This is a genomic window from Mesorhizobium sp. M1006 (genome assembly GCF_040318825.1).
In the GTDB taxonomy this organism is placed as follows: domain Bacteria; phylum Pseudomonadota; class Alphaproteobacteria; order Rhizobiales; family Rhizobiaceae; genus Mesorhizobium.
Window position 1 is genome coordinate 110,444 of record NZ_JAMYMZ010000011.1, and the last position, 57,671, is coordinate 168,114.

The 57,671-nt window shown below is 61.8% G+C and carries 51 protein-coding genes and 3 pseudogenes (2 of these 54 running past the window's edge); 38 read left to right on the forward strand and 16 right to left on the reverse strand.

The genetic code is table 11. The features are described 5' to 3' along the window. The 12 genes and pseudogenes from NKH60_RS13375 to lpxB form a co-directional block, all read left to right on the forward strand. Positions 1-822, forward strand: a pseudogene (locus tag NKH60_RS13375) (aldo/keto reductase); it begins 284 nt to the left of the window's first position. A 132-nt stretch (positions 823-954) separates the two neighbouring features. Next, positions 955-1,677 (forward strand): UMP kinase, encoded by a 723-nt coding sequence (gene pyrH / locus NKH60_RS13380; RefSeq protein WP_023674934.1) that lies wholly within the window; start codon positions 955-957, stop codon positions 1,675-1,677. A 91-nt stretch (positions 1,678-1,768) separates the two neighbouring features. After that, entirely contained in the window at positions 1,769-2,323 is a 555-nt protein-coding gene (gene frr / locus NKH60_RS13385; RefSeq protein WP_084640965.1) for a ribosome recycling factor, read from the forward strand. A 32-nt stretch (positions 2,324-2,355) separates the two neighbouring features. After that, positions 2,356-3,078, forward strand: coding sequence for an isoprenyl transferase (locus NKH60_RS13390; RefSeq protein ID WP_023674936.1), 723 nt, complete (start codon positions 2,356-2,358; stop codon positions 3,076-3,078). A 3-nt stretch (positions 3,079-3,081) separates the two neighbouring features. Beyond that, the gene (locus NKH60_RS13395; RefSeq protein ID WP_352448820.1) at positions 3,082-3,915 is read left to right on the forward strand and encodes a phosphatidate cytidylyltransferase; all 834 of its coding nucleotides are present in this window, start codon (positions 3,082-3,084) and stop codon (positions 3,913-3,915) included. A 104-nt stretch (positions 3,916-4,019) separates the two neighbouring features. Continuing rightward, the gene (gene rseP / locus NKH60_RS13400; RefSeq protein WP_352448821.1) at positions 4,020-5,162 is read left to right on the forward strand and encodes an RIP metalloprotease RseP; all 1,143 of its coding nucleotides are present in this window, start codon (positions 4,020-4,022) and stop codon (positions 5,160-5,162) included. 217 nt (positions 5,163-5,379) lie between these two features. Next, positions 5,380-7,734 carry an outer membrane protein assembly factor BamA gene (gene bamA / locus NKH60_RS13405; protein WP_352872411.1) on the forward strand — a complete coding sequence of 785 codons (2,355 nt, stop codon included), beginning with the start codon at positions 5,380-5,382 and terminating at the stop codon, positions 7,732-7,734. 179 nt (positions 7,735-7,913) lie between these two features. After that, entirely contained in the window at positions 7,914-8,972 is a 1,059-nt protein-coding gene (gene lpxD / locus NKH60_RS13410; RefSeq protein WP_352474278.1) for a UDP-3-O-(3-hydroxymyristoyl)glucosamine N-acyltransferase, read from the forward strand. Beyond that, the gene (gene fabZ, locus NKH60_RS13415; RefSeq protein ID WP_352502391.1) at positions 8,965-9,429 is read left to right on the forward strand and encodes a 3-hydroxyacyl-ACP dehydratase FabZ; all 465 of its coding nucleotides are present in this window, start codon (positions 8,965-8,967) and stop codon (positions 9,427-9,429) included. The genes lpxD and fabZ overlap by 8 nt, the downstream gene beginning before the upstream one ends. A gap of 13 nt (positions 9,430-9,442) precedes the next feature. Further along, positions 9,443-10,276 carry an acyl-ACP--UDP-N-acetylglucosamine O-acyltransferase gene (gene lpxA, locus NKH60_RS13420; RefSeq protein ID WP_352474276.1) on the forward strand — a complete coding sequence of 278 codons (834 nt, stop codon included), beginning with the start codon at positions 9,443-9,445 and terminating at the stop codon, positions 10,274-10,276. A 6-nt stretch (positions 10,277-10,282) separates the two neighbouring features. Further along, positions 10,283-11,185: an LpxI family protein gene (locus NKH60_RS13425; protein WP_352872413.1), complete on the forward strand. Its 903-nt coding sequence runs from the start codon at positions 10,283-10,285 to the stop codon at positions 11,183-11,185. Next, positions 11,175-12,341: a lipid-A-disaccharide synthase gene (gene lpxB, locus NKH60_RS13430; protein ID WP_352872415.1), complete on the forward strand. Its 1,167-nt coding sequence runs from the start codon at positions 11,175-11,177 to the stop codon at positions 12,339-12,341. Before NKH60_RS13425 ends, lpxB begins: the two co-directional genes overlap by 11 nt. 132 nt (positions 12,342-12,473) lie before the next feature. Here the strand turns inward: lpxB and gltA are convergent, their stop codons facing one another. Both gltA and gltX read right to left on the reverse strand, forming a co-directional pair. Beyond that, positions 12,474-13,802 (reverse strand): citrate synthase, encoded by a 1,329-nt coding sequence (gltA, locus tag NKH60_RS13435; RefSeq protein ID WP_023674946.1) that lies wholly within the window; start codon positions 13,800-13,802, stop codon positions 12,474-12,476. A gap of 179 nt (positions 13,803-13,981) precedes the next feature. Next, entirely contained in the window at positions 13,982-15,403 is a 1,422-nt protein-coding gene (gene gltX / locus NKH60_RS13440) for a glutamate--tRNA ligase (protein WP_352474272.1), read from the reverse strand. Positions 15,404-15,499: 96 nt separating this feature from the next. Here gltX and NKH60_RS13445 point away from each other — a divergent pair, with 96 nt between their 5' ends. Next, positions 15,500-17,965 carry a ComEC/Rec2 family competence protein gene (locus NKH60_RS13445; protein ID WP_352872418.1) on the forward strand — a complete coding sequence of 822 codons (2,466 nt, stop codon included), beginning with the start codon at positions 15,500-15,502 and terminating at the stop codon, positions 17,963-17,965. Here the strand turns inward: NKH60_RS13445 and lexA are convergent. Beyond that, the gene (gene lexA, locus NKH60_RS13450; RefSeq protein ID WP_023674949.1) at positions 17,959-18,693 is read right to left on the reverse strand and encodes a transcriptional repressor LexA; all 735 of its coding nucleotides are present in this window, start codon (positions 18,691-18,693) and stop codon (positions 17,959-17,961) included. The two genes, NKH60_RS13445 and lexA, sit on opposite strands and share 7 nt — an antisense overlap. Positions 18,694-19,140: 447 nt before the next feature. Between lexA and kynU the strand changes: the two are divergent. Together kynU and NKH60_RS13460 are read left to right on the forward strand one after the other, a co-directional pair. Beyond that, positions 19,141-20,388 (forward strand): annotated as a pseudogene (gene kynU, locus NKH60_RS13455) (kynureninase). Between the two features lie 95 nt (positions 20,389-20,483). Further along, a complete protein-coding gene (locus tag NKH60_RS13460) occupies positions 20,484-21,314 on the forward strand; it encodes a hormone-sensitive lipase (protein ID WP_352872420.1) in 831 nt (276 codons plus the stop codon). A gap of 7 nt (positions 21,315-21,321) precedes the next feature. On the opposite strand, the gene NKH60_RS13465 is transcribed toward NKH60_RS13460, so the two are convergent. From NKH60_RS13465 to NKH60_RS13485, 5 genes are read right to left on the reverse strand one after another with little or no spacing between them, the layout of a single operon-like run. Then, entirely contained in the window at positions 21,322-22,527 is a 1,206-nt protein-coding gene (locus tag NKH60_RS13465; RefSeq protein WP_352872422.1) for a molybdopterin molybdotransferase MoeA, read from the reverse strand. After that, entirely contained in the window at positions 22,527-23,033 is a 507-nt protein-coding gene (moaC, locus tag NKH60_RS13470) for a cyclic pyranopterin monophosphate synthase MoaC (RefSeq protein ID WP_352872424.1), read from the reverse strand. Before moaC ends, NKH60_RS13465 begins: the two co-directional genes overlap by 1 nt. Positions 23,034-23,035: 2 nt before the next feature. Continuing rightward, entirely contained in the window at positions 23,036-23,848 is an 813-nt protein-coding gene (trpC, locus tag NKH60_RS13475; protein WP_352872426.1) for an indole-3-glycerol phosphate synthase TrpC, read from the reverse strand. A 4-nt stretch (positions 23,849-23,852) separates the two neighbouring features. Continuing rightward, positions 23,853-24,863, reverse strand: coding sequence for an anthranilate phosphoribosyltransferase (gene trpD, locus NKH60_RS13480; RefSeq protein ID WP_352474265.1), 1,011 nt, complete (start codon positions 24,861-24,863; stop codon positions 23,853-23,855). Continuing rightward, entirely contained in the window at positions 24,860-26,752 is a 1,893-nt protein-coding gene (locus NKH60_RS13485) for a SurA N-terminal domain-containing protein (protein WP_352872428.1), read from the reverse strand. Before NKH60_RS13485 ends, trpD begins: the two co-directional genes overlap by 4 nt. Positions 26,753-26,894: 142 nt before the next feature. Here NKH60_RS13485 and tpiA point away from each other — a divergent pair, with 142 nt between their 5' ends. The 5 genes from tpiA to NKH60_RS13510 all read left to right on the forward strand — a co-directional run bounded on the left by tpiA (position 26,895) and on the right by NKH60_RS13510 (position 31,925). After that, positions 26,895-27,662 (forward strand): triose-phosphate isomerase, encoded by a 768-nt coding sequence (gene tpiA / locus NKH60_RS13490; RefSeq protein WP_352474263.1) that lies wholly within the window; start codon positions 26,895-26,897, stop codon positions 27,660-27,662. A 163-nt stretch (positions 27,663-27,825) separates the two neighbouring features. Continuing rightward, positions 27,826-28,278: a preprotein translocase subunit SecG gene (gene secG, locus NKH60_RS13495; protein WP_254817294.1), complete on the forward strand. Its 453-nt coding sequence runs from the start codon at positions 27,826-27,828 to the stop codon at positions 28,276-28,278. A 199-nt stretch (positions 28,279-28,477) separates the two neighbouring features. Continuing rightward, positions 28,478-29,599, forward strand: a complete 1,122-nt coding sequence (locus NKH60_RS13500) for a L,D-transpeptidase (protein ID WP_352502401.1) — start codon at positions 28,478-28,480, stop codon at positions 29,597-29,599. 147 nt (positions 29,600-29,746) lie between these two features. Further along, entirely contained in the window at positions 29,747-31,375 is a 1,629-nt protein-coding gene (gene pyrG / locus NKH60_RS13505; RefSeq protein ID WP_352448839.1) for a CTP synthase, read from the forward strand. Positions 31,376-31,385: 10 nt separating this feature from the next. Next, positions 31,386-31,925, forward strand: coding sequence for a DUF1697 domain-containing protein (locus tag NKH60_RS13510; protein WP_352795444.1), 540 nt, complete (start codon positions 31,386-31,388; stop codon positions 31,923-31,925). Positions 31,926-31,958: 33 nt separating this feature from the next. On the opposite strand, the gene NKH60_RS13515 is transcribed toward NKH60_RS13510, so the two are convergent. Further along, positions 31,959-33,416 (reverse strand): NCS1 family nucleobase:cation symporter-1, encoded by a 1,458-nt coding sequence (locus tag NKH60_RS13515; protein WP_352474257.1) that lies wholly within the window; start codon positions 33,414-33,416, stop codon positions 31,959-31,961. Between the two features lie 193 nt (positions 33,417-33,609). Then, the gene (locus NKH60_RS13520; protein WP_352474256.1) at positions 33,610-34,002 is read right to left on the reverse strand and encodes an MmcQ/YjbR family DNA-binding protein; all 393 of its coding nucleotides are present in this window, start codon (positions 34,000-34,002) and stop codon (positions 33,610-33,612) included. On the opposite strand from NKH60_RS13520, the pseudogene NKH60_RS13525 reads away from it, so the two are divergent. Continuing rightward, a pseudogene (locus NKH60_RS13525) lies at positions 33,998-34,207 on the forward strand (ABC transporter ATP-binding protein); the annotation flags it as partial. The gene NKH60_RS13520 and the pseudogene NKH60_RS13525 sit on opposite strands and share 5 nt — an antisense overlap. A gap of 17 nt (positions 34,208-34,224) precedes the next feature. On the opposite strand, the gene otsB reads toward NKH60_RS13525, so the two are convergent. The 4 genes from otsB to NKH60_RS13545 all read right to left on the reverse strand — a co-directional run bounded on the left by otsB (position 34,225) and on the right by NKH60_RS13545 (position 40,216). Then, the gene (otsB, locus tag NKH60_RS13530) at positions 34,225-34,986 is read right to left on the reverse strand and encodes a trehalose-phosphatase (RefSeq protein ID WP_352540551.1); all 762 of its coding nucleotides are present in this window, start codon (positions 34,984-34,986) and stop codon (positions 34,225-34,227) included. Further along, positions 34,983-36,764 (reverse strand): alpha,alpha-trehalose-phosphate synthase (UDP-forming), encoded by a 1,782-nt coding sequence (locus tag NKH60_RS13535; RefSeq protein ID WP_023674969.1) that lies wholly within the window; start codon positions 36,762-36,764, stop codon positions 34,983-34,985. Before NKH60_RS13535 ends, otsB begins: the two co-directional genes overlap by 4 nt. Before the next feature lie 179 nt (positions 36,765-36,943). Next, positions 36,944-39,106, reverse strand: coding sequence for an amylo-alpha-1,6-glucosidase (locus NKH60_RS13540; RefSeq protein ID WP_352540550.1), 2,163 nt, complete (start codon positions 39,104-39,106; stop codon positions 36,944-36,946). 48 nt (positions 39,107-39,154) lie between these two features. Further along, a complete protein-coding gene (locus NKH60_RS13545) occupies positions 39,155-40,216 on the reverse strand; it encodes a glycosyltransferase family 4 protein (protein ID WP_352815639.1) in 1,062 nt (353 codons plus the stop codon). On the opposite strand from NKH60_RS13545, the gene NKH60_RS35145 reads away from it, so the two are divergent. Continuing rightward, positions 40,202-40,774 carry a DUF982 domain-containing protein gene (locus tag NKH60_RS35145; protein ID WP_502893790.1) on the forward strand — a complete coding sequence of 191 codons (573 nt, stop codon included), beginning with the start codon at positions 40,202-40,204 and terminating at the stop codon, positions 40,772-40,774. The two genes, NKH60_RS13545 and NKH60_RS35145, sit on opposite strands and share 15 nt — an antisense overlap. Positions 40,775-40,806: 32 nt before the next feature. Here NKH60_RS35145 and NKH60_RS13555 read toward each other — a convergent pair whose 3' ends face one another. Next, a complete protein-coding gene (locus NKH60_RS13555) occupies positions 40,807-42,063 on the reverse strand; it encodes a methyltransferase family protein (RefSeq protein ID WP_352872433.1) in 1,257 nt (418 codons plus the stop codon). Between the two features lie 88 nt (positions 42,064-42,151). Here NKH60_RS13555 and NKH60_RS13560 point away from each other — a divergent pair, with 88 nt between their 5' ends. The 12 genes from NKH60_RS13560 to NKH60_RS13615 all read left to right on the forward strand — a co-directional run bounded on the left by NKH60_RS13560 (position 42,152) and on the right by NKH60_RS13615 (position 52,398). Then, entirely contained in the window at positions 42,152-42,589 is a 438-nt protein-coding gene (locus tag NKH60_RS13560; protein ID WP_352766574.1) for a hypothetical protein, read from the forward strand. A 6-nt stretch (positions 42,590-42,595) separates the two neighbouring features. After that, entirely contained in the window at positions 42,596-42,991 is a 396-nt protein-coding gene (locus NKH60_RS13565; protein ID WP_352766572.1) for a hypothetical protein, read from the forward strand. Next, entirely contained in the window at positions 42,975-43,142 is a 168-nt protein-coding gene (locus tag NKH60_RS13570) for a hypothetical protein (RefSeq protein WP_352766570.1), read from the forward strand. The genes NKH60_RS13565 and NKH60_RS13570 overlap by 17 nt, the downstream gene beginning before the upstream one ends. A 261-nt stretch (positions 43,143-43,403) precedes the next feature. Continuing rightward, entirely contained in the window at positions 43,404-43,628 is a 225-nt protein-coding gene (locus NKH60_RS13575) for a hypothetical protein (RefSeq protein ID WP_352502409.1), read from the forward strand. A gap of 215 nt (positions 43,629-43,843) precedes the next feature. Then, positions 43,844-44,098, forward strand: coding sequence for a DUF6894 family protein (locus NKH60_RS35150; protein ID WP_352977186.1), 255 nt, complete (start codon positions 43,844-43,846; stop codon positions 44,096-44,098). A 304-nt stretch (positions 44,099-44,402) separates the two neighbouring features. Beyond that, on the forward strand, positions 44,403-45,029 hold the full coding sequence (locus tag NKH60_RS13585; protein ID WP_352815633.1) for a class I SAM-dependent methyltransferase: 627 nt from the start codon (positions 44,403-44,405) through the stop codon (positions 45,027-45,029). A gap of 237 nt (positions 45,030-45,266) precedes the next feature. Then, on the forward strand, positions 45,267-47,054 hold the full coding sequence (locus NKH60_RS13590; protein WP_352471929.1) for an ABC transporter ATP-binding protein: 1,788 nt from the start codon (positions 45,267-45,269) through the stop codon (positions 47,052-47,054). 6 nt (positions 47,055-47,060) lie between these two features. Then, positions 47,061-48,242, forward strand: coding sequence for a glycosyltransferase family 9 protein (locus NKH60_RS13595; RefSeq protein ID WP_352872437.1), 1,182 nt, complete (start codon positions 47,061-47,063; stop codon positions 48,240-48,242). A gap of 9 nt (positions 48,243-48,251) precedes the next feature. Further along, positions 48,252-49,439 carry a glycosyltransferase family 9 protein gene (locus NKH60_RS13600; RefSeq protein WP_352872439.1) on the forward strand — a complete coding sequence of 396 codons (1,188 nt, stop codon included), beginning with the start codon at positions 48,252-48,254 and terminating at the stop codon, positions 49,437-49,439. Further along, on the forward strand, positions 49,429-50,607 hold the full coding sequence (locus NKH60_RS13605) for a glycosyltransferase family 9 protein (RefSeq protein WP_352872441.1): 1,179 nt from the start codon (positions 49,429-49,431) through the stop codon (positions 50,605-50,607). The genes NKH60_RS13600 and NKH60_RS13605 overlap by 11 nt, the downstream gene beginning before the upstream one ends. Positions 50,608-50,908: 301 nt before the next feature. After that, positions 50,909-51,688: a sulfotransferase domain-containing protein gene (locus NKH60_RS13610; protein WP_352471923.1), complete on the forward strand. Its 780-nt coding sequence runs from the start codon at positions 50,909-50,911 to the stop codon at positions 51,686-51,688. A gap of 14 nt (positions 51,689-51,702) precedes the next feature. Then, the gene (locus tag NKH60_RS13615; protein WP_352471922.1) at positions 51,703-52,398 is read left to right on the forward strand and encodes a sulfotransferase family protein; all 696 of its coding nucleotides are present in this window, start codon (positions 51,703-51,705) and stop codon (positions 52,396-52,398) included. Between the two features lie 30 nt (positions 52,399-52,428). Here the strand turns inward: NKH60_RS13615 and NKH60_RS13620 are convergent, their stop codons facing one another. Then, positions 52,429-53,409: a glycosyltransferase family 2 protein gene (locus NKH60_RS13620; protein ID WP_023674984.1), complete on the reverse strand. Its 981-nt coding sequence runs from the start codon at positions 53,407-53,409 to the stop codon at positions 52,429-52,431. A gap of 221 nt (positions 53,410-53,630) precedes the next feature. On the opposite strand from NKH60_RS13620, the gene NKH60_RS13625 reads away from it, so the two are divergent. From NKH60_RS13625 to NKH60_RS13640, 4 genes are all read left to right on the forward strand, one after another. Further along, entirely contained in the window at positions 53,631-54,794 is a 1,164-nt protein-coding gene (locus NKH60_RS13625; protein ID WP_352872444.1) for a glycosyltransferase family 4 protein, read from the forward strand. Positions 54,795-54,907: 113 nt separating this feature from the next. Next, complete coding sequence (locus tag NKH60_RS13630; RefSeq protein WP_352471919.1) at positions 54,908-55,681, forward strand: glycosyltransferase family 2 protein; 774 nt, start codon at positions 54,908-54,910, stop codon at positions 55,679-55,681. 108 nt (positions 55,682-55,789) lie between these two features. Continuing rightward, positions 55,790-56,512 (forward strand): glycosyltransferase, encoded by a 723-nt coding sequence (locus tag NKH60_RS13635; protein WP_352448862.1) that lies wholly within the window; start codon positions 55,790-55,792, stop codon positions 56,510-56,512. Between the two features lie 267 nt (positions 56,513-56,779). Continuing rightward, on the forward strand, positions 56,780-57,671 hold the 5' portion of the coding sequence (locus NKH60_RS13640; protein ID WP_352872446.1) for a phosphatidylglycerol lysyltransferase domain-containing protein. It continues 107 nt past the right edge of the window; the window shows 892 of its 999 coding nt (coding positions 1-892); its start codon is at positions 56,780-56,782; the stop codon falls past the right edge of the window.

Consider the following 57,671-nt stretch of genomic DNA (forward strand, 5'->3'; position numbering starts at 1 on the left):
CCCGAACGCGGGGGGCAACGGCCGCAAGAACATCCTGCGAGCAGTAGACGGTTCGCTGAAGCGGCTCGGCACCGACTACATCGACCTCTACATCCTCCATACCTGGGACAGGCTGACGCCGCCGGAGGAGGTGATGCGGACGCTGGACGATCTGGTGCGCGCCGGAAAGATCCGGCATGTCGGCCTGTCCGACGTGCCGGCCTGGTACGCAAGCCGGGCGCAGGCCGTCGCCGAGCATCGCGGCTATGAACCGGTTTCGGCGCTTCAGCTCGAATATTCGCTGGCCGAGCGCAACATCGAGCACGAGTTCGTGCCGTTCGGCACGCGCTATGGCGCCGGAATCATGGTCTGGAGTCCATTGGCCAGCGGCCTGCTCAGCGGAAAATACCGTTTCGATACAATCGTCGAGGATGGTGGCCGGCTGGAGACAATGCGTGGTTCGACCAATCCCGGTTTCCAGAAATTCATCGATCGCAACTGGCAAATCGTCGCCGAACTGGAGAGGGTTGCCGGCCAGCTCGGCCGCAGCATGGCCCAGGTCGCCCTGAACTGGACGGCAAACAGGCCAGGCATGCGTCCGTCATCGTCGGCGCCACCAGGGTTGACCAGCTCAAGGACAATCTCGGCGCGCTTGATTTCGACATTCCCGAAGATCTTCGGGCACGGCTCGATGCGGTGAGCCGGCCGGTCACGCCCTTTCCGTATTCGTTCTTCGGCCCTGAAATACAAGGCGGCCTGACCAGTGGGCAGGCGGTTGGCGGTAAGCCGGCAAGCTATCTGCCGGATCTGCTCATGCGAGGCACTTTTGCCGGCGTGAGCTGACGGCTATCCCGGTCCACGATCTCAACTTTCCGGCTCGGGCGCCGCGTGACATCGCGGCGCCCTTCGTGTATCGGAACGCCCAGTGTTTCGGGGCGCACCGAAACGCGTCACACGCACGATGACGAGGACCAGATGACGGTGAAGCCCCTCTACCGACGTGTCTTGCTGAAAGCGTCGGGCGAAGCGTTGATGGGCGAGCAGCATTTCGGCATCGACGTATCGGTGGTCGACCGCATCGCCGCCGACATCGCCGAGGCCCGCGCATTGGGCATCGAAGTCGGTGTCGTCATAGGCGGCGGCAACATCTTCCGTGGCGTCGCGGTTGCGTCAAAAGGCGGAGACCGCGTCACCGGCGACCATATGGGCATGCTTGCCACGGTTATCAATTCGCTGGCGCTGCGCACCTCGCTCAACAAGATCGGCGTCGACGCCGTGGTGCTGTCGGCGATCGCCATGCCCGAGCTTTGCGAAAGTTTTTCGCAGCGTCAGGCGACCGCCTACATGAACCAGGGCAAGGTCGTCATCTTCGCCGGCGGCACCGGCAATCCGTTCTTCACCACCGATTCGGCTGCAGCCCTTCGCGCCGCCGAGATCGGCGCCGATGCTCTGTTCAAGGGCACCCAGGTCGATGGTGTCTATTCGGCTGATCCCAAGAAGGACCCGCATGCGACACGTTTCGAGCGGATCAGCCATGACGAAGTCATCAAACGCGGGCTTTCGATCATGGATACGGCGGCGATTGCACTTGCGCGCGAAAACAACATTCCGATAATCGTCTATTCGATCCACGAGAAGGGTGGCTTCGGCGATATCCTGAGGGGCGGCGGCCGTTGCACGGTTGTCGCAGACGATTGACCGGACCATGAACCCGAAAGGGACCGGTTGCGGATGAGGCTCGAACAGGGCCTAAGCAGTGAACCCGGGTTAACGGGTCGAGGAGACGATGATGAGTGGCGAGTACGACGATCTCAAACGGCGGATGGACGGGGCGATCGCCGCGTTCAAGCATGATCTGGCTTCGCTGCGCACCGGCCGCGCGTCGAGCAACCTGCTCGATGCCGTCCAGGTGCAGGCCTATGGCACCACCATGCCGATCAACCAGGTGGCAACAGTGTCGGTGCCGGAACCGCGCATGATTTCGGTTTCGGTCTGGGACAAGTCGATGGTCAGCGCAGTCGACCGCGCCATCCGTGAAGCCAATCTCGGCTTCAATCCTATCGTCGACGGTACCAATCTCAGGATTCCGCTGCCCGAGCTCAACGAACAGCGCCGCAAGGAGCTGGTCAAGATCTCGCACGGTTATGCCGAGAATGCCCGCGTCGCCGCACGCCACGTTCGCCGGGACGGCATGGACTTTCTGAAAAAGGCGGAAAAGGACGGCGACATCAGTGAGGACGACCATCGCAAACGGGCCGACCAAGTTCAGAAACTGACCGACGAGACAATCAGCACCATCGACCACCTGCTTTCCGACAAGGAAGCGGAAATCATGCAGGTCTAGGGTCTGGCCACGCCTGGCCCGGAAGCGAGAATATGGCAACGCCCGCGCATGTCGCGATCATCATGGACGGAAACGGACGCTGGGCCAAGGCGCGCGGCTTACCGCGGCTGGCCGGTCACCGCGCCGGCGTCGAGGCGCTGCGCAAGACAGTGCGCGCCGCCCCCGGCCTCGGCATCTCCTTCCTGACCGTCTACGCTTTTTCGTCGGAAAACTGGTCACGGCCGAAATCCGAAGTCAGCGACCTCATGGGCCTGCTGAAGCTTTTCATCCGACGTGACCTCGCCGAGCTGCACCAGAGTGGGGTGCGGATCAGGGTCATCGGTGACAGGGCAGGGCTGCAGCCCGACATAAGGGGGCTGCTCGAGGAAGCCGAAACGCTCACTCTCAGCAACGAGGCGCTGACACTGGTCATTGCCTTCAATTACGGCGGGCGCGACGAGATCGTGCGCACCGCGCGCAAGCTCGCAGCGGCGGTGGCGCGCGGTGAGATCGAGAGCGAGGCGATCACGGCCGATTCCTTTGCCAGCTCGCTCGATACAGAGGGCATTCCGGACCCGGAATTGGTCATCCGCACCAGCGGCGAGCTTCGGCTGTCCAACTTCCTGTTATGGCAGGCCGCCTATAGCGAACTCGTTTTCCTGCCTTGCTACTGGCCCGACTTCAGTCGCGAGCACCTGTCCGATGCACTGCGCGATTTCGCCGGCCGCGAGCGCCGCTTCGGCGGACTTGCCGCCCAAGATGTCGCCTCAGGCTGAGGAATGAGCAACCTCCAACTCCGGGTCATTTCGGCCGTCGTGCTTGCCATCGTCACGCTTGCCCTGACCTGGCTCGGCGGACTGTCCTTCCGGTTGCTTTGCGCCGCCATGGCGGCGGTGATCTTCTACGAGTGGACGCGGATGAGCCGCCCCGTTGCCCCGGCAGGTGCTGGTGCTACGGCAGGTCTCGGCTTTCTGCCCGAGGCGCTGATCGTGGTCTTTATTGGTGCCCTCGTCGCCGGCCTGCCTGCGTCTTTGCTGCTGCCGCTCGTCGCGGCTCTGGTTGCTGTCACTGCCGTCGCTTCTTCCATGCGCAGGGCAGGACCGTGGGAAGCATCCGGCCTTGCCTATGCGGCCGTGTCCGGCTTGTCGCTGGCCTTCTTGCGTGACGGCGACCATTCAGGGCTGCTGGCCATTCTGTTCCTATTCGCCGTGGTTTGGGCGACCGATATCTTTGCCTATTTCGTCGGCCGCTCCATCGGTGGTCCAAGGCTGGCGCCGTCGATCTCGCCGGGCAAGACGCGGAGCGGGGCGCTCGGTGGGTTGGTCGGCGGCGTAGTGGCCGGGCTGCTTCTGGCCGCCGTAGCCGGAACGGGCAACCTCGTCGTGCTTGGCGTGGTCGCACTGGTGCTTTCGATTGTCGCGCAGGCCGGCGACCTGTTCGAATCATGGGTCAAGCGACGCCACGGCCGTAAAGATTCCGGCACGCTGATACCCGGCCATGGCGGCATCATGGATCGGGTAGATGGGCTTGTCGCGGCGGCTTTCGCCCTATACGTCATCGGCTGGATTTCCGCGACCGCCGACCATCCGGCACAGGGGCTGTTTCCGGTTTGAACGGCATCGTCGGTGGGCCGACGCGGGGCTGCGTCATGGATTCGCCTGGATTGATGTCACAGTCGCGGCGTGATCTGTGCCGTGGATGAATTTGAGGGCATGAATTGAACGAGATTTTTCACGCGGTTTTCAGCACAGAGGGCTTTGTCCTCGGCACGCTGGTGCCTTTCCTGTTCGTGCTGACCGTGGTCGTTTTTGTCCACGAAATGGGCCATTACCTCGTCGGGCGTTGGTGCGGTATCGGCGCAAAAGCCTTTTCGATCGGTTTCGGCCCAGAGATCATCGGCTTCAACGATAGCCGCGGCACGCGCTGGAAGCTTTGCGCCATACCGCTCGGCGGCTACGTCAAGTTCGTCGGCGACATGAACGCGACGTCGAGCCAGCCCAGCTCGGAGGAGATCGAGGCACTGAGCGACGAAGAACGCAAGGTGGCCTTCCACACGCAGCCGATCTGGAAGCGCGCGGCGACCGTCGTGGCGGGGCCGCTGTTCAACTTCCTGCTGACGATCGCCGTCTTTGCCGTGCTGTTTTCCGTCCATGGCCGCCCCGTGCTGGAGCCGATGGTGGCTGAGGTCACCGTCGGCAGTCCGGCCGCCGCGGCCGGCATCATGCCCGGCGACCGATTCGTCAGCGTCGACGGCAGCAAGGTCGAGACCTTTGCCGACGTCCAGCGTCTGGTCTCTGGCCGCGCCGGCGACAGCATTACCTTCGTCATGCTACGCGGCGGCAAGGAAATCACCGTCACGGCGACGCCGCGCTTGATGGAACAACAAGACGCACTGGGCAACAAGGTCCAGGTGGCCGTGATCGGCGTCGTCAACAACAAGGAACTCGGCCAGCCGCGGCTGATCACCTATAGTCCGGCCGGGGCGGTCGGGGCAGCGGTCCAGGAAACCGGACACGTCATCCAGCGTACCGGCCAGTTCCTGCAACGTTTCGTTGTCGGTCGCGAGGACAAGTGCCAGCTGGGCGGCCCCATCAAGATCGCCAAGATGTCGGGTCAGGCGGCAAAGCTCGGCTTTGAATGGCTCGTGCAGCTTGTTGCATTCCTGTCAGTCGGGATAGGGATTCTCAACCTTTTGCCGATTCCCCCCCTCGACGGAGGGCATCTTCTGTTCTACGGCGTGGAGGCTGTCATCCGGCGGCCGGTGTCCGAACGCATGATGGAAATGGCTTACCGAAGCGGCCTCATATTGGTGCTCGGGTTCATGGGCTTTGTTTTCTGGAACGATCTGTTTGGGTGCTGAAATCATGAAGGAATTTGGCTTCGGCACGAGCAATGTTGAGACGCCGTTTACCATGCGTGGGGATATGCGTGACGCGAAAGCCACGCCGCAGGGTTAAGTAAATACAAATTAACCAGAAGCCTTGCGTGTAGGGAAAATCCGGTTAATACGGTAGGGGAAATTACCGCACGTCCGGTTTTCTCGCCGTGGGGACTTCGAGAAAAGGTACAAAAGCCCGATGAAGGCAGCATCCAAGTTTCTGAGCGCCGCGTCCGCGGTGGCTATGTCCGCCGCTCTGGTTGTACCAGGCGCGCTCGCAGTGCAGTTCGTTGCCACATCGGCCGCCGAGGCGGCTGTCGTCTCCAGAGTCGAAGTCACCGGCAATCAGCGTGTCGACGCGGACACCATCCGCAATTACGTGACGATCAAGCCCGGCAAGGCGTTTTCCAGTTCGGATATCGACGATGCGGTCAAGGCGCTGTTTGGCACCGGGCTGTTTTCGGATGTGCAGATCAACCAGGTCGGATCGACGCTGGTCATCCAGGTGTCCGAATACCAGGTCGTCAACCAGGTGCTGTTCCAGGGCAACAAGAAGCTCAAGGACAACGCGCTTGAGGCCGCGGTGCAATTGAAGCCGCGCGGCACCTTCTCGCAACAGCAGCTCGATGCCGATGTCGAGGCGGTCAAGGCCGCATACCGGCGTATCGGCCGCGACGATGCCGCCGTGACCACCCAGATCATGGATCTCGGCGACAACCGGGTAAACGTGGTCTTCAACATCAACGAAGGCGGCCGCACCCAGATCGCAGCGATCAATTTCGTCGGCAACAGCGCCTATTCGAGCCGCCGGCTGTCGGACATCATCTCCACCAAGCGTTCGTCCTTCCTGTCGTTCGTGCTGCGCGACGACGTTTATGACGAGGACAAGCTGCGCGCCGACCAGGAGCTGCTGCGCCGCTTCTATTATAATCACGGCTATGCCGACTTCCAGGTCGTCTCGGCTGTCGGCGAACTCGACGACACCACCAACAAATACACCGTCACCATCACGGTACAGGAGGGCGAGCGTTATACGTTCGGGGATGTCAGCGTCGAAAGCACGATCCCCGAGGTCGACGCCAAGTCGCTTGAATCGGTGGTCGAGACCCACAAGGGCGATGTCTACAACGCCAAGAACGTCGAGGACACGATCATCGCCTTGACCGAAAAGGTCGCTGGATCCGGCTATGCCTTCGCCCAGGTGACGCCGCGCGGCGACCGCAACTTCGAGAACCACACGATCTCGGTCGTCTATACGGTCGACCAGGGTACCAAGGCCTATATCGAGCGCATCGAGATTCGCGGCAACGATCGGACGCGCGACTACGTCATTCGCCGCGAGTTCGATGTCAGCGAAGGCGATGCTTTCAATCAGGTCCTCATCCAGCGCGCGAAGAGGCGGCTGGAAGCGCTCGATTATTTTGAAAAAGTCGAAATTTCCACCGTTCCGGGTTCTGAGCCGGACCAGGTTGTGCTGGTGGTGGATGTGGTCGAGAAATCAACCGGTGAGTTCACGGTCGGCGCCGGTTATTCGAGCGGCGGTGAAACGTCAGGTCCGTCCGTCGAAGGTTCCGTCAGTGAGCGCAACTTCCTCGGTCGCGGCCAATTCATCAAGGTGGCGGCGGGCGGTGGCAAGAACTCGCGCGACTACAGCTTCTCTTTCACCGAACCCTATTTCCTCGGCCGCCGGATCGCGGCCGGCTTCGACATCTACAAGCAGAGCCGAAACTACGACCATTACGACAGCGACACGACAGGCGCGACCGTTCGCTTCGGCCTGCCGATCACAGACAATATCTCGACGCAGCTGGCTTATAATATTGCGCAAGAGAAGTACGAGTTCGACGAGGGCTGTGACCCAAGCGCCGGTTGCAACGTCTCGCAAGCGATTGTAAACGGCGTTGAAGAGAGCCCGTGGCTCAAATCGTCGGTCAGCCTCGGCCTGGTCTACAACACCATCGACGACATGAAGAACCCGCATGACGGCCTCTATGCCAATGTCGGCACGGAAGTAGCCGGTCTCGGCGGCGACGCCAAATTCATAAAGGTCACGGCCCGCGGCAGCATTTATCAGACGCTGTCCGAACAATTGGACCTGGTGGGCCTCATTTCGGGCGGCGCCGGCCATGTCCAAGGCTATGGCAACGGCGATCTGCGTGTCTTCGACCATTTCCAGAGCAGCGACCGCATGATCCGCGGTTTCGAATACGGCGGCATCGGCCCGGTGGCATCTGGCCCCAGCGGTGATCACCTCGGCGGCACCACCTACTTCAATGCCTCGGCGGAAGCCCAGTTCCCGCTGCCGGTCATCCCGGAAAGCTTCGGCTTGCGTGGCGCTGTGTTCGCCGATGCGGCGACGCTCTATGGCAGCAAGCTCGCTAGTGGCCTTGTCGACACGTCGACTACCGGTATGGAATGGCGCGCTTCCGTCGGTGTCGGTTTGATGTGGGCATCGCCTTTCGGCCCGATCCGCATCGACTATGCGATCCCGGTCAAGAAGGAAAAGACCGACGACGTGCAGGAATTCAACTTCGGCATATCGACCCGCTTCTGATGTGCGGGCAATGATGCTTCCGGCTCGTTTGGATCCGGATGGCAGTGATCCGACACTACAGCGCAGCGCGTCCTATCGGACGCGCAAAGGACGTTGTAGCATTTTGATTTGCGCATGATCCTTTCCGAGGGTCGATTTCCGATTTCGGGGTCATGCGCTAGCTGGATATTGCTTCTGGAATGACCGATCCGGTGTTCTTCGCGCCCTCACGCCGGTATACGGCCGGCGAAGTCGCGAATCTGACCGGCTCGACGCTTGTTGATTCCGGTCTCTTCGATGTATCGATCGAGGCTCTGGCGCCCGCCAACGAAGGCGGCGAGAACGCCCTTGTCTTCGTCGATGGCAGGCGCAATTTCGCCCTGATGCAGTCACTGCGGGCGGCGGCGGTTCTCTGCCCTGCCGAATTTGCCGGCAAGGCGCCGGCGGGCATCGCGGTGCTGGTGCATCCGCGCCCGCAGCAGGCCTTCGCAATGGTCGGGCGTCTGCTTTTTCCGGCCGCTGCAACGCCTGGACCGATGACCGGCGAAACCGGTATCTCGCCGCACGCCCATATCGATGCGACCGCCCATGTCGAGGCCGGTGCGATCATCGAAGCGGGTGCGATCATCGGACCTCGCGCTGCCATCGGCAGCGGGACCGTCATTGCCCCGCATGCGGTCATCGGTCCGTCCTCGCAGATTGGCCGTGACGGCTATGTCGGTCCAGGTGCCAGCGTGCAATATGCGTTGATTGGCAATCGCGTCATCATCCATGGCGGTGCCAGGATCGGCCAGGATGGCTTCGGTTTCGTGGCCGGCGCCAAGGGTCCGGAGCGGGTTCCGCAGATCGGCCGTGTCATCATCCAGGACGACGTCGAGATCGGGTCGAATACGACCGTCGATCGCGGCGCCATGTCCGACACGATCATCGGCCAGGGCACCAAGATCGACAATCTGGTGCAGATCGCGCACAACGTTCGCATCGGCCGCAATTGCATTATAGCCGGGCTTTCGGGTATTTCCGGTTCCGTGACGGTAGGCGACAACGTCACCATGGGTGGCGGTGTCGGCCTTGCGGATCATTTGACCATCGGGTCCGGGGCCAAGCTTGCGGCAAGAAGCGGGTTTATGAGCAATGTGCCTGCCGGTGAGATTTGGGGAGGATATCCGGCGCAGCCGATGGCGGAAGCCATGCGCGAGATAGCGGCCTTGCGCAGACTTGCACGGACGCGCAAACAGGGTGAGGGGGGAAATGGCTGACATCGCGGCGGCGACGCTCGAAGCGGTTGACATAATGCGGCTGATGAAGCTCCTGCCGCACCGCTATCCGTTCTTGATGATCGACCGTATTGTCGACATAGATGGCGACGAATCCGCCGTCGGCATCAAGAACGTCACCATAAACGAGCCGCATTTCCAAGGTCATTTCCCCGACCAGCCGGTCATGCCCGGCGTGCTGATCATCGAGGCGATGGCGCAGACGGCCGGCGCCATCTGCATCCGCAGCCTTGGTACGGAAAAGCCGTCGCTGGTTTATTTCCTGACCATCGACAATGCCAAGTTCCGGAAGCCGGTCGTTCCAGGCGACCAGCTGAAAATTCATGTGAAGAAAATCAAGAAACGCGGCAATCTTCTCAAATTCGCTTGCGAGGCCCTCGTCGATGGCGCCAAGGCGGCGGAAGCCGAGATCTCGGCGATGATGGTCGCAAGCGGCTGATAAACGAATGCTAATGAAAATCCAGACAGTCATCCATCCATCCTCGGTCATCGAGGCAGGCGCCCAAATCGGCGAAGGCGCCCGCATCGGGCCCTTCTGTCACGTCGGCCCCGACGCCGTGATCGGCGACCGCGTCGAACTGGTCAGCCATGTCTCGGTGATTGGCGCGACCACCATCGGTGCATCGACCAAGGTCTATCCGATGGCGATACTGGGCGGGCCGCCGCAGAACACCAAGCACAAGGGCGGCCGTACCACGCTGGTGATCGGCGAGAACTGCACGATCCGCGAAGGTGTCACCATGCATGTCGGCACCGATTCCAGCCGCGGCGAGACGACGATCGGCGACAACGGCAATTTCCTTGCCTATGCCCATATTGCCCATGACTGCGTGGTCGGCAAGAACGCCACCTTCGCCAATCAAGCGACGTTAGGCGGGCATTGCGAAGTCGGTGACAATGTCTACATCGGCGGCCTTACCGCGGTTCATCAGTTTGTCCGCATCGGCGATAACGCCTTTCTCGGCGGTTGCTCGGCGATCGTCGGCGACGTCATTCCTTACGCCATCGCCGTTGGCAACCGTGCCAGCCTTCGCGGCCTCAACATCATTGGCCTGAAGCGCGCCGGCCTGCCGCGTTCGGAGATCCACTTGCTGCGCAAAGCCTACAAGACGATCTTCGATCGCTCCCGGACCGTCGGCGAAAACATCGAATTTGCCAAGGCGGAATTCGCCTCGTCGCCGACTGCCATGAAGATCGTCGACTTCATCGCCGGTCGCGGCAAGCGGCACTACGCCGTGCCGTCCCTCAAGGGTAGCGACGGCGACGATACCGATGATGAAGACTGAGGGCAGATGACGAAGATTGAGGCTGCCGGAAAAGGCCTTGATCTCGCGCCAGATGCCAAGGTCGGCATCATCGCCGGCGGCGGCAGTCTCCCGGTCGAAATTGCCCGAGCGCTCGCCCGGCAAGGCAAATTGCCCTTCGTCGTGATGGCGGCCGGCGAGGTCGATCGCATAGCCGATTTCGAGCCCTATGAGCAGGCAACCTTGAGGCTGGAAGACGTCGGCTCGCTGCTGCCGATCCTTAAGCGGCACCACGTCACGCATCTCGTAACCGCGGGTCATATCACGCGCCGCCCCAGGCTGAGCGCCATGCGCCTCAATTTGGGCCTGCTTGCGTGGCTACCCAGCCTCTTCGTCGGTGTAACCCGGGGGGACGATACGGTGCTGAAACTGTTCGTGCGCAGGATCGAGCGCAGCGGCATCAAGGTCATCGGCGCTCACGAGATCGTGCCGGAGCTGGTCGCCGCCGAAGGCCTGCTGACCAAGGCGGCGCCACGCAAATCCGACTGGCGCGACATCGAGGCGGCGCACGCGGCGGCAAAAGCCATCGGCGTGCTGGATATCGGCCAAGCGGCTGTTGCGGTCGGCGGCCGCGCCATTGCGTTGGAAGGCGTCGAAGGCACCGACGGGCTGCTCGAGCGGACAAGGGAGTTGCGCGGGCACGGCAGGCTGGCCGGCGGGAGCCGCGGTGTTCTGGTCAAATGCGCCAAGCCCGGTCAGGAACTGCGTGCCGATCTGCCCTCCATCGGCCCGCTGACCGTCGAGGCGGCGCATGCCGCCGGACTGGCCGGCATTGCCGTCGAAGCCGGTCGCTCGCTGGTGCTCGAAGGTCCCGCCACCATCGGACGTGCCAATGCGCTCGGCCTGTTCGTGATTGGCCTGCCTGCTACGGAGCCGGCGCATGGCGAATGAGCGGCCGTTGAAGATAGCCGTCGTCGCCGGCGAGGAGTCCGGCGACCTACTTGGCGCCGACCTTGTGCAGGCGCTCAAGCGCATGACCGGGCGCGAAGTTCGGCTTGTCGGCATCGGCGGCCGCCATTTGCAGGCGCTCGGCCTGGCGCCATTGTTCGACGGCAGCGAGATCGCACTGATGGGGCTTAGCGCCATCCTGCGCGACCTGCCGCGCCTGATGCGGCGGATCGGCCAGACGGCAAACGCGAGTGCCGGTGAAAAGCCCGATTGCCTTATCACCATCGACAGTCCGGATTTCTCGCTGCGCGTCGCCAAGAAGGTGCGTGCCGCCGATCCGACTATCCCGATCGTCCACTATGTCTGCCCGAGCGTGTGGGCGTGGCGGCCGGGCAGGGCGGCGGCGATGAAGCCATATGTCGATCACATTCTTTGCATCCTGCCGTTCGAGGTGAAGGAACTCGCTCGCCTGGGCGGGCCGCCCGGCACCTATGTCGGGCATCGCCTTGCACACGATCCGGGCATAATCAGTGCCGCCAGGGCGCAGGCGCAGCCGCGTGACCTGTCCGCAGATCACGTCAAAACGCTGCTTGTACTGCCAGGTTCGCGTCGTGGTGAGGTGCGACGCATGGTCGGGCCGTTCGGCGAGACGGTGTCGATCCTGCGGGCGCGCGGGCACCGCTTGCGCCTGCTGTTACCGACGGTGCCGCACGTCGCCGACCTGGTCAGGACCTCGGTCGCGAGCTGGGACGAGAAGCCGGAGGTCATCCTTGATGCCGAACGCAAATGGCAGGCCTTCGGCAAGGCCGATGCGGCGCTGATCGCGTCGGGGACGGTATCGCTGGAACTGGCACTGGCGAGTGTGCCGATGATCTCCTGCTACCGGCTCGATCCGGTCATGCGCATGGCGCAGCCGCTGATCAAAGTATGGAGCGCAGCCTTGCCCAATCTCATTGCCGACCGGCCGGTTGTGCCGGAACACTACAATCAATATGTGCGGCCGGATTATCTGGCGCGGCAGTTGGAAGCGCTGTTCTCCGATACCGCCTACCGCACCTGGCAGAAGCACGGTTTTGCCGACATTGCCGGGCGTATGGCAACCGCCAAGCCGTCAGGCGAGATTGCCGCGGGTGTGGTGATGGGGATGGTGAGGAAGTGAGTGAATTGTGAATAGTGAATTGTGAATAGTGGTTTCTATGGACAGGGAGCGACGCTTCGCTACTCCCATTCACCATTCACCATTCACCATTCACCATTCACCATTCACCATTCACCATTCACCATTCACCATTCACCGCTTCGCGATTGGTACGTAGTCTCGTTCCGGCGCGCCGGTATAGAGCTGGCGCGGGCGACCGATCTTCTGGTGCGGGTCCTCGATCATCTCCTTCCACTGCGCGATCCAGCCGACGGTGCGGGCGACCGCGAACAGCACGGTGAACATGGTGGTGGGAAAGCCCAGCGCCTTCAGCGTGATGCCGGAATAGAAATCGACGTTCGGATAGAGCTTCTTCTCGATGAAATAGGAATCGGTCAGTGCGATCCTTTCCAGCTCCATGGCGATGTCGAGCAGTGGATCGTCCTTGATGCCGAGCTCGCCCAGGACCTCGTGCGCGGTCTTCTGCATGATCTTGGCGCGCGGATCGTAATTCTTGTAAACGCGGTGGCCAAATCCCATCAATCGGAACGGATCGTTCTTATCCTTGGCGCGCGCAATGAATTCCGGGATGTGATCGACATGACCGATCTCGCCCAGCATGTTCAGGGCTGCCTCGTTGGCGCCGCCATGTGCGGGACCCCACAGGCAGGCGATGCCGGCAGCGATACAGGCAAAAGGATTGGCGCCCGACGAGCCGGCCAGGCGGACGGTCGAAGTCGAGGCGTTCTGTTCGTGATCGGCGTGCAGGATGAAGATGCGCTCCATCGCGCGGGCCAGCACCGGATTGATCTTGTATTCCTCGCAAGGCACGGCGAAGCACATATGCAGGAAATTGGCTGCGAAATTCAGCTCGTTCTTCGGGTAAATGAATGGCTGGCCGATGTGGTATTTATAGGCCATCGCCGCGATCGTCGGCATCTTGGCGATCAGCCGCATTGACGCGACCATGCGTTGATAGGGGTCCGAGATATCGGTGGAATCGTGATAGAAGGCCGACAGCGCGCCGACCACGCCGCACATCACCGCCATCGGATGCGCATCACGGCGGAAGCCGGTGAAAAAGCGCGACATCTGCTCATGCACCATAGTGTGGCGCGTCACCCGGTAGTCGAAATCGTCCTTCTGCGCCTTGGTCGGGAGTTCACCATAGAGCAAGAGATAGCAGACTTCGAGGAAGTCGCCGTGCTCGGCCAATTGGTCGATCGGGTAGCCGCGGTGCAAAAGAATGCCGGCATCGCCATCGATGAAGGTGATTTCCGATTCGCAGCTCGCCGTCGACGTAAAACCGGGATCGTAGGTAAAGACGCCGGCGGTGTTGTAGAGCGAACCGATATCGATGACGTCAGGTCCTACCGAACCACTTCGTATCTTGAATTCATGGGTTTTGCCGCCGAGTTCCAGCTTGGCCGTCGATGCCTGGGTTTTGCCGCCAAATTCCATTTTTGTCGCAGGTTCGGTCATAGCAAACTCCTTTTTGTTTCCTCAGGCCGGCAAAGGCAAAATATCTGAACCCAACACGTCAAAAGCATCGGAATACGCACATTTGCGCCCGCAATTGAATCTGCGCGGCAGATTAGGCCAAGACCCAATGTTGCACTGCGAAACACACCTTTCAATGCCAATCTTCTTGGGCCAGTTTGCTAATCGATTTGATCAGCGATCCGCGCCAGGCTTTCCTCGCGGCCAAGCACGGCAAGCACATCAAAGACACCTGGCGAGGTACTTTTGCCGGTGAGCGCGGCGCGCAAAGGTTGGGCCACGGCGCCGAGTTTATGGCCGGCGGCCTGCGCATAGTCGCGGATCGCGGCTTCGGCTGAGGCGGCAGACCACTCCGAAACCGTGGCTAGTGCCGCATGAGCGCCCCGCAGGATCGCGCGCGCCTCACCGCTGAGCAGCGCCGCCGCCTTCTCGTCGACCGGCAGCGGCCGTTCGACGAAAAGGAATGCAGCCCCTTCAACAAGTTCGACCAGCGTTTTGGCGCGCTCCTTCAGGCCCGGCAACGCGGCAAGCAGTTGCGCCCTGCGTCTGTCGTCGAGGCGAGCGGCGATTGCCGGGCCGCCTTCTAGATAGGGCAGAGTGGCGATGAAGATGTCGAGCAGCGCCGCGTCGTTCATCCGGCGCATATGCACGCCGTTAAGCGCCTCGAGCTTGGCGAAGTCGAAACGGGCGGCGCCCTTGTTGACGTCGCCAATGTCGAACCATGTAATCATGTCGGCGATCGACATGATCTCATCGTCGCCGTGGCTCCAGCCAAGCCTCGCCAGATAGTTGAGCAGCGCCTCCGGCAGGTAGCCCATGGCGCGATAGGCTTCGACGCCAAGCGCACCGTGCCGCTTCGACAGCTTGGCGCCGTCGGCACCGTGGATCAACGGGATATGCGACATCGACGGCACCTCCCAGCCCATGGCGTGATAGATTACGGTCTGGCGTGCGGCGTTGGTCAAATGATCGTCGCCGCGGATGATGTGGGTGATGCCCATGTCGTGATCGTCGACGACGACGGCATGCATGTAGGTGGGATTGCCGTCCGAGCGCAGAATAATGAAATCGTCGAGATCCTTGTTGGGAAAGCGCACGTCGCCCTGGACGCGGTCATGCACCACCGTCTCGCCGTCTGTCGGCGCCTTGATGCGGATCGCCCCCTTGGCGCCGGGCGGCGCCTCCGACGGGTCGCGGTCGCGCCAGCGCCCATCATAGCGGGGCGGAAGCCCCTTGGCTCGCGCTGCCTCGCGCATCGCCTCCAGCTCCGCCGGCGTCGCGTAGCAGTAATAGGCCTTGCCCACGCGCACCAGCTCCTCGGCCACCTCGCGATGGCGCGGCGCGCGCTCGAACTGCGAGACAGGCGCGCCGTCCCAGGTGAGTCCGAGCCAGGAAAGCCCGTCGAGAATGGCTGCCGTCGCCGCATCCGTCGACCGCTCACGGTCGGTATCCTCTATACGCAGCAGCATCGTGCCGCCCGTGTGCTTGGCGTACAGCCAGTTGAACAGCGCCGTGCGCGCGCCGCCAATGTGCAGATAGCCGGTGGGCGAGGGGGCAAAACGGGTGACGACCTTATCGGGCATGGAACTCTCAGGCGGGCGAAGGAAGTGGGTTTGCGGACTTTCGCGCGTTGCGCGTTCATGTAGCATAGGAGGTCGAGGGCGCAAGGGGCAGACCCGATGGCTGTGCGAGGCCGTGGTGCGGGCGAGGGCGAGGACGTTGGCAGCGACGTCAGCGAACGCTTGCTGTTTGCCGCTCCCCCGCCTGTCCTGCCGGCACCGGCATTGCTACCTGCTCCGCGCTTCGATGCTCCGTCGCTGCCGGCCAGCGACCCAGCAACGGTTCTCGTGCCCGCGGGCGAGCCTATCGTACGCCTGCGCAGGCGTTTCCGCCTCCCGTCACCGTCCCGTATCCGCAACAGCGTAACCACAGCGGCCGGTCTGGAACTCGACCGCGGCATCGCCTTCCTGCTGGTGCCGGTGTTCCTCGCATGCGGGGTGGTCGTTTATTTCGGGCTGTCGGTGGAGCCGGCCTTTCCACAGCCGATCGCAATCGCGCTCCTCGCGACCCTTTGTGCCGTCGTCTCGCGGTCATGGCCCAGGACGCGCCTGTGCTTCATGGTGGCGCTGCTCTACGCGCTTGGCGTACTTGCCGCCAAGTTCGAGACATGGCGTGTCGGAACGCATATGCTCGGCTCCGAAATCTCGACGCGGCTGACGGGTCGCGTCGTATCGTACGAGCCCATGGCGAGCGGCCGCATCAGGCTGACAATCGATGTGATCTCAACGGCCAGGCCGACACTGCGCTACATGCCGGAACGGGTCCGCGTTTCGGCGATGAAGATACCGGCTGAGCTGACCGCCGGTTCCGAGATCACCGGCTATGTGCGGCTGCTGCCGCCGACCGGCCCGGTGCGGCCCGACAGCTATGATTTCTCGTTCGACAGCTATTTCGCCGGTATCGGCGGCAGCGGCTTTTTTCTCGGCAATCCGAAAGTCGTGTCGTCGGGCAGCATGCCGCTTGCCGCGCAGCTTTCTTCCGCGATCGAAGACGCGCGCGAATCCATCGCCGACCATATCCGCAGCCGCATCGGCGGTGCCGAGGGCGAGATTGCTGCTGCGCTGATCGTCGGCGTGCGCGCCGGCATTCCCGAGGAGATCAACGAAGCGATGCGGCGCACCGGCATCTACCACATCATCTCTATCTCGGGGCTGCATATGGCGTTGGTCGCCGGCACCATCATGGCGCTGCTGCGGGGTGCCTTTGCGCTGTTTCCCGATTTCTCATCGCGACGGCCGGTCAAGAAATATGCCGCGGCCGCCGCGCTTTTTTCGATTGCGGCCTACCTCGTCTTTTCCGGCATTGTCGTGGCGGCCGAACGCAGCTTCATCATGCTGGCGGTGATGCTTATCGCCGTGCTGTTCGACCGGGCCGCGCTCACCATGCGCAACCTGGCGATCTCGGCCATCGCGGTCATCCTGGTGTCGCCGCACGAGGTGGTCGGTCCGAGTTTCCAGATGTCCTTCGCCGCGACGGCGGCCCTTGTCGGCGCCTATGCAGGCTGGTCCGATTACCGCGCCGGCAGGGCCACCACGCCGCCGCCGCGGCAGTCGCCGCTACGCTTTGCCACTCGAAAGGTCCTGCTGGGCATGTGCGGTCTGGCGATGACCTCGATCATTGCAGGGAGCGCCACGGCGCTTTTCGCCATATGGCATTTCCAGCGCGTGGCGCCGCTCAGCCTGTTCGCCAATCTGGCCATCATGCCCATCGTGTCACTGGTCGTCATGCCCTTCGCCGTTCTCAGCGCGCTGGCGATGCCGTTCGGTGCGGATGGCCCTTTTCTCTATGTCATGGGCAAGGGGCTGACGGCGATGATCGCCCTGTCCGGGTGGATCTCGGAGCGCTCGCCGATCGATGCGGTCGGGCTGATTTCGCTGAGATCCGTCCTTCTGGTGACGATCGCCCTCGTCATTGCCAGCATGGCGACGACGTGGTTGCGGCTGGCGGCACTTCCTTTTGCGCTCGCCGGCTTGCTGACGACAACGCAGACACGCATACCCGACGTATTGGTCTCGGAGGACGCACGGCTGGTCGCGCTGCCGATCGGCAGCGGTGAACTCGCGGTCAACCGGGCACGCCCGAATGAGTTCACCATCGACAACTGGAAACGCGCGCTCACATCAGAGGCTATCGTCGCGCCGGAAACACCTGGAAAGAACGACCCGCAATTCGACATTGCCGATCCGGCCGACCTACCGCCGGGCATGCCGTTCATTTGCACGGACGGCCTCTGCCTTGCCAGGCATCCATCCGGCGCGATCATCGCGCAAGCCAAGGACCGCGATACTGCGCGGCCAGCCTGCGCCTTTGCCAGCTTGATCGTCATCGACGACGCCACCGCCCATAACCCCTGCTACTACGACCGGCTGGTCCTCGTCGTCACCAAACGGCAACTGGCGCGCGCGGGAAGTGCCGCCGTCTATTTCGATCCACAAGCGGCAACACGCGCCGAGATCCGCTTCGCCGTCGAAAAATCATACCGGCCCTGGCACGTGCAGCGGAAATTTTCACGCGCGGCACGGGGCCTGCCGCCATACCGCCGGGCCGACAACCCCAAAGCCGGCGCCAAGGGCGGAGCTCAGTAGCGGCGGATCAGTCCGACGAGCTTGCCCTGCACCTTGACCCTGTCTGGTCCGAAGATGCGCGTCTCGTAGGCCGGATTGGCGGCTTCCAGGGCGATCGAGGCGCCCTTGCGGCGGAACCGCTTCAGCGTCGCTTCCTCCTCGTCGACCAGTGCCACCACGATCTCACCGGGGCTCGCCGTATCGGCATTGCGGATGATCACCGTGTCGCCGTCGAAAATGCCGGCCTCGATCATCGAATCGCCTTTGACCTCAAGCGCATAATGCTCGCCGCCCATGATCATATCCGGCGGCACCGAAATCGAATGCGTCTGGTGCTGGATGGCGTCGATCGGCACACCGGCAGCGATGCGGCCCATCACCGGGATCGAAACGGCGGCGACGACATCGTCGTCATTTCCGGCTGCGGGCACGCGCGACGATGTCGGCTTGCCTTGCCGAGGGGCGCCTTGCCCAAGACTGCCCTGGATGACACTCGGCGAGAACTTGCGTGCCGCATTGAGGCCGGGGGCGATCGAGTCAGGCAGGCGTAGCACCTCCAGCGCACGGGCCCGGTTGGGCAAACGGCGAATGAAGCCGCGCTCCTCCAGCGCCGTAATCAGCCGGTGGATTCCGGATTTGGAAGCCAGGTCGAGCGCTTCCTTCATCTCGTCGAATGAAGGCGGGATACCGCTTTCCTTCAACCTTTCGTGGATGAACATAAGCAGTTCGTGTTGTTTGCGTGTCAGCATAGCGACCCCCAACAGAATCAGAAAAACAAACCCAGAACAAACACTATCTGTTCCAGTTGTGTTCCGCAACTGTTTAAAGTTTAATGAATGCGTTAAGGCTCGGGAAACAAACGACGTCCCCTACCGGCGTACCGCATTTTCACCGCCGCGAGCCTCATCGCCTTGATTCTGCTTTCGTTTGCGCCCTTCTGGCCTCCTAGAAGGCAGCACTGGCATCGGCCGTCGGTCGGCAAAAGGCACGGAATTGAACCCGTATCGACTGTGCGGTTTGGTCGATGCACCGTGAACGAAACGAACTCAAAACGCCAACCTGGGGTTAAGTCCCAGTTTCCACCGCCTGGTCAGGCTGCTTCTCGCCGGTGGAGCCTTGCTGCGCGCAACCAGGTAGTGGAAGAACAGTCGATGCGTGTCCGGCGTTGCGTTGGATCTTGGGGGAGCAGACAAATCATGACAGGAATTCCCGATCTCGTGGCCATAAAGGCGATGGATGCCGCGGATCCGCTGCGCGCGATGCGCGACCGCTTTGTGTTGCCGCAAGGAGTGATCTATCTCGACGGCAATTCGCTAGGAGCTGCTTCACGTGCCGCTTTCGATGAACTGCACAAGGCCGCGACCGAAGAATGGTCGCATGATCTCATCCGCGCATAGAACACGGCCGGCTGGTTCAACATGCCGCTTGAACTTGGCGACCAGCTCGGGCGCCTGATCGGTGCCGCGGCCGGCCAGACGGTGGTCTGCGACACGACATCGGTCAACATCTACAAGCTGCTGCACGCCGCCATGGCCATGCGACCGGAGCGGCAGGTCATCGTCGCCGAGGGCGATAGTTTTCCGACGGACCTCTACATGGCCGAGGGTGTGGTTTCGACGCGAAAAGATACGCTGCTGCGCCTCTCGGGGGTCGACGCGCCGACCATCGAAGAGCTGATCGACGAACGCACCGCCGTGGTGCTGGTCAACCACGTCAACTATAAGTCGGGCGAACTGCGCGACATGCCGGCGCTGACGCGCAGGGCTCAGGAAGCCGGGGCGATGATCGTCTGGGATCTCTGCCACACCGCCGGCGCGATGCCAGTCGAGCTCGACAAGGCAAACGCCGATTTTGCCGTTGGCTGCACCTACAAATATCTGAATGGCGGCCCGGGCGCGCCTGCCTTCATCTATGCGGCTGAGCGGCATCTTTCCTACATCCAGCAGCCGCTCACCGGCTGGTGGGGCCATGCACGGCCCTTCGCCTTCGAGCCAGGCTATGCGGCCGGCACCGGCATCCGCCGGTTTCTGTGCGGCACGCAGCCGGTCTTGTCGATGCGCACGCTGAAGGGCGCGCTCGACATCTGGAACGATGTCGACATGACGGCGGTGCGCAAGAAGAGCATCGCGCTGGCGGATCTGTTCATCGAGCTTGTCGAGGCAAAGTGCGGCACTTACGGGCTCACGCTCGAAAGCACGCGCGATGGGGAAAAACGCGGCAGCCAGATTTCATTCATGCATGAGCATGGCTACCAAGTCATGCGCGCGCTGATCGAACGTGGCGTGATCGGCGATTTTCGCGCGCCATCGACCATGCGCTTCGGCTTCACCCCGCTCTATATCGGCTACGCCGATGTCTGGCAGGCCGTCAAAGTGCTTGAGGACATCCTGCACACCAGTGCGTGGAAGGATGCGCGCTTCGCCATCAAAGCAGCTGTCACTTGAGATTGATGCGAGAGCTGGAATCGTGAGGCTGGCGACGACGCGCCGCGCGATGCTTACGGCTACGTTGCAAGGCCATATGCCAAGGAGGGCGCAGGGTGTTCGAACGTCACATTGCCGATTGGGACAACGCCTATGCCAACGGCGCCAACATAGCCGGCAGCGATCGCTGGCCGGCGGCCTGGATCGAGCCCGCGCGGGTTTTCCGCGACGTGCTTTCGACCGAGGGCAGGGCGCGGCTCGACATGGCCTATGGCGACAACCCACGCAACCGGCTCGATCTTTTCCTGCCGGCCATCAAGCCCAAGGGACTCGTGGTGTTCGTCCATGGCGGCTACTGGATGGAATTCGACAAGAATTTCTGGTCGCATCTTGCCGCTGGCCCTGTTGATCGCGGCTATGCGGTGGCGATGCCGTCCTACACGCTCTGTCCGCAGATACGCATTGGCGGCATCGTCAAGGAAGTCGGCGCGGCGATCGGCAAGGCGGCGGCGATGGTTGCAGGGCCGCTGATGCTGACCGGGCACTCGGCCGGCGGCCATCTTGTTAGCCGGATGGTTACGGCGACGACGCCGCTGGCGACCGAAGTGGTCCGGCGCGTTCGTCATGTGGTGTCGATCTCGGGGGTGCACGATTTGCGCCCGATCATGCGCACCGGCATGAACGAGACGCTGGCGATCGATGAGGCCGAGGCGCAGGCCGAAAGTCCGGTGCTGCTGCGCCCGATGGACAAGGCCCGCCTGACCTGCTGGGCCGGTGGCGGCGAGCGCGCCGAATTCCTGCGTCAGAGCGCGTTGCTGGCCAACATCTGGATCGGCCTGGGTACCGCGACCAGCTCGGTGGTCGAGCCTGACCGGCATCATTTCAACATCATCGACGGTTTGGCCGATCCAGACCATCCGCTGACCCGGACCTTGATTTCGGAGTGAGGCAGGTTCAGCGTAGCATCAGTACGTCGCAGGGGGAGCCCGCCGCCGCGGCAGGCGCGAACGGCGCGCGAACGATCAGCCCGTCGGCATCGGCCAGCATTTTCAGCATCGAGGAGTCCTGGATGCCGAACGGCGTCGCCACGGGCGTACCGGCGTCATCTATGACAACAGCCCGCACATAATCTTGCCTGAGATCATTGGCCGGCATGGCGGCACCGAGCCGTGCCCGACGTATATCCTGCTGAAAGGCGCGGCCGCCGAGCCGCGCCAGCAGCGGCTTCAGGAAGAGCTGAGTGCAGACCAGGCTTGCCACCGGATTGCCGGGCAGGCCGATGCAGCGAATGTCTCCCAGCCGCCCGAACATCAGTGGCTTGCCCGGCCGCATGGCGATCTTCCAGAAATCGAGCGTCATGCCTTGCCCGGTCAGCACCTCATGGACGAAGTCGTGGTCACCGACCGAGGCACCGCCCAGCGTGACGATGACGTTCGCGCCAGCCTTCACGGCCTTTTCAACCAGCGCAGCGATCGCCTCCCTGCGGTCCGGCGCGATGCCAAGGTCGAGCGCGCGCGCACCGACCGACTGTGCGGCAGCGGCGACACCATAGGCGTTGGAGGAGATGATCTGGTCGGGGCCAAGATCGCTGCCCGGCGGCAGTAATTCGTCGCCGGTGGCGATGATGGCCACCAGCGGCCGTTTGACCACGCGCACCTCGGGGTGATTGGCCGATGCCGCCAGCGACAAGGCCGCCGGGTCGAGCAGGCGGCCTTTGGGCAGCAGGACATCGCCCTTGGCGAAATCGAGCCCGAGGCGGCGGATGTTGCGCCCCTGCACCGTCCGTTCCGTCACTTCGACGCTGCCGCCACCGAGATCGCGGACGTTCTCCTGGATGACGATAGTGTCGGCGCCTTCGGGAAGCGGCGCGCCGGTAAAGATGCGCACGGCCTGCCGCTGCTGCACCGTTCCGGCAAAGCCGCGTCCGGCCGGCGCCATGCCGACCACCGAAAGCCTTGCCGGTACGGACGCGATATCGGCCGCCCGCACGGCATAGCCGTCCATGGCGGAGGCGTTGAACGGCGGCTGGGTGCGGAGCGCCACAACCGGCTCCGTCAGCACGCGGTCGGCGGCATCCAGCAGTGCGACGCGTTCGCCCGGCAGCGCTGCTGCGCCGTCCAGCAGGCGCTCGAGCGCCTCGGCAACTGGGACCAGCGCCATTATCGGCCTGCCTCGGTGGCCCCGTCTCCGGTGATCTTGTAGTCGCCGGATTTGCCGCCGGTCTTTTCGACCAGCCTGATGCCGGAGATGACCATGGCGCGGTCGACCGCCTTGGCCATGTCGTAGATGGTCAGGCAAGCGACCGAGACGGCACTCAGAGCCTCCATCTCAACGCCGGTCTTGCCGGTGACGCGGGTCAATGCTGTCACCTTCAGGCCGGGCAGCGCGGCGTCCGCCTCGATATCGACAGATATCCTGGTCAGCAGCAGCGGATGGCAAAGCGGGATCAGTTCATGCGTCTTCTTGGCCGCCATGATGCCGGCAATGCGCGCGGTGCCCAGCACGTCGCCCTTCTTGGCGTCGCCGGCGAGGATCATGTCCAGCGTCTCGGGCCGCATCGCGACAAAGCCTTCTGCGACTGCCGTGCGCACCGTCACAGCCTTGTCTCCGACATCGACCATGTTGGCTTCGCCCTGCGCGCCAAGATGGGTGAGGGCGGCCGCCATCCTCAAACGGCCTCCGCCGGCGCCTTGCCCGTCAACAGCAGGCGCGTTGCCGCGGCCACGTCCTGCTGGCGCATCAGGCTCTCGCCGACCAGGAAAGTCGCAATTCCGCTCTGCTCCAGCCGGCGGCAATCGTCGTGGGAAAAGATACCGCTTTCGCTGACCAGATGGCGGTCGGCCGGCACCATCGCTACCAGCCGCTCCGAGGTCTGCAGGCTGGTTTCGAAGGTCCGGAGATTGCGGTTGTTGATACCGATCAGCCGCGACGACAGCTGCAGCGCGCGTTCCATTTCAGCCTCGTCATGCACTTCGACCAGCGCGTCCATGCCGAGCCCGAACGCTGTCGCTTCGAGTTCTCTTGCCAACGCGTCGTCGACGCTGGCCATGATGATCAGGATGGCATCAGCGCCCCATGCCCGGGCCTCGTAGACCTGATAGGGGTCGAACAGGAAATCCTTGCGCAGGGCAGGCAACTCGACGGCAGCGCGCGCAGTGGTGAGGAATTCGGGCGCGCCTTGGAAGGAGGGTGCGTCGGTCAGCACCGAAAGGCAGGCGGCACCGCCCTTCGCATAGGCCCTGGCCAGCGCCGGCGGATCGAAATCGGCGCGGATCAGGCCTTTGGATGGGCTAGCCTTCTTGATTTCGGCAATCAGCGCGAACCCGCCGGATTTGCGCGTTGCTTCAAGGGCGGAAAGAAAGCCGCGCGGCGCGTCGGCATCCGTCGCCCGTGCCTTGATCTCGGCCAATGACACGCGTGCCTTGGCCGCCGCGATCTCGTCGCGCTTGTAAGCCTCGATCTTGCGCAGGATGTCGGACATGGTTTTAACCGTTCGAAATCTCGATCAGCCTGTCGAGCACTTTCAGCGCGCGGCCGCTGTCGATGGCCTGCGCCGCCGTTACCATGCCGTCGGCGAGGGTCGTCGCTGTGCCGGCCACCACCAGCCCGGCGCCGGCATTCATCAGCACCGTATCGCGAAAGGCGCCGGCGGCGCCGCCCAGCATGTCGCGCAGTGCCTGGGCGTTGTGGGCGGCGTCGCCGCCGCGCAACTCGTCCTTGGTGTGCCGCTTCAGTCCGACGGCTTCCGGGGTCAGCGTAAAGCTGCGGATCTCGCCGCCGGCCAATTCGGCGACAAGTGTCTCGCCGGTGGTGGTGATCTCGTCATAGCCGTCGCCATGGACGATCCAGGCATGGTCGGCACCAAGTTCCTTCAACGTTTCTGCCACCGGCATGATCCATTCGGGCAGGAACACGCCGACCATCTGCCGTCTGACACTCGCCGGATTGGAAAGCGGGCCCAGCAGGTTGAAGATGGTGCGGGTTCCGAGCTCGACCCGGGTCGGGCCGACATGCTTCATCGCCGGGTGATGCGCCGGCGCGAACATGAAGCCAACGCCGGCCTCGTGGATGCAGCGGCCGATCGTCTCCGGAGGGATGTCGATCTTGACGCCCAATGCGATTAGCACATCGGCGGCGCCGGTCAGCGAGGACAGTCCGCGATTGCCGTGCTTGGCGACGGGCACGCCGCTGCCGGCGATGACGAAAGCGGATGCGGTCGAAATGTTGACGCTGTGCGAATTGTCGCCGCCGGTGCCGACAATGTCGATGGCACCCTCGGGAGCTTCGACACGCAGCATCTTGGCGCGCATGGTGGCGACGGCGCCGGCGATCTCGCTGACGGTCTCACCGCGCACGCGCAATGCCATCAGGAAGCCGCCGATCTGGCCGGGGGTGGCATCGCCGGACATGATGATGTCGAAGGCCTCGCGCGCCTCCTCGAAGGAAAGAGCGCTGCCGGCGGCGACCTTGGCGATGTGGATCTTCAGCGCGCTCATCTGGCCAGGGCTTGGGTTACGGCCGCCTGATCGATGCGGACGTCATATTGCGTCTGCAACTGCGCCACCAACTGGTCGAGCAGGTCGTCGGACATGCCGGAGGTGAAGGACTTCTGTGCGTCCTGGGGCACTGAGCTGGCATCGGCCCCGGCAGGCTCGAACACCTCGGCAACCTTGAACAGGATCTGTCCGTCGCCCGTAGGTGAGGGGATCAACCCGGCGCCGCCTTCTCCGACGCCGAACATCGCGGCGGCGCCTTCCTTGCCGAAATCGACGTCGTCCGCATCGCGCTTGACGCCGCGCTTGGTCTGCTTTTCGAGCTTGAGCTCACCGGCGATCACCTCGAGCGTGACGCCGGCCTTGAGACGCTTCTCGAGCTCCTGTGCTTTTGCTGTGAGCCGTTTGGTGGTCTCCGCCGCGGTCCAGTCGGCCACGACCTTCTGGCGGACTTCGTCCAACGTGCGGTCGCGGGCAGGCGTGATCGCGCTCACGTCGTAGAAGACGAAGCCGTTATCGGCGGTGGTGAGGCCTTCATTGTCGGTTCCGGGTTCGGATTCGAACACCGCCTTGATGAGTGCCGGCGATTCCGGCAGGTCTTTGACGATGCTTCCATCCGGCCGTTGGCCGGTGCGGTCGATGGCATCGATGGTGACGACCTTCAGCTTCAATTTGGCGGCAGCCTCGGCGAGCGAACTGCCCGAGGCGCGCGTATCCTCGTAATTGTCGTGCACGTCCAGCAAGATGCGGCTTGCCTCGCCCAGTGCCAGGTCCTTGCGGATCTGCTCGGACACTTCGGCCAGCGGCTTCACCACTTCGGGCTTGATGTCGGTGACGCGCAGCAGAACGGGACCAAAGGCGCCCTGTACGACCGGGCTGACCTCATTGACGTTCAGTTTGAAGGCAGCATCGGCGACCGCCTTGTCGGCGATCTTGTCCTTGGCCAGCGTGCCGAGCAGCGTGTCTGCCGGCGTCTTGCCTTCGGCAGCGACGATCTTGTCGAAGGTCGCGCCGGTCCTGAGCGAATCGAGCGCCGCCTTTGCGGCATCAGGTGTCTTGAACACAAGCTGCTCGATGGTGCGCATCTCCGGCGTGGTGTAGCGCGCCTTGTTCTTATTGTAGTCGTCGCTGACCTGTTGGTCGGTCACCGCGCTCAAATCCATGATGTCTTCCGGTTCGAGCCTGACATAGGAGAACTTACGGTATTCGGGAGCGGCGTAGGTTTTCTTGTTTTCCTCGAAATAGGCCGAAAGCGCGCTGTCGGACGGCGCTTCTATCGGTTCGACCAGCGATTTCGGCAAGGTCAGGTAGTCGATGGTGCGATCTTCGCCGCGATAGAGCGCGACCGCCTTGAAGAATGTATCCGGGGCCTTGAGGCCGTCCGAAACCGCCTCGACGATCTGCTGGCGGACCGCGACCTGGGCGCGGTTCTTCAAATAGTCTTCCGGCCGCATGCCGACCTGCCGAAGCAGGTACTCGAAGGTTCTCCTGTCGAAGGTTCCGGCAGGCCCTTTGAACGCCGGGTCTTCACGCGTCAGTTCGGCGAGCCGGTCCTTGGACAGGCCGAGGCCGAGCTTGCGGGCCTGCTCGTCGAGGACGGCACCCGACACGAGTTGCGCCAGCACCTGGTTGTCGATGCCGAGCGCCGTCGCTTGCTCACGGCTGATGCGCTGGCCGAATTGCTGCGACATGACGCTGAGCTGGCGATCGTAGGCGAGGCGGTATTCGTTGATCGAGACCTTGGTGCCTCCGGCCGTAATCACGGCGTCATGGCCGGCAAGACCGCCCATCAGCCGCCCCGAGATGCCCCAGATGGCGAAGCTCAACACCAACAATGACAGCAGCAGTTTCGCGACCCAGGTCCCCGCCGCGCTTCTCAACATACCAAGCATGAGTACTTCCGATTTTTGCGCATTTCGCATGCGCCGAGTCTGAAACAAGCGCAATAGCGCCCTTCCTGCCCACTGTCGATTGCTTTGTGGCCTGATTTTGATAGTGAGGGCCAGCTGGAAATTGCCCGGAGAAACAAATCCCATGACCACTGGAATCCGCCCGCTCGTCGCCGGCAACTGGAAAATGAACGGCACCAGCGCCTCGCTCAACGAGATCAGGATGATCGGCAACGGCTTCATGAGTGGGCTCGACGCCGAGACCGAAGCGGTGGTCTGCGTGCCGGCGACCTTGCTTGCGCACGCCGCCGAGATTCTGTCGCGCACGCCGGTGCGGGCCGGCGGAGAGGATTGCCACACCGAGGAGAGCGGCGCCTATACCGGCTGCATTTCGGCCGAGATGCTGAAGGATGCAGGTGCCAGCCATGTCATCGTCGGCCATTCCGAATGCCGCGCCGATCGCAAGGAGGACGATGCCTTGGTCCAGGCCAAGGCCTCCGCCGCATGGCGCGCCGGGCTGGTGGCCATCATCTGCATTGGTGAGACAAGAGCCGAACGAGAAGCAGGAGCCACGCTCGACGTGCTGTCGCGCCAGGTCGCTGGCTCGGTCCCGCCAAACGCCACGGCTTCCAACACCGTCATTGCCTATGAGCCAATATGGGCGATTGGGACCGGCTTGACCCCGACCGCCGCCGACGTCGCCGAGGCACATGCGCATATCCGCGAAGAACTGGCACGGAAGCTCGGCAATACGGCGGCCAAGATGCGCATTCTCTACGGCGGCTCGGTCAAGCCGTCCAACGCCATCGAGTTGCTCGGCGTCAGGAATGTCGATGGCGCGCTGGTCGGCGGCGCCAGCCTAAAGGCGGCGGACTTCCTCGGCATCGCGGAAGCCTATCGAAACATCGCTTGATACAAGGGCTGGTTGCTGCATTTGAGCGGACGGCCGGCGCCGAAATCGTTGCAAAGGACGCATTGCTTCCCATATTCCGGCCACGGGCTTGGAAATGCCGTCAAAGCATTGTATTGAGCCGCCTCCAAATCAGCGGCCGCACAAGGCCTTGCCAGGGTAAATTATGGAAACCGTACTGATCGTCGTCCACCTCATGGTCGTGCTCGCGCTTGTCGGCGTGGTGCTGCTGCAGCGCTCCGAAGGCGGCGGCCTCGGCATCGGCGGCGGATCGGGCTTCATGACCGCGCGTGGCGCCGCCAATGCGCTGACGCGGGCGACGGCGATCCTGGCTGCCGCTTTCTTCGTCACCTCGCTGACACTGTCGATCGTTGCGCGCTATGGCGAGAAGCCGATCGACATTCTCGATCGCGTGCCGGCGACCTCGGACGGAGCAGGCAAGGGCGTACTCAACCAATTGCCTGGAACCACGACGCCGACGCCGCCTTCAGGCACCACGGCGCCGACCCCGCCGTCCGGCAATGGCGCGGCAACGACGCCGCCGGCAACCGCTCCGGCGACGCCGCCAGCGACAAACGGCGCCACCGCGCCGGCTACGCCGCAGGTCCCCAACCAGTAATAGGGCAACTTATGCCGCGATCTGTTGTCGTTTGAACACAGTCGCGGCAAATGCCGCACGATCACGAAGATTCGACTGCGCCTCACGCTTGAGGCGCTTCCGGCTAATCGATTATACGTTGCACGCGGCATTCTCGGCGTCCTTGGGGGGCGCCGGGCGACGCCGTGGGCAACAAGCATTGAACGATCGGATCTTCCCCATGCAGCTTCGCAGCTTCATTTTTGCCGGCCTTTGTGCCGTGCTCAGCCTAGGTGCGCCCGCTTTCGCGGCCATGCCGACGGCAAACTCGGCCCACAAAGCCGCAACAACAACCGACGTCGTCAAGGTCGCTGCCAAAAGCGATGCAGCGCAATTGAAGCTTCTCAAGAAGAAGAAAGATCCGACGCCGGACGACCTTGCGCAGATCCGCAAGATCGAAGCCAAGATCGCAGCCGACAAGGACGCCGCTCGCGCCAAGGCACTCGAAGCCAGGAAGCTGGCGATGCGCGAGGCGGCGAAAGGCAAAGCCGATGCGGAACGCCAGGCGTTCCTTGCCAAGAAGAGCCAGCCGCTCGCAACGGCCAAGGTGGCTGACGCCACGCCGGCCAAGAAGAAGACCGTCAACATCATCGAACCGATTACGCCCATTGCGCCGATCCAGTCGGCCGAGCCGATCCCGGCCGAGGCCATGAACGTTGCGCTGACCGGCAACAATGGCGAGTTGCGCAGCGAACCGGTCGGGCAGAAGCCGCAGAGCGTCGGGCTGTTCGCGGGACTGTTCGGCGGCACATCCTCTTCGTCGATGTCGCTGCTTCCGGAAACACGCGCGCTCGACGCCGCGCTCGAAAGGAAGCAGGCCAAGCGGCAGTTCAAGGTCAAGCCGGAATTCGTGCCGCAGGAGGTCGAATTCACCGGCTACAACCCCGGCACCATCGTCATCGATACCAGCGCCCGTCGTCTCTACCTCGTCGAATCATCGTCAACCGCCCGCCGTTATGCCATCGCGGTCGGCCGGGAAGGCCTGCAGTTCAAGGGTACGGTTGCCGTCGGCGACAAGCAGGAATGGCCGCGCTGGATTCCGACGCTGGATATGCAAAAGCGCGAACCCAAGCACTATGGCCAGTACAAGGACGGCATGCCCGGCGGCGGCGACAATCCGCTCGGTGCGCGCGCCATCTATCTTTACGACGGCAAGAAAGATACCCACCTGCGCATTCACGGCACCATCGCGCCGCAGTCAATCGGAACCAGCGCCTCCAATGGCTGCTTCCGTATGATCAACGAGCACGTCATGGATCTTTACCGCCGGGTGAAAGTAGGCACCAAAGTCGTCATCATCTGACGCTTTGACAGATCGTGCCAAAAGGGCCGGCCTCGCCGGCCCTTTTGTTTTGATACGCCAACGACCAGAGCGCCTTCTTGGGAAAAAGCCTTCGCGGCGGTTTTTTCTCTGGCGGAATCAATTCGGCCGCGTTAAGCGATGACTCCCATGGCGCGATATGTATTCATCACAGGCGGCGTGGTTTCCTCACTTGGAAAAGGCATTGCTGCAGCGGCCCTTGGGGCTCTCTTGCAGGCGCGGGGCTATCGCGCACGCATCAAAAAGCTCGATCCCTATCTCAATGTCGATCCCGGCACGATGTCGCCCTATCAGCACGGCGAAGTCTTCGTGACCGATGACGGGGCCGAGACCGATCTCGATCTTGGCCATTATGAGCGCTTCACCGGCCGCTCGGCCAACCAGCAGGACAACATCACCACCGGCCGCATCTATAAGAACATCATCGAGCGCGAGCGGCGCGGCGACTATCTCGGCGCCACCGTGCAGGTCATTCCGCACGTCACCGACGAGATCAAGAATTTCGTCCTCAACGGCAATGACGACTACGATTTCGTGCTGTGCGAGATCGGCGGCACCGTCGGCGACATCGAAGCGATGCCGTTCCTGGAGGCGATCCGCCAACTCGGCAACGACCTGCCGCGCAACAACGCCGTCTACGTCCACCTGACCTTGATGCCTTACATTCCGACGGCAGGCGAACTGAAGACCAAGCCGACGCAGCATTCGGTCAAGGAGTTGCGCGGCATCGGCATTGCACCCGACATACTGCTGGTCCGCGCCGACCGGCCGATCCCCAAGGAAGAGCGCAGAAAGCTGTCGCTGTTCTGCAATGTCCGCGAAAGCGCCGTCATCCAGGCGCTCGACGTCCCGCATATCTACGACGTGCCGATGGCCTATCACAATGAAGGGCTGGATTCGGAAGTGCTGGCGGCCTTCGGCATCGATCCGGCGCCGAAGCCGCGCATGGAACGGTGGCAAGCGGTGTCCAACCGCATCCACAATCCGGAAGGCGAAGTGACCATTGCCGTCGTCGGCAAATATACCGGCCTCAAGGACGCCTACAAATCGCTGATCGAGGCGCTGTCGCATGGCGGCCTCGCCAACCGGGTCAAGGTCAAGCTCGACTGGATCGAAAGCGAGATATTCGAGAAGGAAGACCCGGCGCCGTGGCTGGAGAAGGTCCATGGCATTCTCGTCCCCGGCGGTTTTGGCGAGCGCGGCTCGGAGGGCAAGATCCTGGCGGCGAAGTTCGCGCGCGAGCGCAAGGTGCCGTATTTCGGCATCTGCTTCGGCATGCAGATGGCTTGCATCGAGGCGGCGCGTTCGCTGGCCGGCGTCGAGCACGCATCATCGACCGAGTTCGGTCCAACCGAGGAGCCGGTTGTCGGCTTGATGACCGAATGGCTGAAGGGCAACATGCTGGAAAAGCGCAGGGAAACCGGCGACCTTGGTGGTACCATGCGGCTCGGTGCCTACCAGGCCGACCTTGCCAAGGGATCGAAGATCGCCGAGATCTATGGCGATACGCAGATTTCCGAACGCCATCGCCACCGCTACGAGGTCAATGTCGACTACAAGGAGCGGCTCGAGGATTGCGGCCTGGTGTTTGCCGGCATGTCGCCGGACGGCGTGCTGCCGGAAACGGTCGAATATCCCGACCACCCCTGGTTCATCGGCGTGCAGTACCATCCCGAGTTGAAAAGCCGGCCGCTCGATCCGCACCCGCTGTTTGCCAGCTTCATCGAGGCGGCGGTAGAGCAGTCGCGGCTGGTCTAACTAGCCGCCCATGCAAACTTACGTCGCGCTGCTCTACAGCATTGTCCTGGGCGAGGGGCGGCGGGTCGTCATGTCCGATCTGAAGGCGATGGCCGAAGGCCTGGGTCTGAATAACCCGCGCACGCTGGTGGCGACCGGCAATCTGGTTTTCGAGGCGCAAGAAACAGAACTTGCGGCGTTGGAGCAGCGGCTGGAGGCGGCGTTCGCAAAGACTTTCGGCCGCCACGTCGACATCATCGTGCGCCGCGCCGACGGCTGGCTGAGGATGGCGGCCGGCAATCCGTTCCCAGCCGAATCGGCTGAGGCCGCGGACCAGGTGGCGGTGCGCGTGATGCGGGCGCCCGTTCCCGCCGAGACCGCCGCGGCGCTTGAGGCGTATGCCGGCAAGGACGAGAAGCTGCGGATTGTCGGCGGCGACATCTGGATCGTCTTTTCCAGCGAGACGCCGAGTTCGCGGCTGCTTGCGGCGGTCAGTCACAAACGCCTGGGCATCGGCACCTCGCGCAACTGGAATACGGTGCGCCGCCTGGCCAAGATGGTCGCAGAATAAATAAACGGGGCGGCTCGCGCCGCCCCAAATCGCTCAGGCCTTGGCTATCCTGGCTCCGGCACCGAGTGCCATCGTGCGCAGCACGTAGTAGATGACGCCGGCAATTGCCACGCCGAAGAACCAGCCATAGACGCCCCACCATGACGGCAGCAGGCTGGTGAAATTGGGCAGGATCGAGGAGAAGACCGCGCCGATACCGGCGGCGATGAAGGCATTGACATGCCAGCCGCCCTGAAAGCGGAATTCGCCATTCTCCCTGTAGAGCGCCTCGACGTCGACCTCGCCCTTCCGGATCAGGTAATAGTCGACCATCATCACGCCGAAGATAGGCCCCATCGTCGCGCCAATGATGTTGACGAAGGAGGCGGCACTGCCTTCCCAGGGCGCGAATGGATAGAGCACCAGCGCGATCAGCGCCGCGATGTAGCCGCCCTTCTTGAAGTCGATCTGGCGTGGAAAGACATTGGAGAAGTCGAAGGCCGGCGACACGAAGTTCGCCACCACATTGATGCCGAGCGTCGCCACCGCAAAGGTCAGGGCTGCGAGCGCCGCCAGGAACCAGCTGTCGAATTTCGCCGAAATCTGGTCGGGATGCAGCAGCACCTCGCCATAGACGTCGAAGGCGGCGATCGTCGTAACGCCGGCGACCAGCGAGAACAGGATAAGATTGACCGGCAGGCCCCAGATGTTGCCCTTGCGCAGCGATGCCTTGTCCGGGGCGTAGCGCGCGAAATCGCAGAAGTTGAGATAGAGCGCGGAGAAATAGGTCACCCAGATCGCGGCCACCGCAAACAGCGAGGTCCAGGAGCCCGGCGTGCCCGGCACGCCCGCGTCCTTTGTCTTTTCCAGCAGCACATCCATCGGGATGTCGCTGGTGAAAGCGAAGGTGCCTGCCTTGATGCAAAGATAGATCGCCAGGATCAGCATCATCACCCACACCGCCGGTCCGGCCCAATCCTGGAAGCGGCGCACCGTTTCCATGCCTTTCTGGATGATCAGGAGTTGCAGCGCCCAGATGACGGCGAAGCAGATCACCTCGAGCCCGGAATGGCCGAGGAAATGTGTGCTCTGGTTGAAGTCGGCGAACCATTGCGAGCGGATCAGCAGGGCTACGATCGCCCCGGAGGCGGCCGCCGTCTGCGCGCCGTACCAGAAGCAGGCGACGATGGCGCGCACCAGCGCCGGTATGTTGGCGCCCCAGATGCCGAAGGAGGCACGCGCCAGGACCGGGTAGGGCACCCCGGTCTTCACGCCGGCATAGCCGACCATGTTCATCAACGCATAGATGATCAGCGAACCGATACCGATGGCGATGATGAAGTTGACGAAGCCGCCGCAGAACAGGAACAGGCTGGCAGCGAGATAGTAGCCCCACAGGCTGTGGACGTCCGACGTCCAGACGTTGAAGATCGAGAACGGTCCCCAGTTTCGAACCTTCGCCGGAGCGAGATCCTCATTGTACAGGTCCGGTGATGCGCCTTGTATTGTCATTGCTATGTCCTCCCCTTGCAACCGCACGCGCCTCCACGCATGGCACGCAGGTTAAGCCTGACGCAGGGGAACCGGCAAGCAGACGATTTGCCGGCTTTGGGCTTAAAGTCATTCAATGAGAAACGCGCTTATCGGCGTGGCGTCGTTGAGCTTCTAGCGCCGGCGATTCGTGGGGTGACACCAATCGCTCGACCTAAGCTCCAGAGTCCACCTTGTGCGTGATCAGGGCGGCAAGCTTTTTGGGCGCTTGTGCGCGATAACTCTCATCGAGCCATGACTTCAGTTGTCCCATCGGTGGCAGTTCGTCCGGTGCTGGTTCGAACGTCACCCATCCGCTCTTGCCAAGGCCGTACTCCGTCGGCGACGCATAGTGGAGCTTTCTCGCCTCGTCGCCGCTGTAGGGGAGTTTGAGGGAGATGCTGAACGGTTCGCCTTCAAGGCTCAAATAAGCAAAGGTCTTGCCTTTCACCGCGAGATCGTCGTGACCAGGCCACGGACTCTTTGTCTCGGCGCCTGGATAGGTGAGGCCGAAGGCGCGTAGTTCCTTGAGAACGGCATCGGTCGAAGCGCGCGATTTCCTACTCATCAACTCTCCTCCATCGCTGTCGGTGGCTATCCTGGCAGACGAGCCGACGGGGAGCCTCGACAGCAAGAGCTCGGAGCAGGTGTTCACAATCCTGCAGAATCTGGTGCGCGAACGCGGCAAGACGGTCGTGGCAGTCACGCATGACCTCGACATGGCCGCACGCATGGATCGCCGCATTCACATAGTGGACGGGAAGATCAGCTGAACCGGGCCACGGCGCGATCAGGCCACCGCCGACGTCTCGAAACTGGCCTCGAGCCAGGCTATTGCGCCCGTCACGTCGTCGAGGACATAGGTTGCGGCCGTCGGTCCGTTCGGCTTCACGCGGATGGAGATGCCGCCAATTTCATTGATCGCCTCGAAACCGTGTTCGTCCGATGTATCGTCTCCGAGGAATATCGGCCGCCGGCCAACAAAGGGCGGAATGTCCATGAAACGCTGGATGGCAGCACCTTTGACGGCTTCCAAAGGCATGAGCTCGACGCCGGCGTTTCCCGGAAGCACCCGATAACCCTTCGGAAGCCGGGCCAATGCCTGTTCGACGAGCTGGATTGCGGGTGCAAGCAGTTGCGGTGCTGCTCTTGTATGAACGGCAAGGACCGGCCCCTTGCGCTCGACATAGACCTTGCCGCTGCCCAGTTCGGCCTCGATCTCGTCCGCAAGGGCGGCGATGTCGGCCGGCGCGTCGGCGGCATCGATCGGACCGCTCGGCGTCAGCCGGTGCTCCAGCCCATACAGTCCGGCAATCCGCAGCTTCAGCGGGTGGAACAGCTTGTCCACGGCGGGAATCGATCGGCCGGTGATGAAGGCGACCGCACCATCCAGCCGCCGCTCGATGCGTTCGAGCAGATTGCGCAATTCCTCGCCGACGAACACCGCGTCGGGATGGGCAGCGTGTTCCAGCAGGGTTCCGTCGATGTCGAGGAAGAGCGCCCATTGCCCTTCCGACAGGTTCAACGCCGGTGGTTGTTCAAAGCTTTTCACGACGCTGCCTTCCGAGCCCGCTCGAACATCGAGATGACGTTGTTGGTGTTCGATGGCGGGCGCTCGCCGGTTCCGGTCACCCTGTCGAGATCGCCGCGTTTGCGCAGGCGCGCGGCGTCCAGCAGCATGCTGCCGGCCCAGCGGTAGACATTGTTGTCGCGGACCATCTCGCGCATCGGCCGCAAACGTTCGCGCTGCTCTTCCGGCGTCATCGTCAGCGCCTGCAACAGCGCCTCGCTCATCATGGCCGCATCGTAGGGGTTGACGATCAGTGCTTCCAGCAATTCGCGCGAGGCACCGGCGAAGGTGCTGAGCAAAAGCACGCCCTGTTCGTCGTCGCGCGCTGCGACGAATTCCTTGGCGACAAGGTTCATGCCGTCATGCAGACTGGTGACCATACAGATGTCGGCGGCACGATAGACCTCGTAGACCTGCTCCTGCCGATGATGTTCGGCGACCATCAGGATAGGGCTGTATGTCTCGCTGCCATAGCGCCGGTTGAGCTCCTCGGCACAGCGGCGGCATTCGTCGTGGAGTTGCTGGTAGGCGGGCAATGTCCCCCGGCTCGGCGCGGCGATCTGCAGGAAAACCACCTTGCCTATCCATTCGGGATATCTCGTGAACAATTCGTCCAAGGCATGGAAGCGATCGAGAATGCCTTTCGTGTAGTCGAGGCGCTCGACGCCAACGCATAGTTTGGTATCCGCAGACAGGCCGAATCTGTCGCGCACGCTGGCGCGGCACTCCTCCACAGACGGCAGTTTTGCCAGCAATTGGGCCGGCCATTCTATGGAAATGGGATAGGCGTGGACCAATGTGGTCTGCCCACCATAGGAGATTGCCGCGTCTGCCCGTTCGATCCGGCTCTCCAGAAAGCGGTCGACACTTTCGGTGAAGTTGTTGGCATGGAATTGGGTATGAAAGCCGATGATCGAACTGCCGAGCAGTCCTTCCAGGATCCGCTCACGCCACGGACAGATGCTGAATACTTCCGAATTAGGCCACGGGATATGCCAGAAGGTGATGACTATCGCGTCCGGCAGGCGCTGGCGGATCATGCGCGGCAGCAGCGCGAAATGATAGTCCTGCACCAGCACGATCGGCCGTTCGTTGCGGGCTTCGGCAACCACCGTATCGGCGAATTTGCGGTTGACGGCCTCGTAGGCGTCCCAGTCCGAGGCGCGAAACACGGGGCGGGTGAAGGCGATATGGCAAAGCGGCCATAGGCCCTCATTAGCGAAGCCCAGATAGTAGCCCTGATATTCCTCCTCCGTCAGCCAGACCCTGCGCAGCGTGTAGGACGGATTGCCTGGCGGCACCTGCACCCGGTCGTCCTTGTCGACGGTGAGACGGTCTGCCGTGCCGCCGCCATAGGCGATCCAGGTGCCGGCACAGGCGCGGGTGATGGGCTCGAGTGCCGAAACCAGGCCGCTGGCCGGCACCAAAAGTTGGACCCCGTCGTCCTTGATGTTGTGGATGTAGGGTTCGCGGTTGGACACCACGATGACCTGTGCGTCCGGCAGGTCGTCGGCCAGGATCTTGCGCAACGTGTCGGGCGACCACGTGACCAGTGCCGCATCGGCGGACTGGCCGTTCTTTTCGAACTCGCGCAGCACCTTGCGTGCCGCTTCCGAGGCGACATCCTCGCTCGGCGTGTATGCGGCGGCCGTTGCGCGACCGCGGCGCTGGCGGGATATCGACAGGAGAATGGCAAAAGCGGAAAAGCCAAAACTTGCAATCAGCAAAACCCAGAGCAGGTTTACAGTATAATCTGACATGGAATGTGATCTCGCCTCCGGCCGGCCGATAGCCGTTTTTTTTATTTGTTTTCTGGTTCGCCGCCGTATGACAACGACAGCGTCCCCACCCCGCCCATTTTTGCAACGCACAAAGAGGCTATCGGTTCCGGACGATTGCAACGCGCGCGTCATTTTCGATGCGCCGCAGCGCGGCGGCATCAAGTGCGCACGATGAGCGGCACCATCCCCTCATACCGGTCGGCAAGAAAGGCGACGACCCGGTCGCCGACACGCTGGAATGTGAGGTCGACCACTGTCGAGCCGACACCCAGATGCCGCAATGTCAGCGTGTCGATGCCGATCGGCAGCCTTGGGCGGGTGACCCGGATTTCGCTGTTCCAGCCGTCGATTTCGAGCCCAAGGCAGGCCTGCATCAGCATGAAGGCCGATCCCGCTGACCAGGCTTGCGGCAGGCACGCGACGGGATAGGCGATGGGCGCTTCGCCCGGCGACCGGGTAAAGCCGCAGAACAGTTCCGGCAGCCGCATGTTGAAATGGACAGCCGATTCGAACGTGCCGCTCATCAGCCGAACCACGCTGTCGCGCACGCCATAACGTGCCAGGCCTGCACCGCACATGGCGGTGTCGTGCGGCCAGATCGAACCATTGTGGTAGGACATCGGATTGAAGAATATCGCATCGTCGGCCAGCGTCCTCACGCCCCAACCAGAGTGGAACGACGCGGAGAGCAGCTGATCGGCGACCATCTGCGCCCGTTCCGGCTCGGGCAGCCCGACAAAGAGAAGATGGCCGGCATTCGACGTCCGTACCTTGCAGAGCTCGCCTGCACCATCGATCGCCAGTGCATAGAAATTGAGATCGTCCATCCAGAAATGGCGTTCCACCGCGGCGCGCATGGTTTCGGCGCGTTCCTCCCAATGATCGGCCTTGTCGTCCTCGCCGCGGCGGCGGGCGAGCGCCGCCAGCCCACGGAACGCGGCAAAGACGTAGCCTTGCACCTCGACCAGGGCGATCGGCCCCTTGGGCATGCGGCCATCGGCATGGAAGACGGAATCGAAACTGTCCTTCCAGCCCTGGTTGGCAAGGCCGGTCTCGGCGCCGCGCTGGTAGGTAACGAAGCCGGTCGCGCGGCTTGTCTCCTCCGTCCATTCGGCCGCTGCACAGAGCGATGGCCACAGGCTGTCGACGAACGCCATGTCGCCGGTACGATCCGCATAGGCGCAAGCGAGATGAATATAGAGCGGCGTGGTATCGACGCCGCCGTAATAGCGGCCGAACGGGAGCTCCCGCAGTGCCGCCATCTCGCCCTTGCGGGTCTCGTGCATGATCTTGCCGGGCTGCGAATCGCTGAACGGCGACGTTTCGGTCGCCTGATGCTGGGCGAGAAAGGCGAGTACGCCGCGCGCCAGCCCAGGATTCAACCACAGCATCTGCAATGCGGAAATCACCCCGTCACGGCCAAATGCCGTCGAGAACCAGGGTATGCCGGCATAGGGGTAAGGTCCGGTTGCAAGCTCGGTGGTCAGCAGCGCCACGTCCGCGCGCGCGCGTTCGATCCAGTCGTTGAAGACGCGGCCAGAACTGTGCACCGTCGCGCCGTGGCGGCGTTTGGCGCGCATGCCGAAGCGAGCGCGGGCGGCTGCAGCCCGAAAACGGTCGCGGTCGGGTGTCTCCGCCACTTCCGGGCCGACCTCGATATAGAGGACCTCGCTGCTGCGCTTCGTCACCGCAACCAGGAAATCCGCGCGGCTGGCGGTCAAATTGTCCGGCGCCTGCGAGAACGAGATCGCCGACAGGCGCACGAGTTGGTCCAGCCCGTCATATCGAAGCACCACGGATGTCGGACTGGTCTCGGCGGCGTGGGCTATTCCGCGCTTGAGCCGGGTCGAACCGCGCACCTCGAACATGTCGCGGAAATCTGCTGCGAAATGCAAGGAAACCCGAATGGCCGACGATTCCTGGCTGTAGTTGGAAAGGGTGATGCGCTCGAACAGCCGGTCCTGCCAAAGCAGCCTGACGCGTTCTATGTGGATCGCGCCCTGCGGAATGTCGCGACCACCGACACTCTGGATCGGCAGATTGGTCAGGTTCGAGGTGAAAAGCACATTGTCCTGGCTGAGCGAGGCGCCGAGCAACGACATTTGCCGGCCACCGACCGTCAGCCGGAATTCCGAAAGCACACGCGTGTCGTCTCGGAAAAAGCCATCGCCGGCGCCGCGGATGTCGCCATAGGCGTCGGCCACCGCGAAGCAGTCGGCTTGCTTGAGGGCGAACAGCCGGTGCGGCTCCCGGGGCGCAACCTCGTCGAGGGAGGCAAGGGCTACGGCGGGATCAAGCTTACGCTCGTCGAGTTGATTCATACGTCACAAGCTCTGTCGTTTCGTTTCCAACGTCCACAATGACGCCGATCAGGACGCTCTCGCTTCACCGGGAGTACCGATCAGGCGCGCATAGGCAGCCACATAGTCGTGGGCCATTCTCGTGGCAGAAAAACGGTTTTCGAACACGGCTCTCACCTGTCGCCTGTCGAGGCGCAGCAATTCCGGTATCGAGGCGACCGCAGCATCGACCGTATCGACAAGGAAACCGGTCACGCCGTGGTCGATGATCTCCGGCAGGGCACCGCATTTCCAGGCGATCACCGGCGTGCCACAGGCCATAGCCTCTATCGCGGCAAGACCGAACGGCTCCGGCCAATCTATCGGAAACAGCAGGCCGGCCGCCTTGCCGAGGAATTCCGCTTTTCTGTCCTCTTCGATCTCGCCGATATAGTCGACACGGTCGCCGTCGATCAGCGGCTCGACCGTGTCGTGGAAAAAAGGGCGGTCGTCGTCGCCGATCTTTGCCGCAAGCTTCAGTTTCAGCCCGGAGCGCAAGGCGATCTCAATGGCACGGTCCGGGCGCTTGTCGCGCGACAGCCGGCCCAGAAAGGCCAGATACGGCTCGTCCACCTCCGTCTCGAAAGTCGGCTCGTACATATTGATCGGTAGCCCGTGATGGATGGTCGCCAGCCAATTTGCCCTGGGTAGCCCGGTTCTCTGGCTGCGCGAAATCGAGATCATCGGAAAGCGCGGAAAATGTTCGTAGGCGGGGGCCAGGTCGACATAGTCGAGCCTGCCATGCGGTGTCGTCACCGTCCGGTCGGGCATGTGTTCGAAGAAAGGAAAATGCAGGAAGTGGCTGAGATGGAAATGGATGATGTCGAACTGTTGCGCACGGCTCCTCACCTCGGCGAGCATCGAGAGATGCGCCGCGGTTTCGGATTTGTGCGGGCGCGGATCGAGACGGAGCGCGCGCTCGCGACACGCCACCAATTTCGCCGACGTCTTGGTATCGCCGCTGGCGAACAGGGTCACGTCATGGCCAAGCTCGACCAATCCTTCGGTCAGATAGGAGACGATGCGCTCCGTCCCTCCATAGAACCGGGGTGGCACGGATTCATGGAGCGGCGCCACATGGGCTATTCTCATGTTTTGGCATTTCCCTCAAAAAGACTGCTCGTGGCATCGAAATGCATCAGCCGCGCTAACGTTCCCGTACAATGGCAAGATGCCACCCAATTGGGGCAAGATGTCACCCAATTGGAGCTGCCGGGCGCGTCGACCGTTGCTCGTCTCGTCCAGCAAACATTTTTCAGGCCAAGCCATGTTTTGCCGGGAACCAAAGTCGGGTTCGCGAGTTTAGTGGGGTTCGATCGCACGCATCCGGTCGACGGGGAGGAAATGATGGACCGCTTGCAATTCTTTTCGCCCGTGCGGATTTTGCGCGGACAGGGACAGCCCGTGGAGGAGATCGACAGCGTTGCCGAAGCGATGGCATTCTTGCGAAAATGGCCGGCCGGGCGGCGCGGGCCGGTTTACCAGTGCGCCGTGAATTGCTGCGCTGCGGCCATGGCCGGCCGGATGTCGGCCGAGGAAGCGAGAAAGGCTTTTGCCGGCTTCGCCCGGATCACCCGCCTGCTCGAGGGCGATCGGCCGTTGCCGATGAGCGGCGAGGATCGGCATCGCGATCACGCCTTGAGGCGATAGGCCAGCTGCCGCAGATGTCCGAGCAAGGGCATTCAGCCTGAGCGCCTGATCGGCGACCGACTCGCTTTCGCGAACAGTCGTTTGAGCTGAGCAACGGCGCCGTTTTCGCTGATGTAATCGCGATAGGCGACGTAATCGGGGTCGCGTGACAGATGGCATTCCTCGGTGATGGCGCGGAGTGCGTAGATGGCATTGAGCGCGAGCAGGATGGCGGAGTGCCGCAGCGCTTCAGCGGGTCCTGCGGCGGTGAGGAAAGGTAGGGAGACCAGCCACCAGGAGAGGTTTTTCGAAACATAGGCCGGATGCTTGATCCAGCGATACGGTCCGCAGGTGATGATTCCGCGATTGGTGAGATTGGAAAATCTCAGGCCAAAGCTCACGGTGGACCAGACAAAAATCAAGATGCAGAAGAGGATCGCCGACCCCCAGAAAACCTGGAGCGCCGGTGAGGGCATCACCGCCGTCCAGTTGGCGCCCGTTTCGTAGTTCAGGTAGGCACGGGTGGCGGCGTTGATGGGTTCATAACAGGCAAGACAAACCAGCCAGCCGAATACGGTGGGCTCGACGGTGCGGATATGATTGTCGAGGACGCGCAGCGTGAAGACGTAGCCGACGACCGCGACAAGAACATCCACCATGAACAGGAGATCGATTGCAAAAGCGTGCCAGCGCATGATGTCGAATCGATACGGTTGTTCCAGCCCGGCAAGGATCGAACCCAGTGTGGAGCACAGATAGACGAACATCAGCGGCAGGAAGAAGCCTTTGACGATCCAGCCCCGCACGTGCTGGCGTATCTGCTCGGTCCTTTGCGGCACGGCGCCGCTGAGGACGAATGCACCGATTTCGGCATATGAATCTTCCGGATCGGTCTGCCGGCGGTCGACATAGGCAACATAAAACGGCGCGGCGACGAGCAGCGCCGGCAAGGTGTCGTAAAGCGCCGCCCAGTAGGGGGCGTAAAACCCGCGCCGGTATTCCGGCACTATCCAGTAGACTGCGGCAATGGTCGTGAGCGTGACGATGAAGCCGATGAGCTTGCGCACGACGCGCTCGACTTCAAGCGCTCGCATCGGCTTCGCTTGAAATCCCGTCGAACGCCTCCGGAACGTCTGGAAATAGGCCGTGTCGACCGCGATCATCGCTGCCGCGGTAGCTGCAATGACAGTCATGGCCTGCAAATGCACAGGCCAGCTTCTGTTGACGAGCACTCCGACGGCCAGCGCATAACCAAACAGTCCTGCAAGGCCGGTTAGGGGCGCGGTCGCGGATTTCGGTTGGAGCGTCAAGCTGCTACTCCCGTTGTCATGAGGGTTGATCGTCGTCGGCGGCCGCCACGGGTCACGTAGTGTGCCCACCCGCCGCCGCTGGTGCCACTTGAGCAGCCGCTACACTCCACCGCTGCCGTTGGATCCGCTGCTGCTTGTCCCGTCGTTGCCGCCGCTGGATCCGCTGCTACTGCTCGATCCGCTTGAGCCGCCGCTGCTTGTTCCGTCATTGCCGCCGCTTGAACTGCTGGTGCCACTCGAACCGCTGCTGCCGCTGGAGCCGCTGCTACCGCTCGAACCGCTGCTGCCGCTTGAACTGCTGGTGCCACTCGAACCGCTGCTACCGCTGGAACCGCTGGTGCCGCTGGAACCGCTGGTGCCGCTCGATCCGCTGCTGCCGCTCGAACCGCTGCTGCCGCTCGAACTGCTGGTGCCGCTCGAACCACTGCTGCTGCTTGAGCCGCCGATGGGCCTGTTGTTGAGGTTGTGTGGGGAGCGATGGTTGTTGGCGCCCTCGTTTACATTTTCGCAGGTGCACTTGCGCTGATATTTGGTGCCGAAGGCACTGCCTTCATTGCTCGCCTTCTGGCAGACCGACCCATGGCAAATCAAAGTCGCTTCGGTTGTCACGGGGGTAAGGCCCGTGATGACTAGTGCGGTTGTCGTGGCCGCCATGGCCATGATCGAGAACCGGAGTAAATTCCGAGAATTTTGCATAGATACCTCGCTTTCTGACGCCTCGCTTCTCGGGCTCGCGCCCAAGCTTCCTGATTGTCGAGTGGGTATTTGCAACAAGGCCGCATACGGATCGCTTACGCCTCAGCGGTCGGGCTCAGGGGCGGCGAAAAAAGTTGAACAAAGCGCAGACAATGCTGCCGCATTGCGGTATTTCGACCAGAAAAAAGGAAGATGCACTTTGGGGGAAACGGAAAATGTCGAAACGGCTTAGACTGGTGCTGGGAACGGCCGGCGCAATTGCCGTCGCCATTGTCTGGGGGATCATCGCCACGTTAATGGGTGTGCCATCGATTCTGATCACTGTAGGAGCGGTCGCGATCGGCGCGGGCATCTACAACTATGTCGATCGAAGCCGAGGCTGATCCGGTTATCAGGCTACGGGCATAACGCAAAAATCCCACCGTCGCAGACTGTCTGCGGCAATGCTCAGTGTACGAAAATTACCAACGACAGCGGTCTGTGGAACGAGTGGCCTGCCGAAGCTATTGTGGTGTCGGTCCGAGACACCCCCGCCTCGGGTCATTGGCTCACCCAGCCGAGTGGTCCGCTGCTACCCAATGGCAGCGGACCTTCATCCGGAGGACAGACCCGGAAGACGGATTGTGCCGAATCGAGGGAGAACGATGGTCGTTGACGAGATTGCCGCGCGGCGCCTGAAAATTCTGCTCGAGCAATACATGGAGACCAGGAAGAGGCGCCACGATGCGGTTTCCACCGCAGCGGCTGAGATCGCGATCAGGGCTGTCATGCCGAATTGCCCGGCCTCCGGAAAAGTCCTGGACGACATGATTGCGGCATGTGCGTTCGAACACGGGCTGGGGGTGCTGTTCGATCGACCTGACGCATGAAGGCCTAAACGCCATGAATCCCAACGCCAAAATCGCACGGTGCTGTCGTGCACAAATCCGACGCTGTTCCTGAGGCGCTCGCGACTAATGCGCATCGCGTCGATCGGCCTCATGCGATGCGCTGTAAGTGCCTGTTTTTGTGCATGTCGTTGCCGCAAAACCGCTGCACAGTTTTGCGCGACATGCATTAGAGAAACCGACCGACCGGAGCAGCCATGCCGAGATATTTTTTCCATTTCCGAAACAATGAGGGCCGCTTGACGGAAGATTTCGAGGGTCAGGAGTTGGACGGTTTGTCCGCGGCTCAGGATAACGCAATGGCCTCGGCCAAGGAAATCCTGGCCGAGGGCCTGCTCAGCGGCAGCCCGGTCCTGACAGGTCTTTCCTTCGAAATCTGCGACGAGAACCGGAAGCTGCTTTTCCGATTTCCATTCTCGGAAGCTGCCGAAAAGGCCGGCACTCGGCCGTGATTGGCCAAAAGCCCCGCGATGCGGGCGAGCTTTGATCGAGCCTGGCTGAAAAACCGCATGTCGCGGCAAGACGGTCGTTAGTGCAAATCAGCACCATAGGCAAATTACTAGCATAGCTGCCGGCACAAAGCAAGAACAAATATGGCTTGCCTTGCCTACGGGGGCGCCAAGCGACGTTGCCATTTCCAACCAGTATGTCGATTTGTCGGGCCGGGTGTTCGTCAACTTACCGAAACGTCTTCGCAGGATGCTGTGATCAGGAGTTCCTTTCTCCCGCGGTTGCGTTTACAGGACGCTCAGGACAGTGTCGTTTGCGCGCCGGCAACTGGACCGAGTTAGGCCGGGCGCACAGTCCCCCTCCGTCAAGGAAACCAATCCGGCGCCGTTTTTGGAGAACAATGATTTGTGGTGGTCAAATAAGCAAAAGAGATTCAAGGGAACGTGGGACGACCGACTGGACGGCCTATTCTCAGCAGAGGTCGACTACGCCGGGAAATCCATTCTCGATGTTGGCTGCAACATGGGTATTGTCGCCTATGAGATATCCAAGCTAGGACCGAGTTCGATCCATGGGATCGACATTCTCAAGCCGCATATCGAGACGGCCAGGATGATCTTCCTGGGTTGTCCGGTCCAAAGCCAGTTCGATTGTCTCGATCTTGGCAGCCGGAAGCTGCAAAATGTTCTCAAACCGCAGTACGACATCGTCATGCTGCTGGCGGTCTACCATCACATGCAGTGGAGCCTCGGCGCGGACAAGGCGCGACGCGTGCTGTGCGATATCGCCGGGCGTGCTCAAACGATCGTTGCCCGCGTCCCTCCTGGCAAGGATAAGGAGATGATCGCGGTGCTTTCGGATGTGGGCTTTTCAATCAAAAGCAATCACACATCGCCTCTTGGAAGCCATCTCATGGTCCTCGCGAAACACTGACCGGGCATAGCGCGGCCGACGGCGAATGGCGCAAGAGCCGCGTGGCTGGGATCCGCTATGCTCGGATGCGAGGAACCGACAGTCATAAGCCGATGACGTGCAAGGATCCGGTTCGGCATTGACTGCGGTCGGGAACGAAGCCACAGACAGGTGATCGAAACCGTCTCGTGCTTCAAGACAACACGAAGACCGGACGGGATCGCAACGGGCGGCGACAAGATGATTGCAAAGAAACGAGTGTCAACGGTCCCGGCATATCCGCTGATCAAGCGTCTGATTGGCGAAAATCTGCCGCCGCACAAGATGCTGTATGTGACAGGTTTGCTGTGCTCGATCGCTGCTGCTGCCGCGGTCGGCGCGACGGCCTGGATCATGAAAGTCATGATCAACACCATCTATGTCGAGCGAGATGCTGCCGCTGTATCGGGTATCAGCGTCGTCATCATCGGCATTTTCCTGGTCAAGGGCATAGCTGCCTACTGCCAGACCGTCACAACGGGAAAGATTCGCCGGGCTATCGTTTCGGACCTGCAAAACCGGCAATTTTCTCGAATGGTGCGTTTCGACATCAGCCGTTTCGCGAACCAGCATCCGGCAAAATTCATCTCCAAAATCATGTTCAACGCGCGCGCCGGGGCGACCGTTATTCTCACCCTCACGAGCAGCGCCGTCTCTGATCTGCTGACCCTGATTGCCTTGGCCAGCGTCATGGTCAAGCAGGACCCGGTGATGTCGCTGATATCCGTGGCGGTTCTGCCGATGCTGTTCCTGTCAGTCGGCGCGATAACCAGGAAGCTCAAGGCGCTGGCGAGGGGCGAGACGGAATTGGCCGCGCAGGTCCAGTCGATCGGCACGGAAGCCGTCGAAGGCATCCGCACCATCAAGTCCTTCCAGCTCGAGGACAAGGCCGTCGCCAGCTTTGCAAAGGCCGTCCGCAAGATGGAAAGACGTGGCATCCAGATCAACCGGACGTCAGCATTGATGAGCCCATTGATGGAGACCGGCGGCGGCGTGATCATCGGGCTTTTCGTTATGTACGCCAGCTGGCAGACCCTCGGCAACGGCAAGACGCCCGGCGAATTCATGGCCTTCATTACCGCGTTCCTGCTTGCCTATGAGCCTGCCAAGCGGTTGGCCCGGGTCAATGTCGACATTCAGAAGCAAATGGTCGCCGTCGAGCAGATGTATGATTTGATCGACACGCCCGAGCAGCGGCGACTCGCGATCGCGGGCGAGCGTCTGACCGACGTCGATGGTGGTATCCGCTTTGAAGATGTGGCCTTTTCCTATGACGGCAACAGCCCCGCGCTCGAGGGTGTTTCCTTCGATGTCCGACCTCGTGAGAAGCTGGCGATCGTCGGCCGCTCCGGCGCCGGCAAGACCACCATCGTCAATCTAATCCTGCGTCTGATGGAGCCGGACAAGGGCAGGATCCTGATCGACGGAAAGGACATTTCGAAGATCAGCCTGGCCGACGTCCGCGATAACATCGCACTTGTGTCACAGGACGTCTTCCTGTTTGAAGGCTCGATCCGCGACAACATTCGCGACGGCCGCCCGAATGCCACGGATCAGGAAATCGAGTCCGCTGCGAACCTCGCCCGGGTCACCAGCTTTGCTTCGGCGCTCGAAAACGGGCTCGACACGCTTGTCGGGCCAAGCGGCACCAACCTGTCCGGCGGGCAGAAACAACGCGTTGCCATCGCACGCGCCCTGCTCAAGAATGCTGCGGTAATCGTCTATGATGAAGCGACATCGGCGCTTGACGGTGAAAACGAACGGGCAGTCATGGAGGCAGCCTTCGACAACACATTTCAGCGCACAGTGATCTGCATTGCGCACAGGCTGTCTACAATCAAGGCGGCCGATCGTATTCTCGTGTTTGACGCCGGACAGCTTGTCGATGCTGGAACGCATGACCAGCTTTCCAAGCACAGCGAGATATATCGTTCGATATTCCACCTGGAGACGGCCGATCCGATGGTCGAAAGCGGCAAAAAGCTGCGGCAGAGCGTATTGCGCTGAAGGCCGATGACCAGCTTTTATCACGGTTCCTATGTCCGGTATGTGATTGGTGGACTGGGCCTTCAGGTGCGCCGGTACAAAAAGGCGGTGCGCGGGTTGTTTTCCGGTCGCAAGCAGCCTCGTTCCATTCTTGAGCTGCAGGCCAAGGTTGCGGCCCTGATTGTGCGCAGGGACTGGAAAGGCCTTGAAGCCGGTACCAATGAGATGGCTGTCACGGCCGATCATAATCGCGACCCCGAGCTGATGCAGAAGGCGGGCCAGGCGTTCGAACGCCTTGGCAACTTTGCGCGGGCAGCTGAGCTTCGGCTTTCCGCTCGCCGGCTGCGGAAAGGGAAAGGCGCCAACGAGTGGACCGGCGAGAATCTCGGATCGGATACACTGCTGATCGATCTTGTGGAGGATGACCCGCGCAGCCTTGGCCGGGTTATCCGCCACGCGCGACTGGCCGGCGCTGCCGCTGCCTATGCGCAAAGCGCAACAATCCGGGTCGAGCCGCGCCTGGTATCAATTCTGCAGCGAACGTTCCCGAAGGCGACCGTGGTCCCGGCGCAGCGGGATGTGGTCGGCGACAAACACGCGACTTTCGAAGATCTCGCCTGGGTGTTCGGACGCGACGCCGAAAGGCTTGCTGCCGACTTCGTACCGCTGCAGGCAGATCCTGAACTCGTCGAGACATTCCGCAAGCGCTATCGCTCGACGACGGATCTGCCGCTGGCAGGTCTCTCCTGGGGCAGTAAATCCCACACCAAGGACGTGCCTGATTTTTCTGAATGGGCACGGTTCATCGCCCAGACACAAGCGACATTCGTTTCGCTCCAGTACGGACAGATCAAGCCGGCGTTGCGGCGCCTTCGCAACGGCAACGGCGCGCGTCTGATCTTTGACAATAGCGTCGACCAGATGGTCGACATGGACCGTTTCGCCGCACAGGTCGCTGCACTCGATGCTGTCGTGACGATCAGCAATACGGCGGCCCATCTTGCGGGAGCCCTTGGCGTGCCGACTGTTTTCCTCATCGACGACAATTTTCAGACGGCATGGCCAGTGACCGGCGACCGGACACCCTGGTATCCGAAGGGCATTGTCATTCGCAAGGAGGGGCGCCCTTGGTCGCTGGTGCTCGACGAGGCTGGCCGGCGGCTCTCGTCGATCCTGACGACGCTTTCCGACGCTCCCCGGGGACGATAGAACATCGCCGTGCAGAACAGACGAACCATCCTTCAGAAGGCAAAAACCGCCGATCTGCGCCCGCAGGGCGCCGTCGGCAAGCGGCTGCAGAAGGTCCTCGAGCGGGCAAAGGAACTTCTTAGACGTCCCTCGCGCCACGCCGACGAAAGCGCCGAACGGCATATGAGGCTGATGGAGGAAAGCGTGCAGCGTGGTGATTGGCAAACTGCTCGCGACCATGCACTGGCGCTTGGCGTGCTTGGTGAGCAGCTTGGCGATCTCGGCCTGATCAAGAAAGCGGGGCGTGGACTGAGGCGTCTCGACGGAGGAAATCGCATCTGGCAGTTGATGGCGGCGAGCAAGCAGCTGCGCGGCAGGCCCGATTGGGATGGCAGTGATCTTGCGGGTCGCACGCTTCTCGTCGATCGTCGCGAAGGCGACCTGGCGATCTTTTTCCAGTTCGCGTCTTTGCTTGGTCCAGCAGCTGTGGCTGCCGGTCGATGCATCGTCTTCGTCGAGCCGCGACTGGCACCGCTTTATCGCAGAACATATCCTGCGCTCGATGTCAGGATTGAAGGGGAAGAGGACATGGCGGCGGTGGACGCCGATGTCGTTGCCGGTTTCGAGACGCTCGCAAAGCATTTCTGGCCGGACGACCCGACGGCACGCGCGCCCTTCGTTCCGCTGGAGCCGGACCGCCGACTGGTTGCCGAGCTGCGCGGCACCTATCTCGATGGCGGCCCAGGTCCCCTGATCGGATTTGCCTGGGGAAGCCTCAACAAGAGCAAGGATCTGCCGGCCCTGGACGATTGGCGGACGCTGTTCAGCAGCCTGCCGGGGCGCCTCGTCAGCTTGCAATATGGCGATGTCGGGCCGGCCCTCTCCGAGTTCGAGCGCCACGCGCCGGCGCGCATCATCCATGACGCTTCCGTCGACCAGTTGACGGACATGGACCGCTTTGCCGCCCAAATTGCGGCGCTGGACGCGGTGGTGACGATCAGCAATACCGGCGCCAACCTGGCCGGAGCGCTCGGCGTGCCGACGATTGTCATGCTCGACGATGGATTTCGGCTGTCCTGGCCTGCTTTCGGTGAGACCGTCGCCGCATATCCGAGCGTTCGACTGGTCCGAAAAGGCGGCCGAGCCTGGGCGTCGGCAGTCCAGGAAGCAGGCGGACGGGTCATGCAAATCATCGGCGGAGCTGGCGATGGAGGGTAGCCAACTTCTCGGCCGGTTGCGCCGCGCTGTCGCGCTTGCAGGCTACAGATACAAGGTCTGGTTCCGACGTCACCGGCGGCAGCTCTTCCTTCGCTGGCGCGACGGCGACATTGCCGATCAGATGGCGGATTATCGGCGAAGCGTCGAGTCCCGCGATTGGCCAGCGGCACTGCCGAAAGCCCTGGCTCTTGGATCCATTGCGAAGTCGAGGGGCGAGGTCCACCTGATCGACGAGCTCAGCAAGGCGCTGATGCGGATGGGCGCCTATGGCGCAGCCGCCGAACTCAGGATCGCCCGACGCCACATCGTCAACGGCCGCGTCGATGGCGAGTGGCTGGGCCAGGATATTTCGGGCCAGACACTGCTGATCGATCTGATGGAAACCGAAAAGCAGGGTCTGGCCACCGCGATCCATCATGCGAGTTCCGTCGGCTGTGCCCTGGCGCGCGCCGCCCGCTCGATCGTGCTGGTCGAGCGCCGCCTGGTACCGCTCTTTCAGCGCACTTTTCCGACCGCCGATGTGCGGCCGGTCGGCGCTGGCGGCAAGGCCGCCTATGCCGAGGCGCAGGCCTTCGCCGGCGTCCAGCATCTGACTGCCGTTTTCGAGACCGACGAGGCGACGATCCGCGAGCATTTCGTGCCCCTTAAGCCGGATCCGGCCCGGGTCGCTGAACTTCGCGCCCGCTACCGGAAGGAAGGACGGCCGTTGGTCGGTATCGCATGGGGCAGCTCCAATCCCGGCAAAGACCTGCCGCCGCTAGCCGCCTGGCGAAACCTGATCGGCCGACCGGACCTCCGGTTCGTCTCGCTGCAGTACGGCCAGATCGAGACCGATCTGAAGGTCCTGACCGACGGTGAGCCGGAGCGCATTCTTCATGACAGATCGGTCGATCAGCTCGTCGACATGGATCTTTTCGCCGCGCAGGTTGCCGCGATGGACGCCGTGGTGACCATCAGCAATACCGGAGCGCATCTGGCGGGCGCGCTCGGCATCCCCTCGATTTTCATTCTGGGCGACGGCTTCAAGCGCTCCTGGCCGGTCGAGGGCGACCGCACGCCCTACTATCCATCGGCCGTGCTGGTCTCGAAACGGGAACGCCCCTGGTCCGTGGTGATGGGCGAGGCTGAGGCCATCCTGGCGCCATGGCTCACAAAAGTGAGTGGCTAATGCCTGTCGTCCGAAAGGGTGTCACTGAAGACGCTTCGACGCGATCCGCATTAAGGGTTCGGCCGACGGATCGCGGAATGGAGCGCCCGTGTCGAACAGTCGTCGCAACAGGCCAAAAAACATAAGGCATTCCGAACCGGGATATAGTAAAGGCCAATTCGCCCCGCAGAGGATCGCAATTCTTGCTGGCATTTCTGCCTTGTGTTCGAATTAGCCGTAGGCTTAGGCGCCCAGTAATGGGGTTGGTCTGGCCGGCAGCGGTTCGGGCGCCAGCTCTGATAATCTAAAGGAGGTCTCTCCCATGTCCTTTCTAAAATTTTTCCAGGCCAAAGCGCCGCCTCTTCCTCTTATCGTATCCTTTCCAAAATCGGGGCGCACGTGGCTACGTGTCATGCTGGACGATCTCGGAGTTGAAGTTCAATACATTCACGACGGAACCGACCACAAGTTACTTCGACCGAAATCGAGCCTCAAGGAGAATAAATCTCGGTATAAAAAGAGAAGAACAATAATGCTTGTTCGCGATCCAAGAGATACGGTGGTCTCAGGGTACTTTCAGGTTCAGAAGCGCCACATGCTTCCAGCGGGATCGTTCAGTGATTTTATCAGAAGCGACAATCATGGGATTGAAAAGATCATCAGATTCAATCTGCATTGGTTCGCGGCCATGCCCCGGATGCGCGAAATCCGGTATCTTCAATATGAAGATATGCATCGGGATACCGCTGGTGTCCTTCGCGCGATCCTTGGATTCCTGAACCAGCAGGCTGACGATCGGACGCTTGTCGAGGTGGCGAACAACCGAACGTTCGACAAGATGAAAGTGAGTGAATCGACTGGTGATCTGTCCGATCGATACGGCAAGATATTACAGCCGCGCGATGCGAATGATCCCGAAAGCTTCAAGGTGCGCAAGGGCAAGATAGGCGGTTACGGCGAATATCTTTCCGAGGACGATGTGGCCTATTGTGACGAGCAGTTGGCTAAGTTCGAATATTGGGAGAAGCTGGACAAGGTTTTTAGCACGAACGGCTTGTGCTACGCTCGCGTCGATAACCGCGCCCGGGTCGCCTTGGGTTAGGGAGCATTGCCGACATGGTGATGCGGACCGGATTCATTTGCGGCTGCGGCCATAGCGGGACGACGTTGATTGCGACGATCCTTGCGTCGCATCCCGACGTCTACCTGCCGCTCCAGGAAACCAACATTTTCTTCAAGTGGACGCCACTGGCCATGTTCCGCTTCTGGAAACTGAAGCGGGCGGCGCTCGATGCTGGAAAGAACGTGCTGCTTGAAAAGACACCGCGGCATATCCGCCGTGTCGCCCGCATTCGCCGGCTCGTGCCCGGCGCGCGTTTCGTCATGCCGGTGCGAGATGGACGCGACGTCGTAGCGTCCCTGATCAAACGACTTGGCGACCCAACGGAGGCTCTCGACCGCTGGATCAACGACAATGCGCTGGTTCTTGCGGAACGGGGAAAGCCGGATGTGCTGATCTATCGCTATGAGGACCTGGTCGAGAATCCGGCCAAAGTCGTCGAGCAGATATGCGGCTTTCTCGATGTAACCTTCAGGCCGGATCTCCTCGACTATCACAAGAACCCGCAGCAGTGGTTCAAGCCGACCGACGCCAGCGGCGAGACGCCACATGCGGTGCTCCGGAACCAACAGGTCAATCAGCCGATCTATGACGGGAGCGGAAGATGGCGCTCCGAACTTGGAAACGCCGAGCTACAGGACCTGGTACAGGGACGAGGTGCCCAGCTTATGAAAGCATTCGGTTATGCATGATCTCGGCTCGGCATCTGCTTGAACTGCCGTCTACCAATCAATTTTGTCGATCAAACCCGTTTTGAACAGGCTGTGAGCTCCTTCGTACAGCATTGACTGTTCGCTCATCGCGCTGAGAGCGGCTTTACCGCTCGATACCTCATGATACTGGCGATATTTGGAAGCGCCGTTCCAATACTGACCTTCCGCCACCGCGACCTGCGCCTTGTCGTTGAAATCGGCGAAGAACTTGAAATGAAGCAGGCCAGCCAATCCCTTTATATAGTTTCGCCAGTAGGGCAGCGGTGAGTGAATCGACGTAAAAATCGTCTGGCGATCAACATATATCAGAGGAAACTTGGTCAACTTGTGCTGCCTGGCGAAAAGCCGGGTTCTCGGGCCGCCTGTGATCTTGAGATGCCGGGGGCTCCTCGTCACCTCATAGCCGCTGCCGTCGAAATGGTCCGCAACTTGCCATGGCGGCACGATGGGATCGAAGGGTACGTCCCAGATGTTTCCGCTCGGATACATGTCGATCATCGGCGCCAGCAGGCGTGTCATTCCGCGCCGCTTGAGCCAGTCGGCCATCGCACCGAGCGGATGCTGATCCATACCGTCATAGACAAGATATTCGTCCGCATCCACGGTTAGATACCAGCGAGGCTGACCATAGATCTGCACAATCCGCTGACGCCAAAGGTTTCCCAAGTCCGACTGCGAATAGGTGATCGGCGAGCTGAATAGATCGACATCTGGCTGCTCGGCCAGAAGCTCAGCTGTTCCGTCTGTCGAGCGATCATCAAGGACGGCGAATCTGGTGACGCCGAGTTCGCGATAGTGCTTCAGGAACGGGCGTAGCCTGTCCGCCTCGTTGCGGATGACGAGGATCAAAGGCAGGTCATTCGCTTTAAGGGGCGTTATCGGCCGCAGCGATGACACTTCTGCCCGTCTTCCGAAGGTGTGTCTCAGCCGATATATGGCGGTGTCGGTAATCGTCCGGCGGACAATGGCGGGCCAGGTTGCTTTGCTCAAGCCATCGATTCCCCTCATGGCGGTCACCGGCTGGAGCTGGCGCTGATCCGCTGTTTGCAGTTAATTTCTACATGCAGCACCGTTAGGCAAATCGCAAGCAGTTGCGGACAATGGACACAGGCCTGTTCTGAGTTCCGGCGGGTGAGCTTTCCAAGTGTTGCCGATGCGAGCTGGCCTCTATAGACATCGTCAGATGGCAACAAGGCCGGAGCCCAGTCCCCATGCACGCCGGCATTCGTGGCACCGAAAATCAATTCGACAGGCCGCTCCTGTTCGTGCGCCAGCGTTATGCGCCTTTCGGTGGAGGCGAGATCATGTTGGAAAACATCATGGCCGCATTCGCCGCGCGTCAGCGGCGGGTGGCCGTGCTGTCCGGCGACTGGCCGCGTTATGAAGGCATCGAGTTCATCCATTGTGCCGGCCGCCGGTTTCCGCGTTCGCTGCGGGCGACGTCCTTTGCTCAAGCCGCCTGCCGCAAGATCGCCGAGATGCCGCCGGCACTGGTGCAGAGCAACGATCGTCTCCCGTGCTGCGATGTCTTCCGGGCCGGGGAGGGCGTTCATGCCGCCTATCTTGCCGAGCGGCGGCGTTTCGAGACGCGGCTTGGCAGGGCGGCAATGGCGCTGAGCCCCTTTCACCGCCAGACGCTGCGCCTTGAACGTGCAACCTACGCCAGCCCGAGGCTCAAAGCTGTCATAGCGATTTCGAAGATGGTCGCCGAGGACATTGTCCGTCACTACGATTATCCGGCGGAAAATGTGCACCATATTCCCAACGGGGTGGATCTCGACCGCTTCAACCTGCAGCTGCGCCAACAGCATCGGGCGACAATCCGCGCGCGGCTCGACGTCGACGAAAACAGGCCGGTCGTCCTGTTTGTCGGCTCGGGCTTTGCGCGAAAAGGACTTCTTGCACTGATGAAGGCGGTCGCCAGGCTCGATGGCGAGCCTGAATTGTGGGTCATCGGCCAAGATTCGCGCGCCAACGCCTTCAGGCAGGCCGGTGACAGGCTCGGTCTCGGCGCACGGCTCAAGATGCTGGGGCCGCAGAAAGACATGCTGCCGTGGTACGGCGCGGCCGATATTGCCGTGCTGCCTTCCATCTATGATCCTTTCGGCACAGTGGTCATCGAAGCGATGGCCAGCGGCTTGCCCGCCGTGGTAAGCACCGGCTGTGGAGCGCGCGAGCTTGTCGAGCGGTTCGAGCCGACGCTCGTTTGCGATGCGGCCAGCGAAAGCGACCTCGCTGCAGCGCTCGCGCACGCGCTGCGGTTGTCGTCACGACCTGACACCGCGGCCCGGGTGAGAGCGGCGGCCGAACACTATGATTTCAATGTCATGATCAAGCGAATGATGGCGCTTTATGAAAGCCTTGATCTGAAATGATTTTCGACTTTGTTGAATTAGGTTAGTACCCTCAGTGTGCTAACGGGCCGGGAGCCGATGCTGCAGATGCATTCGAATGACAGTGGCAGCTTTGATGCCGGAGCATTCTGACCGTGCCGGCGCTCTCGGTCATTATCATCACCCGCAACGAGGAGGCATCCATCGCGCAATGCCTTCGGTCGGTCCATTTTGCCGATGAGATCGTCGTTCTCGACAACAACAGCAGCGACAGGACCAGGGAGATTGCCGGGGCTCTGGGGGCCAAGGTCCTGATGACCGTTGATTGGCCCGGTTTCGGCGCGCAAAAAAACCGTGCGCTGGCCGCGGCAACGGGGGATTGGATCCTCTCGCTGGATGCCGATGAGTGGGTGGAGGCGCCGCTCGGCGCGGAAATAAGGGCCGCAATCGCCGACCCAAAAGCCAATGACGGCTTCGAAATACCGAGAAGATCGCGCTTTTGCGGGCACATTGTCCGCCATAGCGGCTGGTCGCCCGATCTGGTGCTCAGGCTCTTCCGTCGCCGCTCCGGGCGGTTCAGCGACGACACCGTGCACGAGAAGGTATTGGTGAACGGGAAGGTCAGCCGATTGTCCCAGCCGATCGAGCACGATTCCATTACCGACTTGGCAGATGCCCACGACAAGATCGGCCGGTACGCAGAAGCGTCCGCCGCGCAACTGCTTGCCGAGGGCAAAAAAAGCTCGATAGGCAAGGCGGTTTTGCGCTCGGTCTGGGCCTATGTGCGCAGCTATATTTTCCGGCTGGGATTTCTGGACGGTTCCATTGGTGCGATGGTGGCCGCGTATTCGGCCAGCTACACCTATCAGAAATGGGCCCGTGTCGCATTGGGAATGCGAGGCCCGGTCCACCCAAAAAAGCAACGCTGAGGCCAGGACAAATCTGTGAGAAACCGGCTTGGTTGACCGCAATTGTTGCCGAGCCATCGCCAACTAGTTAGTGTACGACCGTAAAAATCGAAAGCCAGGGTAGTGAATATGACTGATGCGTTTAGGGTATTTATCGGATGGGACAGCCGTGAGCCGATCGCGTACGACGTCGCGCGACACTCGCTGCTCAAACATGCGTCGGCGCCTGTCTCCGTCATTCCGATCAAACAGGACGAGATGCGTGCCCGCGGGCTATATTGGCGGGAAAAAGATCCGCTCGCCTCAACGGAGTTCACCTACACGCGCTTCCTCACGCCCTTTCTCGCCGACTACACGGGTTGGGCCCTGTTTTGCGATTGCGATTTCCTGTGGCTTGGTGACGTCGCAGGCCTGCTGAAATATACGGACTCGGACAAGGCGGTCTATTGCGTCCAGCATGACTATACGCCGAAGGCCACAACCAAGATGGATGGTGTGGTCCAGACGTCCTATCCTCGGAAAAACTGGTCGTCGCTGATGCTGTTCAATTGCGCGCATCCTTCGGTCAGATCGCTCACGCCAGAGGTCGTGAATCAGGAAAGTGGCGCCTATCTTCACCGAATGCAGTGGGTTGCCGACAAAGATTTGGGCTCATTGCCGGTAGAGTGGAATTGGCTCGAAGGTTGGAATGAAAAGCCTGCGGTCGGCACACCTAAGGCGGTCCACTATACCAGCGGCGGCCCGTGGTTTGCCGAATGGCAGAATGTCGACTACGCCGATTTGTGGATAGCAGAACGCGACGAGTTCCTGGCTTCCGATCAAGCGGAATCTTCTCAGAGCGCCGTTCGATAAGAACATCGTGTTTGGCAGGTGACCTGGGCGCTTCCGAAAGTGGCATTGATTTTCATGTCGCCAAGGGCGCAGCAACCAGCCGTTAGACGCGGGGCGTCGACAACGTGTTGCCGCCGGGGGGCGGGACCGGGCAGATTGCACCTACGAATCTGGCGGCTCCGGCCGGGTAACCATGCCGCGCTGAGATAAGGTTCAGCTCGCGCCAATATGATCGGTTTGGAGTCCGTCAGCTCTTTCATCGGCCTAGCCGGCACGCGAAAGTCGACCATGCCGTCACTGCGAAGACGCCTCGATCGTTTCCTGGAGAACCGCGGGCCTAAAATACCGCGGCTGCAGCTGAACCATGTCGAGCGCCTGGCGCTGGTCCGTCGCCATGGTGATTTTTCCCTTGCCTATTCGACCGCCGTGCAGAGGGGGCTTCACTACTTCGGCGATGCCCAGGGCTACATCGCTTACGGCAGCAAAACGCGACATCATTTCGCGCTCGGTGATCCAGTGGCTGCCCCGGCCGATCGGCGCGACTATATCAGACGTTTCATCGAGGTTGCCGGCAGCCCGTGGTTCGTGCAGATCGGCGACCAGACGGCGCGCGTGCTTGCCGGGCTTGGCTATCAGGTCAACCGCCTCGGCGTCGACACCAGGCTTGTCCTGCCCAGACACGACTTTTCCGGAAAGCGCAATGAGACAGTGCGCTATTCCGAACGCTGGCTCTTGAAGAAGGGTTTTTCCTTCGCGGAGGACAACGGGACTGTCTTCCTCGACGAGATTGCCAGGCTCTCCCAGAATTGGCGGGGCGACCGCATCGTCAAGCGCTGGGAGATGAGATTTCTCAACAGGCCGTTTGCCGATCACCTTGGCGTCGATATGCGCCGTTTCGTCCTGCACGGTCCGGATGGGGAGCTCGTGGCCTTGCTGGATTTCGATCCGCTGTTCAGCGACGGCAAGGTCATCGGCTACACCACCTCGTTCAAGCGCAAGCACATCGATGCCTCGGCGCATGCCGAGATCGGCCTGACCAAATTCGCGGTCGACCGCTTTCGCGATGAAGGTGTTTCCGTCGTCACCCTAGGCCTGTCGCCGCTTGTCGAAATCGGACCTAGCGGGTTTGCCGAAAGCGATTTCTGGCGGCTCGCCTTCCAGCGTGCCTATGACTCCCCCT

What these genes read in the sequence shown, in the direction of transcription:
- pyrH (WP_023674934.1), top strand. Translation starts at nt 955, where the DNA reads ATGACGGTGAAGCCCCTCTACCGACGTGTCTTGCTGAAAGCGTCGGGC.
- frr (WP_084640965.1), top strand. Translation starts at nt 1,769, where the DNA reads ATGAGTGGCGAGTACGACGATCTCAAACGGCGGATGGACGGGGCGATC.
- NKH60_RS13390 (WP_023674936.1), top strand. Translation starts at nt 2,356, where the DNA reads ATGGCAACGCCCGCGCATGTCGCGATCATCATGGACGGAAACGGACGC.
- NKH60_RS13395 (WP_352448820.1), top strand. Translation starts at nt 3,082, where the DNA reads ATGAGCAACCTCCAACTCCGGGTCATTTCGGCCGTCGTGCTTGCCATC.
- bamA (WP_352872411.1), top strand. Translation starts at nt 5,380, where the DNA reads ATGAAGGCAGCATCCAAGTTTCTGAGCGCCGCGTCCGCGGTGGCTATG.
- lpxD (WP_352474278.1), top strand. Translation starts at nt 7,914, where the DNA reads ATGACCGATCCGGTGTTCTTCGCGCCCTCACGCCGGTATACGGCCGGC.
- fabZ (WP_352502391.1), top strand. Translation starts at nt 8,965, where the DNA reads ATGGCTGACATCGCGGCGGCGACGCTCGAAGCGGTTGACATAATGCGG.
- lpxA (WP_352474276.1), top strand. Translation starts at nt 9,443, where the DNA reads ATGAAAATCCAGACAGTCATCCATCCATCCTCGGTCATCGAGGCAGGC.
- NKH60_RS13425 (WP_352872413.1), top strand. Translation starts at nt 10,283, where the DNA reads ATGACGAAGATTGAGGCTGCCGGAAAAGGCCTTGATCTCGCGCCAGAT.
- lpxB (WP_352872415.1), top strand. Translation starts at nt 11,175, where the DNA reads ATGGCGAATGAGCGGCCGTTGAAGATAGCCGTCGTCGCCGGCGAGGAG.
- gltA (WP_023674946.1), bottom strand. Translation starts at nt 13,802, where the DNA reads ATGACCGAACCTGCGACAAAAATGGAATTTGGCGGCAAAACCCAGGCA.
- gltX (WP_352474272.1), bottom strand. Translation starts at nt 15,403, where the DNA reads ATGCCCGATAAGGTCGTCACCCGTTTTGCCCCCTCGCCCACCGGCTAT.
- NKH60_RS13445 (WP_352872418.1), top strand. Translation starts at nt 15,500, where the DNA reads ATGGCTGTGCGAGGCCGTGGTGCGGGCGAGGGCGAGGACGTTGGCAGC.
- lexA (WP_023674949.1), bottom strand. Translation starts at nt 18,693, where the DNA reads ATGCTGACACGCAAACAACACGAACTGCTTATGTTCATCCACGAAAGG.
- NKH60_RS13465 (WP_352872422.1), bottom strand. Translation starts at nt 22,527, where the DNA reads ATGGCGCTGGTCCCAGTTGCCGAGGCGCTCGAGCGCCTGCTGGACGGC.
- moaC (WP_352872424.1), bottom strand. Translation starts at nt 23,033, where the DNA reads ATGGCGGCCGCCCTCACCCATCTTGGCGCGCAGGGCGAAGCCAACATG.
- trpC (WP_352872426.1), bottom strand. Translation starts at nt 23,848, where the DNA reads ATGTCCGACATCCTGCGCAAGATCGAGGCTTACAAGCGCGACGAGATC.
- trpD (WP_352474265.1), bottom strand. Translation starts at nt 24,863, where the DNA reads ATGAGCGCGCTGAAGATCCACATCGCCAAGGTCGCCGCCGGCAGCGCT.
- NKH60_RS13485 (WP_352872428.1), bottom strand. Translation starts at nt 26,752, where the DNA reads ATGCTTGGTATGTTGAGAAGCGCGGCGGGGACCTGGGTCGCGAAACTG.
- tpiA (WP_352474263.1), top strand. Translation starts at nt 26,895, where the DNA reads ATGACCACTGGAATCCGCCCGCTCGTCGCCGGCAACTGGAAAATGAAC.
- secG (WP_254817294.1), top strand. Translation starts at nt 27,826, where the DNA reads ATGGAAACCGTACTGATCGTCGTCCACCTCATGGTCGTGCTCGCGCTT.
- NKH60_RS13500 (WP_352502401.1), top strand. Translation starts at nt 28,478, where the DNA reads ATGCAGCTTCGCAGCTTCATTTTTGCCGGCCTTTGTGCCGTGCTCAGC.
- pyrG (WP_352448839.1), top strand. Translation starts at nt 29,747, where the DNA reads ATGGCGCGATATGTATTCATCACAGGCGGCGTGGTTTCCTCACTTGGA.
- NKH60_RS13510 (WP_352795444.1), top strand. Translation starts at nt 31,386, where the DNA reads ATGCAAACTTACGTCGCGCTGCTCTACAGCATTGTCCTGGGCGAGGGG.
- NKH60_RS13515 (WP_352474257.1), bottom strand. Translation starts at nt 33,416, where the DNA reads ATGACAATACAAGGCGCATCACCGGACCTGTACAATGAGGATCTCGCT.
- NKH60_RS13520 (WP_352474256.1), bottom strand. Translation starts at nt 34,002, where the DNA reads ATGAGTAGGAAATCGCGCGCTTCGACCGATGCCGTTCTCAAGGAACTA.
- NKH60_RS13535 (WP_023674969.1), bottom strand. Translation starts at nt 36,764, where the DNA reads ATGTCAGATTATACTGTAAACCTGCTCTGGGTTTTGCTGATTGCAAGT.
- NKH60_RS13540 (WP_352540550.1), bottom strand. Translation starts at nt 39,106, where the DNA reads ATGAATCAACTCGACGAGCGTAAGCTTGATCCCGCCGTAGCCCTTGCC.
- NKH60_RS35145 (WP_502893790.1), top strand. Translation starts at nt 40,202, where the DNA reads ATGGGCTATTCTCATGTTTTGGCATTTCCCTCAAAAAGACTGCTCGTG.
- NKH60_RS13545 (WP_352815639.1), bottom strand. Translation starts at nt 40,216, where the DNA reads ATGAGAATAGCCCATGTGGCGCCGCTCCATGAATCCGTGCCACCCCGG.
- NKH60_RS13570 (WP_352766570.1), top strand. Translation starts at nt 42,975, where the DNA reads ATGTCGAAACGGCTTAGACTGGTGCTGGGAACGGCCGGCGCAATTGCC.
- NKH60_RS13575 (WP_352502409.1), top strand. Translation starts at nt 43,404, where the DNA reads ATGGTCGTTGACGAGATTGCCGCGCGGCGCCTGAAAATTCTGCTCGAG.
- NKH60_RS35150 (WP_352977186.1), top strand. Translation starts at nt 43,844, where the DNA reads ATGCCGAGATATTTTTTCCATTTCCGAAACAATGAGGGCCGCTTGACG.
- NKH60_RS13595 (WP_352872437.1), top strand. Translation starts at nt 47,061, where the DNA reads ATGACCAGCTTTTATCACGGTTCCTATGTCCGGTATGTGATTGGTGGA.
- NKH60_RS13605 (WP_352872441.1), top strand. Translation starts at nt 49,429, where the DNA reads ATGGAGGGTAGCCAACTTCTCGGCCGGTTGCGCCGCGCTGTCGCGCTT.
- NKH60_RS13610 (WP_352471923.1), top strand. Translation starts at nt 50,909, where the DNA reads ATGTCCTTTCTAAAATTTTTCCAGGCCAAAGCGCCGCCTCTTCCTCTT.
- NKH60_RS13615 (WP_352471922.1), top strand. Translation starts at nt 51,703, where the DNA reads ATGGTGATGCGGACCGGATTCATTTGCGGCTGCGGCCATAGCGGGACG.
- NKH60_RS13625 (WP_352872444.1), top strand. Translation starts at nt 53,631, where the DNA reads ATGCACGCCGGCATTCGTGGCACCGAAAATCAATTCGACAGGCCGCTC.
- NKH60_RS13635 (WP_352448862.1), top strand. Translation starts at nt 55,790, where the DNA reads ATGACTGATGCGTTTAGGGTATTTATCGGATGGGACAGCCGTGAGCCG.